The 57,407-nt window shown below is 60.3% G+C and carries 53 protein-coding genes (1 of these 53 running past the window's edge); 15 read left to right on the forward strand and 38 right to left on the reverse strand.

Going from position 1 to position 57,407, the window contains the following annotated elements:
* Positions 1–338: 338 nt before the first annotated feature.
* The 5 genes from AB3X99_RS33220 (at position 339) to AB3X99_RS33240 (ending at position 6,422) form a co-directional block, all read left to right on the forward strand.
* The gene (locus AB3X99_RS33220) at positions 339–1,463 is read left to right on the forward strand and encodes a tyrosine-type recombinase/integrase (protein ID WP_368619355.1); all 1,125 of its coding nucleotides are present in this window, start codon (positions 339–341) and stop codon (positions 1,461–1,463) included.
* A gap of 2 nt (positions 1,464–1,465) precedes the next feature.
* Complete coding sequence (locus tag AB3X99_RS33225; RefSeq protein WP_368619356.1) at positions 1,466–3,007, forward strand: site-specific integrase; 1,542 nt, start codon at positions 1,466–1,468, stop codon at positions 3,005–3,007.
* Positions 3,007–5,331 (forward strand): hypothetical protein, encoded by a 2,325-nt coding sequence (locus AB3X99_RS33230; protein WP_368619357.1) that lies wholly within the window; start codon positions 3,007–3,009, stop codon positions 5,329–5,331. The genes AB3X99_RS33225 and AB3X99_RS33230 overlap by 1 nt, the downstream gene beginning before the upstream one ends.
* Positions 5,324–5,821: a hypothetical protein gene (locus tag AB3X99_RS33235; protein WP_368619358.1), complete on the forward strand. Its 498-nt coding sequence runs from the start codon at positions 5,324–5,326 to the stop codon at positions 5,819–5,821. The genes AB3X99_RS33230 and AB3X99_RS33235 overlap by 8 nt, the downstream gene beginning before the upstream one ends.
* Before the next feature lie 97 nt (positions 5,822–5,918).
* Entirely contained in the window at positions 5,919–6,422 is a 504-nt protein-coding gene (locus tag AB3X99_RS33240) for a hypothetical protein (RefSeq protein WP_368619359.1), read from the forward strand.
* A 404-nt stretch (positions 6,423–6,826) separates the two neighbouring features.
* On the opposite strand, the gene AB3X99_RS33245 is transcribed toward AB3X99_RS33240, so the two are convergent.
* Positions 6,827–7,015, reverse strand: a complete 189-nt coding sequence (locus tag AB3X99_RS33245) for a hypothetical protein (protein WP_342925041.1) — start codon at positions 7,013–7,015, stop codon at positions 6,827–6,829.
* 41 nt (positions 7,016–7,056) lie between these two features.
* A complete protein-coding gene (locus AB3X99_RS33250; RefSeq protein WP_342925042.1) occupies positions 7,057–7,722 on the reverse strand; it encodes an SOS response-associated peptidase family protein in 666 nt (221 codons plus the stop codon).
* Between the two features lie 257 nt (positions 7,723–7,979).
* Between AB3X99_RS33250 and AB3X99_RS33255 the strand changes: the two genes are divergently transcribed.
* Positions 7,980–8,333, forward strand: coding sequence for a hypothetical protein (locus tag AB3X99_RS33255; RefSeq protein WP_368619360.1), 354 nt, complete (start codon positions 7,980–7,982; stop codon positions 8,331–8,333).
* Between the two features lie 151 nt (positions 8,334–8,484).
* Here the strand turns inward: AB3X99_RS33255 and AB3X99_RS33260 are convergent, their stop codons facing one another.
* A complete protein-coding gene (locus tag AB3X99_RS33260; RefSeq protein WP_368619361.1) occupies positions 8,485–8,976 on the reverse strand; it encodes a hypothetical protein in 492 nt (163 codons plus the stop codon).
* Positions 8,977–9,228: 252 nt separating this feature from the next.
* On the opposite strand from AB3X99_RS33260, the gene AB3X99_RS33265 reads away from it, so the two are divergent.
* Positions 9,229–10,077, forward strand: a complete 849-nt coding sequence (locus AB3X99_RS33265; RefSeq protein WP_342925045.1) for a DUF4062 domain-containing protein — start codon at positions 9,229–9,231, stop codon at positions 10,075–10,077.
* A gap of 382 nt (positions 10,078–10,459) precedes the next feature.
* Here the strand turns inward: AB3X99_RS33265 and AB3X99_RS33270 are convergent, their stop codons facing one another.
* The 12 genes from AB3X99_RS33270 to AB3X99_RS33325 form a co-directional block, all read right to left on the reverse strand.
* Positions 10,460–11,074 carry a YopT-type cysteine protease domain-containing protein gene (locus AB3X99_RS33270; protein ID WP_368619362.1) on the reverse strand — a complete coding sequence of 205 codons (615 nt, stop codon included), beginning with the start codon at positions 11,072–11,074 and terminating at the stop codon, positions 10,460–10,462.
* Between the two features lie 482 nt (positions 11,075–11,556).
* Positions 11,557–13,125: a hypothetical protein gene (locus AB3X99_RS33275; protein ID WP_368619363.1), complete on the reverse strand. Its 1,569-nt coding sequence runs from the start codon at positions 13,123–13,125 to the stop codon at positions 11,557–11,559.
* A 148-nt stretch (positions 13,126–13,273) separates the two neighbouring features.
* A complete protein-coding gene (locus AB3X99_RS33280) occupies positions 13,274–14,524 on the reverse strand; it encodes a DUF1173 domain-containing protein (protein ID WP_342925049.1) in 1,251 nt (416 codons plus the stop codon).
* A gap of 733 nt (positions 14,525–15,257) precedes the next feature.
* Positions 15,258–16,382, reverse strand: a complete 1,125-nt coding sequence (locus AB3X99_RS33285) for a hypothetical protein (protein WP_368619364.1) — start codon at positions 16,380–16,382, stop codon at positions 15,258–15,260.
* 68 nt (positions 16,383–16,450) lie between these two features.
* Positions 16,451–16,855: a hypothetical protein gene (locus AB3X99_RS33290; protein ID WP_368619365.1), complete on the reverse strand. Its 405-nt coding sequence runs from the start codon at positions 16,853–16,855 to the stop codon at positions 16,451–16,453.
* A 50-nt stretch (positions 16,856–16,905) separates the two neighbouring features.
* The gene (locus AB3X99_RS33295) at positions 16,906–17,205 is read right to left on the reverse strand and encodes a hypothetical protein (RefSeq protein ID WP_342925052.1); all 300 of its coding nucleotides are present in this window, start codon (positions 17,203–17,205) and stop codon (positions 16,906–16,908) included.
* A 52-nt stretch (positions 17,206–17,257) separates the two neighbouring features.
* Positions 17,258–17,557 (reverse strand): TrbM/KikA/MpfK family conjugal transfer protein, encoded by a 300-nt coding sequence (locus AB3X99_RS33300; RefSeq protein ID WP_342925053.1) that lies wholly within the window; start codon positions 17,555–17,557, stop codon positions 17,258–17,260.
* Positions 17,558–17,897: 340 nt separating this feature from the next.
* The gene (locus tag AB3X99_RS33305; protein WP_368619366.1) at positions 17,898–18,482 is read right to left on the reverse strand and encodes a hypothetical protein; all 585 of its coding nucleotides are present in this window, start codon (positions 18,480–18,482) and stop codon (positions 17,898–17,900) included.
* 619 nt (positions 18,483–19,101) lie between these two features.
* A complete protein-coding gene (locus AB3X99_RS33310; RefSeq protein ID WP_342925084.1) occupies positions 19,102–19,392 on the reverse strand; it encodes a hypothetical protein in 291 nt (96 codons plus the stop codon).
* Positions 19,393–19,550: 158 nt separating this feature from the next.
* The gene (locus tag AB3X99_RS33315) at positions 19,551–19,799 is read right to left on the reverse strand and encodes a hypothetical protein (protein WP_342925055.1); all 249 of its coding nucleotides are present in this window, start codon (positions 19,797–19,799) and stop codon (positions 19,551–19,553) included.
* Positions 19,800–19,879: 80 nt separating this feature from the next.
* A complete protein-coding gene (locus AB3X99_RS33320) occupies positions 19,880–20,128 on the reverse strand; it encodes a hypothetical protein (protein ID WP_368619367.1) in 249 nt (82 codons plus the stop codon).
* Between the two features lie 77 nt (positions 20,129–20,205).
* Positions 20,206–20,457 (reverse strand): hypothetical protein, encoded by a 252-nt coding sequence (locus AB3X99_RS33325; protein WP_342925057.1) that lies wholly within the window; start codon positions 20,455–20,457, stop codon positions 20,206–20,208.
* Positions 20,458–20,919: 462 nt separating this feature from the next.
* Here AB3X99_RS33325 and AB3X99_RS33330 point away from each other — a divergent pair, with 462 nt between their 5' ends.
* Positions 20,920–22,041, forward strand: a complete 1,122-nt coding sequence (locus AB3X99_RS33330) for a porin (RefSeq protein ID WP_342925058.1) — start codon at positions 20,920–20,922, stop codon at positions 22,039–22,041.
* Between the two features lie 374 nt (positions 22,042–22,415).
* Here the strand turns inward: AB3X99_RS33330 and AB3X99_RS33335 are convergent, their stop codons facing one another.
* The 19 genes from AB3X99_RS33335 to AB3X99_RS33425 all read right to left on the reverse strand — a co-directional run bounded on the left by AB3X99_RS33335 (position 22,416) and on the right by AB3X99_RS33425 (position 42,977).
* On the reverse strand, positions 22,416–22,661 hold the full coding sequence (locus AB3X99_RS33335; protein ID WP_342925059.1) for a hypothetical protein: 246 nt from the start codon (positions 22,659–22,661) through the stop codon (positions 22,416–22,418).
* A gap of 112 nt (positions 22,662–22,773) precedes the next feature.
* The gene (locus tag AB3X99_RS33340) at positions 22,774–22,998 is read right to left on the reverse strand and encodes a hypothetical protein (RefSeq protein WP_342925060.1); all 225 of its coding nucleotides are present in this window, start codon (positions 22,996–22,998) and stop codon (positions 22,774–22,776) included.
* A gap of 169 nt (positions 22,999–23,167) precedes the next feature.
* Positions 23,168–27,466, reverse strand: coding sequence for an Ig-like domain-containing protein (locus AB3X99_RS33345; RefSeq protein WP_368619368.1), 4,299 nt, complete (start codon positions 27,464–27,466; stop codon positions 23,168–23,170).
* Positions 27,467–27,896: 430 nt separating this feature from the next.
* Positions 27,897–28,328: a hypothetical protein gene (locus tag AB3X99_RS33350; RefSeq protein ID WP_368619369.1), complete on the reverse strand. Its 432-nt coding sequence runs from the start codon at positions 28,326–28,328 to the stop codon at positions 27,897–27,899.
* A 15-nt stretch (positions 28,329–28,343) separates the two neighbouring features.
* Complete coding sequence (stbB, locus tag AB3X99_RS33355; protein WP_368619370.1) at positions 28,344–29,039, reverse strand: StbB family protein; 696 nt, start codon at positions 29,037–29,039, stop codon at positions 28,344–28,346.
* Between the two features lie 63 nt (positions 29,040–29,102).
* Positions 29,103–30,776 carry an LPD7 domain-containing protein gene (locus AB3X99_RS33360; protein ID WP_368619371.1) on the reverse strand — a complete coding sequence of 558 codons (1,674 nt, stop codon included), beginning with the start codon at positions 30,774–30,776 and terminating at the stop codon, positions 29,103–29,105.
* Positions 30,769–32,409, reverse strand: coding sequence for a type IV secretory system conjugative DNA transfer family protein (locus tag AB3X99_RS33365; protein WP_368619372.1), 1,641 nt, complete (start codon positions 32,407–32,409; stop codon positions 30,769–30,771). Before AB3X99_RS33365 ends, AB3X99_RS33360 begins: the two co-directional genes overlap by 8 nt.
* A gap of 2 nt (positions 32,410–32,411) precedes the next feature.
* Positions 32,412–32,723: a hypothetical protein gene (locus AB3X99_RS33370; RefSeq protein ID WP_368619373.1), complete on the reverse strand. Its 312-nt coding sequence runs from the start codon at positions 32,721–32,723 to the stop codon at positions 32,412–32,414.
* Positions 32,724–32,820: 97 nt separating this feature from the next.
* Positions 32,821–33,864 carry a P-type DNA transfer ATPase VirB11 gene (virB11, locus tag AB3X99_RS33375; RefSeq protein WP_368619374.1) on the reverse strand — a complete coding sequence of 348 codons (1,044 nt, stop codon included), beginning with the start codon at positions 33,862–33,864 and terminating at the stop codon, positions 32,821–32,823.
* Complete coding sequence (gene virB10, locus AB3X99_RS33380; RefSeq protein WP_368619375.1) at positions 33,864–35,138, reverse strand: type IV secretion system protein VirB10; 1,275 nt, start codon at positions 35,136–35,138, stop codon at positions 33,864–33,866. Before virB10 ends, virB11 begins: the two co-directional genes overlap by 1 nt.
* Entirely contained in the window at positions 35,135–35,914 is a 780-nt protein-coding gene (locus AB3X99_RS33385) for a TrbG/VirB9 family P-type conjugative transfer protein (protein ID WP_368619376.1), read from the reverse strand. The genes virB10 and AB3X99_RS33385 overlap by 4 nt, the downstream gene beginning before the upstream one ends.
* Positions 35,915–35,937: 23 nt before the next feature.
* Complete coding sequence (locus tag AB3X99_RS33390; RefSeq protein ID WP_368619377.1) at positions 35,938–36,777, reverse strand: virB8 family protein; 840 nt, start codon at positions 36,775–36,777, stop codon at positions 35,938–35,940.
* A 145-nt stretch (positions 36,778–36,922) separates the two neighbouring features.
* Positions 36,923–37,816, reverse strand: coding sequence for a type IV secretion system protein (locus AB3X99_RS33395; protein WP_368619378.1), 894 nt, complete (start codon positions 37,814–37,816; stop codon positions 36,923–36,925).
* A gap of 31 nt (positions 37,817–37,847) precedes the next feature.
* A complete protein-coding gene (locus AB3X99_RS33400; RefSeq protein WP_368619379.1) occupies positions 37,848–38,285 on the reverse strand; it encodes a hypothetical protein in 438 nt (145 codons plus the stop codon).
* A gap of 2 nt (positions 38,286–38,287) precedes the next feature.
* The gene (gene virB5 / locus AB3X99_RS33405) at positions 38,288–38,971 is read right to left on the reverse strand and encodes a P-type DNA transfer protein VirB5 (RefSeq protein ID WP_368619380.1); all 684 of its coding nucleotides are present in this window, start codon (positions 38,969–38,971) and stop codon (positions 38,288–38,290) included.
* A 43-nt stretch (positions 38,972–39,014) separates the two neighbouring features.
* Positions 39,015–41,528 (reverse strand): transporter, encoded by a 2,514-nt coding sequence (locus AB3X99_RS33410; RefSeq protein ID WP_368619381.1) that lies wholly within the window; start codon positions 41,526–41,528, stop codon positions 39,015–39,017.
* A 5-nt stretch (positions 41,529–41,533) separates the two neighbouring features.
* On the reverse strand, positions 41,534–41,914 hold the full coding sequence (locus AB3X99_RS33415) for a VirB3 family type IV secretion system protein (RefSeq protein ID WP_368619382.1): 381 nt from the start codon (positions 41,912–41,914) through the stop codon (positions 41,534–41,536).
* 3 nt (positions 41,915–41,917) lie between these two features.
* Positions 41,918–42,241: a TrbC/VirB2 family protein gene (locus tag AB3X99_RS33420; protein ID WP_368619383.1), complete on the reverse strand. Its 324-nt coding sequence runs from the start codon at positions 42,239–42,241 to the stop codon at positions 41,918–41,920.
* Positions 42,242–42,290: 49 nt separating this feature from the next.
* Positions 42,291–42,977: a lytic transglycosylase domain-containing protein gene (locus AB3X99_RS33425; RefSeq protein ID WP_368619454.1), complete on the reverse strand. Its 687-nt coding sequence runs from the start codon at positions 42,975–42,977 to the stop codon at positions 42,291–42,293.
* 308 nt (positions 42,978–43,285) lie between these two features.
* On the opposite strand from AB3X99_RS33425, the gene AB3X99_RS33430 reads away from it, so the two are divergent.
* Positions 43,286–44,176 carry a helix-turn-helix domain-containing protein gene (locus AB3X99_RS33430; RefSeq protein WP_368619384.1) on the forward strand — a complete coding sequence of 297 codons (891 nt, stop codon included), beginning with the start codon at positions 43,286–43,288 and terminating at the stop codon, positions 44,174–44,176.
* On the opposite strand, the gene AB3X99_RS33435 is transcribed toward AB3X99_RS33430, so the two are convergent.
* Complete coding sequence (locus tag AB3X99_RS33435; RefSeq protein ID WP_368619385.1) at positions 44,173–46,029, reverse strand: hybrid sensor histidine kinase/response regulator; 1,857 nt, start codon at positions 46,027–46,029, stop codon at positions 44,173–44,175. The genes AB3X99_RS33430 and AB3X99_RS33435 overlap by 4 nt on opposite strands.
* Before the next feature lie 365 nt (positions 46,030–46,394).
* The gene (locus AB3X99_RS33440) at positions 46,395–47,897 is read right to left on the reverse strand and encodes a replication initiation protein (protein WP_368619386.1); all 1,503 of its coding nucleotides are present in this window, start codon (positions 47,895–47,897) and stop codon (positions 46,395–46,397) included.
* An 869-nt stretch (positions 47,898–48,766) separates the two neighbouring features.
* Here AB3X99_RS33440 and AB3X99_RS33445 point away from each other — a divergent pair.
* Positions 48,767–49,987 carry a ParA family protein gene (locus AB3X99_RS33445; protein ID WP_368619387.1) on the forward strand — a complete coding sequence of 407 codons (1,221 nt, stop codon included), beginning with the start codon at positions 48,767–48,769 and terminating at the stop codon, positions 49,985–49,987.
* Positions 49,984–50,952, forward strand: a complete 969-nt coding sequence (locus tag AB3X99_RS33450; protein ID WP_368619388.1) for a ParB/RepB/Spo0J family partition protein — start codon at positions 49,984–49,986, stop codon at positions 50,950–50,952. Before AB3X99_RS33445 ends, AB3X99_RS33450 begins: the two co-directional genes overlap by 4 nt.
* 317 nt (positions 50,953–51,269) lie before the next feature.
* On the opposite strand, the gene AB3X99_RS33455 is transcribed toward AB3X99_RS33450, so the two are convergent.
* Together AB3X99_RS33455 and AB3X99_RS33460 are read right to left on the reverse strand one after the other, a co-directional pair.
* The gene (locus AB3X99_RS33455) at positions 51,270–53,228 is read right to left on the reverse strand and encodes a phage integrase family protein (protein ID WP_368619389.1); all 1,959 of its coding nucleotides are present in this window, start codon (positions 53,226–53,228) and stop codon (positions 51,270–51,272) included.
* A gap of 1 nt (position 53,229) precedes the next feature.
* Positions 53,230–53,940, reverse strand: a complete 711-nt coding sequence (locus tag AB3X99_RS33460; protein ID WP_368619390.1) for a hypothetical protein — start codon at positions 53,938–53,940, stop codon at positions 53,230–53,232.
* A gap of 270 nt (positions 53,941–54,210) precedes the next feature.
* Between AB3X99_RS33460 and AB3X99_RS33465 the strand changes: the two genes are divergently transcribed.
* The 4 genes from AB3X99_RS33465 to AB3X99_RS33480 form a co-directional block, all read left to right on the forward strand.
* The gene (locus AB3X99_RS33465; RefSeq protein WP_368619391.1) at positions 54,211–55,707 is read left to right on the forward strand and encodes an alpha/beta hydrolase; all 1,497 of its coding nucleotides are present in this window, start codon (positions 54,211–54,213) and stop codon (positions 55,705–55,707) included.
* Between the two features lie 409 nt (positions 55,708–56,116).
* On the forward strand, positions 56,117–56,404 hold the full coding sequence (locus tag AB3X99_RS33470; protein ID WP_368619392.1) for a DUF6516 family protein: 288 nt from the start codon (positions 56,117–56,119) through the stop codon (positions 56,402–56,404).
* Entirely contained in the window at positions 56,401–56,745 is a 345-nt protein-coding gene (locus AB3X99_RS33475) for a transcriptional regulator (protein WP_368619393.1), read from the forward strand. Before AB3X99_RS33470 ends, AB3X99_RS33475 begins: the two co-directional genes overlap by 4 nt.
* 144 nt (positions 56,746–56,889) lie before the next feature.
* A protein-coding gene (locus AB3X99_RS33480) for a ParA family protein (RefSeq protein WP_368619394.1) crosses the window boundary here: on the forward strand, positions 56,890–57,407 show its 5' portion. 247 nt of this gene lie beyond the right edge of the window; the window shows 518 of its 765 coding nt (coding positions 1–518); its start codon is at positions 56,890–56,892; its stop codon lies beyond the right edge, outside the window.

Consider the following 57,407-nt stretch of genomic DNA (forward strand, 5'->3'; position numbering starts at 1 on the left):
CCTGCCCGTTCATGATCCGATCTTCGACACTGCGTGAGCTGCAACCCGTGAAAGACAAAACCTGAACCCCGCAAAAGCGGACACTTGAACTTGGCCGGGAAGCGGACATCTGAAAATGGCTTTGACAGTGGTATCTTTTGAAGTGTTGCGTCATCGAGTGTCTGTCATCAATTCATCAGCAACAGTGACTTAGGATTTGGCATCTTTTACTGTTGCGCGAATCCATGGCTTTTTTGCGGCTCGCGGAGGCGCTTGTGCCTGGCCGCCTACGAGGCATCACACTCGTAGACGACTCCGCCATCCCTCGATACTGGGCCAACGTTTGGCTGCTGGTTTCGATGGGACATCTGGCCGAGTCGACACAAACGGGCGCGCTCCGATACATCGAAGACCTATACCAGCATGCGGACGGCATCCTGGGCGTGAACGGTCTGGACGATGCGCTGGCTGAGATGGACGTGCGGGCGCTGGCTGACGTTCTCGAGTCATGGTTTGTTGCGATCCGGAACCAGCCGAAAGTCACCAGAGCGGACGAGCTACGTTGGAATGCCGGGCTCCGGTTTGTGACCGACGTACTGACCTGGCTGTCCACAAGTAGCATTCCTGACGATCAGCTACGGGACGTGGAGGCACGGTTGCATCGGCTGTCGACCTTGTACGGTCAATTGCATGTGCGGAAAAGCGGTCAGATCGAAATCGTTCGCTCGCTACCGTCTTCCGTCGTGGAAGCCCTCTACGAACTGTTGGATCCAGAGTCGATCCAGAATCCCTTCAAGGGTGATAGGACTCGCTGGCGTGTGTACATCGCCTTCGTGCTGATGCTGCACCAAGGCCTGAGGCGCGGCGAGTTGCTGTTGCTGACGGCCGATTGTGTGAAATCGGGGTTCGATAAAAAACGGCAAGCGGTCCGTCATTGGATCGATGTACAGCAAAACGAATACGAGGACGAAGAGGCTGAAGAGTCGATCGACCCGAGGTACTCGAAGCCAGGCATCAAGACCGTTCATTCTGTGCGCCAGATTCCTGTCAGTCCGGTGACGGCGCGACTGGTTCAAAGCTACGTCGAAAACTATCGTGGCCGCCCGAGCCACCCCTTCCTGCTCAATTCGTATATCGATAATCCGTTGGCGACTGAATCGCTGACAAGGGCGTTTCGCAAGGCCTCCCATGCGTTACCCTCCGCTGCGCGTCAGGAATTGATTGACCGCTGCAACAAGTTCTCCGTAACACCGCATGATTTGCGTCACACAAGTGCGGCTTTACGTCTACATCAGATGCTGGAGAGCGGCGATCAGATGGATGAAGCGCTACAGAAAATGCGGACCTTCTTTGGATGGTCCAGGAAATCTGTCATGCCTTCACGCTATGCACGAGCGGTATTCGAAGACAGGCTCGCCGACGTTTGGAACGACAGCTTCGATGACCGTGTAGCGCTGCTACGCGCCATCCCGAAGGGACTGTGACGATGAGTCAGCCATCTGGTCAGCGTCTTGCCCATGCCGATTTCGATGGTGATGGGCTTGTCGCCAACGTTGTCTCCTCGCTTCCCGCACTCCCTCCCGCTATCCGATACTACGACGAGTTCGATGACGTCACCCGTTCCATTCCCTCGCCTGACAATGCGCAAGCGTTCGAACTGTTGATATACGGGCGAACGCATAAGCTGGACTTTGCCCGCTATCCGGCTGCATTCGGCATGCTGGTAAAACAGCTCTTCCTCTATCTGCTTGGTGAAGGACTCCATGTTGTGTCCGCCTTTAAGGCGGCCGGCGGGGCGGCGCACTTCACGGTTGAAGAAGTCGAGAAACTGGTGGGTGCTGGTCCACACAGGATCATTCGCGAATGGACCGTCATGCGAACCCGCGACCTGCCTCAGGATGCATATCGCTTCGCAAAGACGCTGCTGCGCCTATTGTGTGCTCACAGGCTCTGCGGCTGGTCGCCGACATACGAGGAGTTCGTACGCTCTTCCTTGCCGGGACCGGCAGGCAATTCGCATGCAGGGGTGCGCTCAGGGGATGTCTTCCTGTCGGTCGATGAGGAGGCGGCGATCGTGCGGCATCTGGATGAAGTAGTGGCGGCGCTTGGATCGCCGGCAGTCCCGGCCTTGTCAAACGAAAGCCTCCACGACGCAGGCATGGTGCTGTGTGCCTACCAGTTTGCCATGCGACCCATCCAGATTTCGATGATAGATATGCGAAACGTTCGTATCTGGCACGATGCTCCTGATGGGCCACCGACTGTGCACCTGACCTTCCATATGGCCAAGCAACGAAGCGTTTCGAAGAGACGGCCGCTTACGCGCCGGGTCAAGCGCGAGTGGGCGGCTCTATTCGTTGCGATCCATGCATGGCGAAAAGCCGGCGGAGCGGCGGGCGCTTCTCGCTTCTTCGATGTTCAATCGGTCGGGGAGGCGGGAAGTCGCATTGCCGCGCTCGTGAAGAATCTAATTGGCTACGATGATATCGGCACGGCGACTGATCTACGACATACTGCAGCCCAGCGCCTGGTAGATGCCGGTGCGAGTCACGAAGAACTCGCCGAGTTCATGGGACATTCGTACGTTCAGACCGGACTCGTGTACTTCCGGACGTCGGCCTCCCACGCGGAACGGGTCAATCGGGCGCTCGGCGCGTCTGATGTGTACCGGCGGGTGGCGAGAATCGCGCATGACCGGTTCATCTCCCCGGAAGAGCTCACCCAACTCAAGGGTGAGCAGCAGATCGGCGGCGTGCCTCACGGCATTCCGATCGCTGGCATCGGTGGCTGCACGTCGGGACAGCCAGCGTGCCCCTATAACCCGGTGACGTCGTGCTACGGGTGCAGGAAGTTCATGCCCCTGCACGACAAGGCGATGCACGAGAGCGTGCTGGCCTCGATGCGCGAGGTGGTCCTGTTCTTTGAACAGGGTTCCCGTGGCGACACGGTGTCTCCGACCTATCTCCAGTTGCAGCGCACGATTGCTGAAATAGAGGCCGTCATTGACGAACTGGAGAGCGAGGACTGATGAACCGACACTACGCAGCGTTCATCGAACTCGGGAAGGCTCTCGCGCGCGAAAAGGGCTTGGACTGGGAGATACCTCTCGACGGGGCCGGCGTCGCGCAAGACGGCCTCGGCTGGAACTTGACGGTCGTGGTCGGTGATGTCCCGCCGCCGAGCTTTTACCTGCGAGATCTGGGAACTGATGCGAAAGCACTGGCACTCGTCAACGCAGAGCGCATCGAGCGCGGACTGGCACCGCTGCCTCGACGGCCGCTGTCCACCGCATGGCAGAATCTGGTCAAGGCGGCCGTCGTCGAGCAACTGCTGTTCAGACGCAACACGACTGGTCATGTGACGCAGTCCATCGCGCGCCCGCTGAGGGTCATCGCGACGTGTGTGGATAGGCAACCGTGGGAGCTGACGATCGATGACCTGCACGTTGCCATCCGAATCGGCAGGGCGGTCCAGGCCACCGGAGCGCTAGGGGATCAGGTGGCAGGCATCGTCAAGGTCGTACTCGACGCGCAACATATCTGTAATGCGGGGCCGCTGTACCCGGCGCTTGCTGTGCCTCGGATGAGAGGCAAAAGCGCGATCACGGCGAAACATACATGGTCGCCGGACAAGCTTCGTGACGATATCGAGACCCGCAAGCGGAGTGAACGTCTGCCAGAACGCAGGGCGTTCTGGGAATTGGCGCGCATCGTGATGACAGAGAAGCCGCAGACGTTCATGGACGACCTCCGCTTCGCCGCGGTGCGCGCGTTGATCGTTACCGGCATGCGTGCAGGTGAAGTCGCACTGTTGCCCGTCGACTGGCAGCGGGAGCGAACGTATCTGGATTCGAGGGGGCAGCTGGCCGGTAAATCTGGCGGCATATCGACATCCCTGATGATCCGTCACTTCGCGGAGAAGCAGCAGGATGATGAGGCCGACAGCCGCATCCTTCGAGAAAGCACCCAGCCAGTTCCAGAAATGTTCCGCGCGCTGCTGGCCGAGACATTGGAGCACGTGGCCCGGCTCACTGAACCACTACGTGTGACCTTGAAGCTCCAGTGCGAAACGGGCCGCCTACTGCCATGGTATCCGGTCGACAGTGTTGTGCCCGTCGTCGAAATCTACCCGCGTCTCACGGGTAACCCGTTCTGGTCGAACATCGAACGGGAAACCTTCATAGAGCGCTATCGCGAGAGCTTCAATCCAGTAGTCCTTGATGAACTACACGAATGCCAGCATGAGCGACGGCGCAGTGGAAACCTGAGGCTCGACATGGCAGTCTACCAGTTCGGGAATCGCCTGAAGACGGCGATGCGTGAAGGTAAGACCAGCCTGCGTTTCCGACACGGCGACGGCTCGCAGGTTAAGCTTACAGAGCGGTTGGAGTGGCATGCGACGCACCTGCATGTCGGAGAACTCGAGGAGCACATCCGGCGCGCGACGCCATCCAAGGTGTCCGACATCATGCCGCTGCCGCTGGCAGTTGGCGCCGTTCAACCGTGGGAGCTTCTCTTCGTCCAACCGAAGCGCTCGCTTGCCGAGGAGCGCAATGATGGACTGTGTGACGTGTCCCGTTACATTGCCGTTAGCCGCCCAGACCCTGAATTTATCTATGACGGCTTGCTGGACGATGGTGCTGTACCGAACTTGTTTGCCAAGTATGCCGAAGCGCAAGAGGACCGCGCCCTGAAGATAGAGGCGCACATGTTGCGCCATCTGCAAAACACGGAACTGTTTCGTCTGGGTGTTGCGGACACGATCATCTCGAAGCGCTTCAACAGGCGCAGTGTCGCCCAGAGCTATGAGTACGATCATCGCAGTCTGGCGGAGGATCTCGATCAGATCGAAATTCCGCAGGATATCGAACTACTACTCGGCGAGAAAGCCAGCACGGTGGCGAGGCTCATCAAGGGCGGCAAGGCCTCAGGGCCGATCATTGATGCGTTCCGGCGCATCCAGGCCATGGAAGGCGACCTGGCCGCGTACGAATACCTACGTGCTGAAGCCGACGGATTCCATGCCACACCCTATGGACACTGCCTGAACTCGTTTACGGTCGATCCGTGCCCCAGGCATCTGGAGTGTTTCAATGATTGCCGCCATCTCTCGGCGACCGACCTCCCGGAGCACCGGCAGAACCTCGTCCGTCTCGAAGGCAAGCTTAAGCTGGCGCTGGAAACGATCAAGGGCCGCCCCTCAACGAGCGTCGGCTGGAAAAACCAGCTTAAACATGCCGAAAGGCGGCTGGCTGGTGTACAGAAGCTGCTCGCGACGCCACCTGGCAAACACCCCTTCCCGGACGGTATCGACCTCTCCGTACCGCCGCAACGTGGAGTACTTGATGACTGAACCCGGTGAATCGGCATCGGCCGGCGACGGGCAGATGCGCGAAATTCTTGAGACGCTGCTGGCTGACGACGAAGACATTACGGCGCGCGCTGTTGCCCGGTTGCACCCAACCATCAAGGCGGCATCGTCGATTACCCGCAGCGAGTCTCGCAGCCGCCTGCTTGCCGAGTATCAGCAGCGGCAGTCAGCGTACCGGCGCTGGCGAGGCCGGATCGCGAAACGTTCCGGCGCTGACACTGCCGCGTCGCTGGCCGACAAGGACATCAGGATTGCAGAACTCGAATCCACCGTGCAGTTGCTTACCGCCTCCCATCTCGCCATGCTGCGTGCCGTCGGCGAACTCGGTGGCTTCAGCAAATGGGCGAAATTCTATGAACACAATCGGGAGGCGCGTGACAAGCTTGCCGAACTCGGTGCGATACCGGCCGCGGCTGTATCGGCAATGCCGTCGACTGAATCAAAACGCCGCGAAGACACAAAGCGACGGTAACCACCCCTGCGGTGTGATAGTGTCTGCTCGATACCCCAGCTACGAAATGGCTGAGGTTCCGCGGCGGAAGCCGCCTCTCTCCCGAAAGGAGCGTTTGATGTCTTATTGCCACTTCTTCCAGACCCTGCACGATGAAACCCATCCGATCGGCAAGCTCGGACGGGGAACTCACTACTCCGTGCTTCGGGCGCCTGTGTGGCACGACGAGTTGCTGAACCGGCTTGAGCGGTGCGCGTTTCTCGACTTCGCGGTCATCTGGGATGAAGATCACGACGATCGCGTGATCGACGCCATCATGATGCTTTACGTCGGCGGACTCCTCTCCCCGATACGGTATATCGGTGAGAGGAAAGGCACGCTAACGGTTCTCCTGGCGGCTGACGTCGTGCGTGATTGGGATCCGGAAAAGCTGCAGCAGTATCGCGACGATGTTAGCGACATGTGCCAATGCCTGGAAGACCCGTGGACCGCACACGTGGCCAACGTTGATGAGGATGGACATTCGATCATCCAGGCTCCGCCCGAGAAAGTTGCCTTGTACCTGAAAAACATCGACGTGCTGTGGCAACTCGGCGTGGGACCCAGATCGCAAACCAGCTAGATCGTGCGCAACACGACGGCCGTCGTGGATCGCTCCTGGTCAGTATCGTGTGGCGTCGTCGGGTAATACTCGACGCAACAAACGTCCCGGTTGGGGATGCGCAACGGGGAACTCCCTAAAAAGGCCGTATCCTGTGGATAACTCGGCCGCCTTCCCCGTTGAAATATAACAAAACCTGAAAAGCCAAACCGACGCAACACTACGCCATAGGCACCAAGATTCGCATTTTTTACTATTAGTACTCCGATGTAACAATTGAATTATCTGGTATAGCGGATGTGTGTCTGAGTCGACCGAGGCGATCGCGGCCACACCTTCGGTCAGCGATCCTCCAAATCTCGATATATATCTAGGAATCCCGACGAATTAACCAAAGGCTAACTGATCGACTTTTTCCACCTATGCTAACTATGTGCGGTTACTGTTGCGGTTGCAGTGCCGATCGATGATGAACTGGCGCCGGAAGTCCGGATCGTCCATCCATGCGAGCCCCAGCGCGCCGAGCACACCACGGCGACGACGCCAAGGCTGCCGGCGAACTTCACGGCGCGCTTAGTCGCCGACGACTGCTGAAGGGCTTCATGCTTCTTCATGTTGGCTCCATTTTTTGAGTTCACACTGCCAGTAGATGTTCTTACGGATCTGTTGTCGTAGCTGCCTTCGGTTTGCGCGGCGGTGCCGGAGCGGCCTCGGCGCTCATGCTGTCCGCGGGATACAACGAGAGAAACGATCGGGCCTCATCGGTCGAGCGACACGCGAGCCAGTTCTCGTGCTGGTCGCGTGGCACGATGACCACGCTGCGTTTCTCGGTGCCGGGCTTGTGGAAACGCCGCATCAGCGGATGCGAGTCTGCGTTCAGTGTCAGCATCGTGAACGACAGCGCGCGGCCCTCGGGTTCGTTCCACTCGCGCCACAGGCCGGCGACCGCGAACGGTGCGTGATCGGCCAAGCCGATGCGCCAGCGCACGGCGTGGCCGCTCTCGTAATTGGGCTCATAGATGCCGTTGCACGGGATGAGGCACAGTTGCAGTTTCTTCCACGCCCCGCTGAATGAGCGCTTCTCGCCAACAGTTTCAGAGCGCGCGTTCATCGTGTCGAACGCCTTCACGCCCTCTGGGATATGGCGACGCGGGACAATGCCGAACGTCGCGAGGTCCGCTCGGTCGTCGTCCTCGACGCGCCAGATGATCGGCGTGGCATAGTCCTTGTAGACCTCATCGCGCCACGGGCTCTCAGGCGGCTCGATCCCGAAGTGCTTGAAGAGCTGGTCGCGGCGCGCCGCTGCGTAGTTGGTGCACATAAACCCCTCCAATCTCTTCCCATTCTGTCATCACTAGCGGGATGCCTACCCCGCATGATACTGTATATTTATACAGTGTTTTGAGAATCGCAATGGAACCGCTCTGGGAATGGAAATGGGCCTACTGGGACGAGCAGCGTGCCCGCTTCGATCAGACGCCGCTATGGATGACCGACGCCGAAGCGTGCGCTGACTTCTGAGCTTACACGGACCAGCGCTCGCACAAGATCGAGCACACAAAGCGCGACCGCCGCCTTGTGGCGCCGCTCGACCTAGTGGATGCGCCGGCCAACGATGTTGACTGGAAGAAGGAAGCGCGCCAGCGCGCGGAGCGCAGCCGCTTCGGGCTGCCTCCATTCGTCACGCCCACCTACGAGGAACTGCGGCGAGGCTGGAGGGAGAATCCGGCGTGTCGGCGGTTCGCACTCGAAGTGCAGACCGACCGCTACGCGTTTTCCGAGCTCGAGGCGATGGCCGCGGAGGAATTCTGGCACCTATCCAAGGACAGCGCGACCGTGGAAGACGGCCGCAGGGCTCTCGCCCGCTTACGACGTCGCCTCATGGCCGAACTCAACCGCATCGGCACGATCGACTCGAACCGGCGACGCTGAAATAGAACAGCCCGCACACCGTTTCAGTCGCCGTGGCGGGTGGACACAGTAGGACGGGCGGAACGACCCGGGCACGGGCTGCCGCCCTTCTATACAACCGGGAGCGTGTCTGGGCGCTTCCTGTCCGACGGCTCGCCGCGCTATCTCCGCGCTATCTCCGCGTGATCATCGCGTGCGCCAAGTTGGTGTTTTCCCGCCTGATCTCTCGCCTCCGGTCGTCATCCGCCGCGACCGCCTCCCGATACTTCGTTACGAAAGCCTCCAAGCGCAGGAATTGATTGTGCGTCGCAACAATTGCCACTTCGAGTTGCTTGTCTGACATGGCAGCGAAATCGGCATCTTCATCGCGTACCTCTGCCGCAATGTTTCCTATCGCTGTTCGGTCAGCTACTAAGGCTAGCTCCCATGCGAGGGTCGCTCCGGCCTGACCGCCCTGAGCGTTTACTGCGCGGCGCGACCGGTCAGCGTAGTCCAGAAGCTCGGGCAGCGAGCGCAGCGCGTGATGCGCCTCGCCGAGTGCTTTTCGCAGCTCCAGCCGCAAGTCGAGCGATTTAACCTGGTAGCTCTTCCAAAGGGCAAAGCCGCCCGTTATCGCTCCGATGATCCCTGTGATCGCGCCGATGTTGTCTGTGACGATGCGCATATTGCCGCGCCTTCGGGGTGGAGTGAACACCAGTCTATCTCTTACACGTGCCGCGTTGTGCGTCCTCCGAGCGTCCTGCGCTAATACGCGTTGGTGCACGGAAACGCGCGGACTGCCGGACGAGGTAGGGCAGCTGTCAAGCCGGTCCTGTCAATCGTGCGCAGGAAAGAATTCCGTGCTTTTGAGGGTGCTCGGGGTTCGTATTGGGCGGTGCTAGACTTCACATCACTTCGCAACCGAGACCAACGCGACATGGAAAAGAAGTATCAGGTGTTCATCTCCTCCACTTACCGCGACATGAAGGAGGAGCGCCAGGCGGCAGTAATGTCGATACTCTCCGCTGGACACATTCCGGCCGGCATGGAACTGTTTGCTGCGGCTGACGTTGAGCAGATGGACATAATCCGGCGTTGGATCGATGAAAGCGACATCTTCGTGCTGATCCTCGGCGGGCGATACGGCAGCATCGATTCGACCTCAGGGAAAAGCTATATCCAGCTTGAGTATGAGTATGCTGTGCAGACGAAGAAGCCGCTTTTCGCCTTGTATTTGACCGAGGAGATGCTTGACGACAAGGTGCGCAAGCAAGGCCGCGATATGATCGAACAGGACGATACGCGAGCCTACAAAGAATTCCACTCTCTCGTTACTGGCAAACTGTGCGCTGAAGTCGGCCATATCAAAGATATCAACATCGAAGTGCCGAAGGCGATCACCGCGCTGTCGAGGAGACACAACTTGGACGGCTGGATACGCGCGTCGAGTGTGACCGCTGCGCCCACTGCTCCGCTCGAAAGCGTCGCTCAGTCAAATCTCTCGCAGCACCGAGTTGAATGGACGCAGTTGATCAAGGTCGATGCTAGCTCGGGAATTCCGCCCAGTGCACGCATTGCGTCCATTCAATACCGCCTATGGAGTGATATTCAGGGGATTCCGTTGCTGATACGAATTTCATCTAATGCAGAAGGGACAATGAGCCAAGAACTTTCTGGCCCTTCTGGCGTGGCAAAGGTGATGGTGGTTGACCAACAAACCTTCTACGTCAGTTTCAGCCACCCGATGGTCCAGCACGAGATTAGCGTTATCGGCTACGAGCTTTGAAGCCTGATTGAAAATCGGGGCGCTAGAACGGCCACGAGCCGCGACGAGGGACGGAGGTAGGGAACGAGCGCGGCAGGGCCGCCGCGCCCGGTTTGGTTACTTCGTAGCGCCCTCGCCTATCGTAATCTATCGAGGTGGCTACAGGGTGGACATAGCCATGCGCAATTACTTCTCGGCGGCATTCCTCATCGACCCTGCCGTGTGGACGTCACCGCTAGGCGCCTTTGGCGAGTCAGTCGGTCCGACCTGAACGAAAGGAAACCTGCTACTCCCGACCCGCGCATTGCTCGGTTTTTTTGCCGCGCACATGGGCCCGGCGAATATGCGAATTGGGAATCCAGGTTTCCGTGCTATTCCTGGACGGCTCCGCCTTTGCGGCTCATCAGTTCAAGAAACCCGTGATGTACCACTCATCACAGGCAGTGTAAAGGGACTGGATGAAGTCAGCCAGAAATGTATGGAACGTGGCTATGGTGGGGAGAAGAACGGCGCCGTAGTTTGGATCATAAAAATAAACATCTCTATTATTCGCCATTTTCCGTATTCCGAGCGCATGCGCGTAATACTGATGGTCGGATGTCTGCAGACACAATATAAAACGTGCCACATTGCCGGCAGCGTGCTGACTGGTAAGGATATCCTGATCAATATTCTTGCCGGCAGCAAAGGGGCGTGCCTGGTACGAAAACCAGAATTGACTAGTAGCTAACTTCTGTTGCCCTGCAGTCGACACGGTGCTGTAGTCCGCTTTCCATGTTTGCACAAGTGAACCCTGATTAAATATCGCATTGACAACGGCGGCTGTGCCGTTGATGACGCGGGTAGCTGGGCTGGCATTGGCGAGCCATGTCAAAACAAGGGCTAAGCAAATGCCTTCCTCTATTTGATCAGTCACGGTCCCCCGGGCAAGGAGATGTCGGATTGTTGATTGCTTTTCCATGAAGATGTTCTCTCCGCCGTGGTTTGCTGCGCCTTGCGCCATCGAATCCATTGGCATAATCGCTCTCCTTGTTCCGTAAGAGGTTCCGGCCTAATCGGGTAATGCAGACACCTTCCTGGTCGAAGAGGAACTAGTATCAGGACTCTCAGCCGGGAACTGTGCGCCAAAATACAGAGCGCAAGCGCGTGTTAGTCCGCGGTTTTTGAATTTGATGCAGAGGAACGCGGGAAATATGCGATTTGCGTAAAAAGGCGGGCGCTGACTGCGCGTGCGGTCATCCGCGTTCTCAGCGAAAACCTCAATTCGAAAGCTGCAATGTGATTCACGAGCGATGTATCCAAAGTGTGGCAAACACGTTTGGATACCTGAAGACCGACCTGAACAGTCAGGAGAGCATGGCACGGCTTGCCGCGGCCGGCTCTGCGCAGGAGCATCTCAATTCCGTTCAGAGCTTGCTGGGTGCCATCGACGCCGAAGTGGCTTGAGCACGAAGCACGTTTCAAGGCCCATGCCACTCCTGCTAACGCACACCGGGTCTGTCAAACCGCGGCGGCCACGCCTGTGGCCACTTTGCTGCAGGAAGAGGCGTGTATGTGCGTCGTATTGCGAGACTGCCGCGGCTCACGGCCCATGATGGCGCGCAGTGCTGGCAAGCGCCCTTTGTCGAATTCACGGACGTGATAGAAAACGAACGCCTCGATCGCCCGTATTCTCGTCACCCGGTAGCCAAACACCTTGTTCGCCCACTGCATCGCCAGCTTTGCGTGCTCCCGCTTCACCAGATTCAACGCCGCCATGTAGGTTCGGAAATATTCGGCTTGCGCTATCGGCTCCCCGGGGGGCGGTGTGCCGCTGACGAGGCGAAGATACTGGTCCGTGATTGCACAGAGATGTGGAAGACAGAAGTGGAGAAACTTCGAGACACCGACCATGGAGTTGTTCACAAGGGAACTCGCAATGGTCACGAGATTCGACAACGCTTCGTCGCTGTGGTCGAATGCATTCAACGCATCAGCCAGGCGCGCCGCCGTCACGCGATTGATGTAGCAGCGACCCTCTGCGCGCGCCATCCAGCCGCCCTCCCGTCTTGAGAACATCCGCTCGAGGAAACCGACAATCTTGCTCTCGTCCCAGTCGCGGGAACGGGTCAGGCGCGCCGCCTCTTTCCTGAGCTTCCCGTAGCTTCTGATGTAATGGTCCCTGTGCGGCTCAAACCATGCTGTCGGCGCCATCGTCTCGAACATCAGTTCAATCTGAGCACAGATTACGTATCGGTTTTTGTGCCGGCCATCATCCCCGTTCCATGCTCTTACCCTGGACATTACGCACCCCGTAGTCTGATGTGATGCGTGAATTCTTATCGCGCAGACGGTAGAGCGCAATGTGTTGTTGTGCACCGCTGACGAGCAAGAGTTGTATGCATTGACAAGGGCAAAGCACCCGCTCCTAGCACGAGGCCAAAGCGGGAACGTGATCAGTTGCCGGCAGCCAGCTTCTCGATGAAGCTTTACCACATAGCTGTTGGCGAAGACACCGCCCATGTCGGCCACGGCCACGCTCCACCGACTGCGATCGTCGACCTGCCGAATGCGCTCGGCTTCGAGACGCTGACAGACGCGCAGCGTCTCGAGCAGAGGCGGGAAGAGCGTCTGCATCAGCCAGCGCTCGCCTTCCGTAAAAGCGCACCGCTCGTAAGCGCGGTAAAGGGAGATGGACGCCGTGTGCCCCGTCAGGGGATTCTGGAAGGCGGTAATAAGCCCCAGCTCGTGTCGATAGCGATGGGCATACGCCTCGAGTCCGGGGGCATGCCGGCTTCGCTCGGGGAAATAGCAGTTCAGCGTCTCGCCAGAGTGAGATGCGCAGTAGAACGCGACCCGGTCATGGTCCGTGAGCGGCGTGTAGTCATGCACGCTCTCAGGCGAGTCGTTGTAGAGGAAGGGCGCGTGTAAGATCAGGCACTGTGTATCAAAGCTGCCGGTCCCCCACCGTGCCACGTCGAAGGACGGCGTGGCGTTCACGACCTGCAGTGCCTGCTCCTGGAACTGGTCGAGCGGGACTTCCCTGGCGCTCTGATACAGGGACAGCACCAGTGCGTTGACGTCATCCACGTTTCGCTCGGCAGGCATCTGAATTTTTGATCTTAGCGCCGGCTACCAAATGCGGCTTAGTCGCCACATCGCAGTCAAGCACAAAATGCGAAAATCCCGCTCCATGGCGGCCTTTTCCAGGTGGCGGGTGCAGCTGCTGACCGCCGCCTCACCACGCCGACTCAACGGGCTCACTCGGCGGCGCGGGAGGTTCGACCTTGAGCACGTTGTCTGGTAGGCGCGGCATTTCCTCGCTGGCATCCCAGATCCACGACGGCATCTCGCTTTGCTCGGCCAGCGCGTCCAGCTCCGCGATGTCGTGCGGCTCGAGCCCCGGCTTGCGGATGTACAACGCGACCCCGCTCGGATGCAGCGGCACGTCGGAGAGGACTGCGCAGGCGAGTGGCTTGCTTTCGGCCAGGTTGTAGCGCACGCCCTTCACAAAGCGGCGCCTCTGTTGGACAAGCGAATCGAGCAGCATCGCGTCGTACATGTGCTCGAAGGGAAGCCAGTTCGCGTTCACCAACATCACGGCGATCGCTTCTATTGAAGCTATTCCGGTCGCCCCGAGGCCGAACGTCGCGATGAAAACGAGGTGCGACGATTCCATGCTGCTCCAGATGTCGAGCTCGTTGGCGAAGCGTGTGCGGAAGCGTCGATAGATCGCTTCCTCCATCATCAGCGGGAAGTCCGGCAGATGCTTGGCGACAAGCTTGAAGCCATAGCGTGCCGCGCCAATTTCCTTTATCTCCCCGATCGCAATCATGAGCTTACGCGCCTTCTGGCTGCTGGCAAGGCCGGCCATGTGCGTGATGCGCCGCTGCCGCAGCTGCGAGGCCTGATCGCTGACGAAAGCCTCCGGCAGGTATAGCTGAGTCGAGAGTGGGGCACCTTTCGTAACGCTGCGCTCGGCCGCGGCGACGATGCGTGAGCGCACGACATACCAGCTGCGCTTGCCTGCCATACCGGGGGTCCATCGATTCAGTTCCGCCTGGTCCCACAGGTAATGCAGTGTGCTGCGCAGAGTGAGCTTGGCCCCATCAGCGCGCACCGTATCGGAGGTTAGTCCGGATGCAGTTGGAGCGGTGCGGGCGCCCTGCTTCGACAGGCTGAAATCGAGCTTGAGTGCAGTCGTGCCGTCCTCATCATTCTCGCGGATGGCCTCGCCCAGCACCTGACTCATGCCCGATATCTCTTCGGGCGGACGATACGACGTGCAATCTGCTGAATGCGTTGCGCCGCTATTGGGCATCCGCTTGATGATGAACGCCTTGCCCGCCTTCGCAACGTACATCGGCACTCCGTCAGGAAGGCAAAGGCACAGCGGCCGGATCTTCGCTGCGTGAGCTTCAGCAAGGTAGCTCTGGATGTCTTGAGTGTCGTCCGCAACGATGACGTCATCAAAGCGATAGTCGGGCATTCAAATACCCCTAATTGTGCGCAAGGCGTCACACTATCATGGATAATATGACGCCATGCGAACTATATGACGTATCGAGCGCTATTCCGCACTCGCGGCCAATTTTGCCTTTCACAGCAGCGCAGGTAAGCCTCCACAGGCATTGATCCGTCCGGGGGAACCGATTGAGAAACAGACCGCGCCTCGCCTAGCGACTTCGCCGCAAGCGAATCTACAAATCACCGCACCGCGGCATAGTTCGTGCACATGTGCACTCTAGCGGAACGTCGAGGCGTCGCTGATCGCGGAGCCGCCAGGGCGTCAATCGCTCGCTGCAAAGAAAAAAGCCCGCCGAAGTGGCGGGCCAAATCCATGCTAGGCATGGAGTTACGATAAAAAGTACATCGAATTATACGCGTCCGCCGCTTGCATGACTAGGGTTCGTGCCTCTGGCACCTTACCAGCAGGAAAGGAACTCTTGCGTATCCGTCGCCGGTTCAAACAGGCAATGAACCGTATCGGGCCAGTTGCTATCTACCCCATCGAATGAGTCAGTAGAAATGTATGTCGGTCGTCTTCGCGACGTGCCCGAAGTAACGGAGAACGCAGTAGACGCCATAGTACAAACCGAACGCTACGGCGCCGCAGCCAAGGACGTTGAGCAGTGCGTGCATGTTGGACTCCTTAAAAGTGAACCGCTCCTCTGTTCTGTTCCGTGTTTGTTGCGTACACACCATTATGGCCGCAACAGAACTCAATGTGTCAGGGCCGAAGCAGGCGTTCCCTGGCTTGTCAGGTGCTCCAAGTCGGGGCGCGACATAAGGTGTCTGCGCATCTTGAGCGCCCTGCTCTGCGAGCACCGCAAAAAACTCCTTATCTCAATCACCGTGGGTCTGATACTTCTTGCTTCCACCGCTGCCTCGACGCGCGCGAGATCCGCGCATGGAGACGTTTCGCTTGCCACATCGGCATCCCCGATCGCCAGCGTCGGAATACTTGCTGCGGCCTGCAACTCGGCCGCACTTTCGCTGAATGACGGCGCTGCGCCAGCAGCGTTGGCGATTGGCTGAATCGCTAGACCGGTAGTTGCGTTTCGACTGTCTACCGCTGACGCCAAGTCTTCACGCAGCGCGAGCAGCCAGCCAAGGCACGCGACGCACTCCAGCAAGAGGCCGAAACTGAGGGCAAGCCATAGGTCCACCGCACCTGTTGCAACGCCAAAGGTCTGCGCAATTCGCGCTGTCACTGGATCAACGCGCGCCGCGTCTAGCCGCGCCTGAAAACGCGCCTGCTGCGCACGGGCATCGTCTGCCAGGTGCTCACGGCGAGTCGCCTCACCGAATTCAACATCGAGCGCTGCAAGCTGCGCGGCGAGCGTGGTACGCGTGACACGCAAGCCCGCACAGCGCAGTTCGCACGTCTGCGCGTTCGCCCTAGCAAGATCCCGCGTGACCCTCGCCCTCTCGAGCGCGACGTCGGCTGGTGTCCGGCCAACAATCGACGCCGGCGCAGTAAAGTCCGGCCGCAGTGCGGCGGCACGAAGCGCCCCCGAATGTTGTTGCGCAAGTACAAAGAACGTTGCATGGCCGTATCCCGTCGCGGCCATCGACACAAGCCAGATGCAGAGCGCGGGCAGGCGCACAACAGGCGACGCGCGGCTACACAGGGCCGGTATGAGATGGGCTCCAAGCAGCAGGACCAGGCCCATGAGAACCCAAGCGAGCCGTTCGCCAAGTTGACCGCCGCGGTCCCAGCCAGCAATCACGGAGATCCAGATTGAAGTGCTCGTAGCAAGTAATGCCAGTACGAGGGCGAAGGCGCGCGAGACTGGCAGCGCGGTGGCCTGTTGCGATCCTGACGGAGAAAGACTGGGAGCCATACTTGCTGTTCCTGCTTAACGTGACCTTATACGTCATAGTATGAGACACATTGCGCCACACGTCATCTTTATTTGACGAGATATTGCCCGTGCGGGGGGGTTCGCAACAGCTTCACGATCGGAGCGGCGCCGCGCTGTTCCGGTGCGATGCCAAAGTCATGGGCAGTCTGCACAAAAGGCTGAACCCAACGCCCTTGCGTGTCCGCATAACCTGCTGGACGCAAACGACGGATAAACCTGGACCAGCGCCGCTCAATCTTTCCATCGAACGTCCCACGCACACCAAGCTGCCCCCATGCAGGAGGAACGGGGCTGCTGCCCATATACTTCCGCACAATTGCCATTGCCGCCTGACGCGAAATGCCGGGGGCGGAAAATGCATGTATAACTGCCTTGCGGGTGATGACAACCTCGGTTCGCGCACGCTTCTCGACGCGGTGAGCACGGCGGGCTTCGTAGGCGGCCACTTTCATCGTTTCCAGCTCCATTTCCGGCTGCCGGCCGGTGCGGTGCGCTGTTCGCGCTAATGCTGACACGTAAAGCGCGTATCACGGCGCGCTTTCCACAAAGCGGTTATTGCATCGTGGTTGGTCTTGAACGTCCCGAGCCTGCGCGTGCAGCTTCCGGTTGCAACGTCGCAAGGTACTTTGACGGATGCGCCCCACGCGCCGGACGCCTCGCGCTCATAGGTGCCAACGCATTCGTACGCATCGAGCACGCCATCACCGGAGCCGCAGCGGTGCAGAAGATGTCCACTCGCAGACGCCGCGTCGCCGTTGATACTGCGCTTGATAAAAAACGCACCGTCATCCAGCAGGATCATGTGACTTGTCACAAATCGGACCTTACTAACGCATCCCTGGCTGGACGCCCGCTCAATACGTTTGTCCATACGCGTTGTTGATGTCCGTCTTCCAGGTGCCGACGTCTGAAGAGCATTGATTGAGGAATGCCAGGCGTTGCTTGGGCATGGCGGAGAGATCCGGATGACCATGGCGCGTTGGGACGATATCGAAGTACTCCGCCACCGCGGAGTCGCATTCGCTGCCCCCACCCGACCCCTGGAGCAGTCCCGCCAAGCAGATGATTGTCTCGCATGCGTCACTTGCATGAGCCGACGTATCGATGACGAAACCCGATGCAGCAATGACCAATGTTGCGATGACTTTCTTCATATACAGACTCCCTCGTGCAGTTGTTCGAGCAGACGAACATCGCGGCGGCGTCCCTTAGTAAGCAAAGAAGTGGGAGACCGTCCGTGTCACGAAATTATACAGGCAATATATGTCTTGTCGCGTCATGTTTTAAACAACATCACGCGTGATAGAACATTTTCATGGCATTGTCGGATTGCATGCCCCCAGAAGCGCATCTCGCATCGAAGTGACGCGCGAAGACACAGACTGCTGCGTGGGATCGTCAGGCCTCTGCAATCGCGTCTGCTCTAGCAAGCTCGAAAAACAGCCCGCACTAGCGGGCTTGTTTTCAGCTCCAAGGGCACGGCATCCTGACCATTCACTTTCCTGGGGTATCGCGATAGCGGTAGTTCAATGAGCCAAGCCGCGTACCAGACGCAAACGTGACCGCCCCGCTGACTTGTTTCCGGTCGGCTGTCGCGGGCGGGACGCTTCCCGAAAAGGAGAAAGCTGAATCACGCTCCTCGACTGGAGGCCAGCTGCACGCGCCCGGTACACCCGCGAGTGCTCGACGCAGCAACCGGTATGCGCCAACGACAAACGCCGATACCACCACCGCGACCGCGTACAGGAAGCGCAACCGCGCCGCCATCACGCTCTCAAGCTTCGACACTGGTACAAGTATCAGCTGGACGTCGGGACATGCGGAAAGCGCCTGAAGCGGCGCTGAAACGCCTGGACACGCAGCGATCGAGATAAAGCCGGGCGTCGCGGGACGCGTCGTCTCCAGCGCTGCAACGCTGTAATAGTCGCTTGCGAGCTTGCGGAACGAAAAGCCACTGTCGAACGCCAGAAAGGCAAACAGCATCAAGGCAGGACCAACAATCAATGCGCCACACAGGCCCCAAGCCCACGAAGCAAGCGTAGCTAAGCTGCGAGGCGATGGTGATGCGTTGCCACTCATGCCCGCACCAGTCGTCTTACGGGAAGATGCTCCGCGCGCTCCCGAATCGTGCCGGTCACGCTACGCAGGTGTGTTGCATTCTTCATCTGTGTGTATCTGACTTGTATTTGTAACGGCGCGTAATGAAAGCCTGTTGCAGCGGTACAACCTCACCGCGTCGCTAGCCACAGCCCGCACCACCAGCATCACGCTATCCGCACAACCGACGACATAGCCTCATTTTGTGAGACGCGATGAAACAGCGCGTCTGAGCGCAGCCGGACTTGATAGAGGGGCAGAGCCCAGCCGCCGAGTTGCGATGGCACCGGCCAACGGCGGGAGTCGCAGCCACAGCACAAGTGAGCAACCCCTATGCTGGGGAGGATGACAGGGGAATAAGCTGTCGCGCTTCGGCGAGCGAACCTTTCGGCGCGAGTCGTCCTTGCCGCAAATGCGCAGGAAAGCGCTGTAATTTTATCGACGAAAGATGCCCGACATTGCGTAGTTTTCTTTCGGAATCTTGCAACATACGCCGGCATGGCACAGATGAATGAGCGCAGCAGCGCTTCGCTTTCGTTCACTGCTGCGCATCGCGCGGGTGCGTGAATGTGCGATCGAACGCAGCGCGCTTCGCGGTTCTCTAGGTGTTGTCCGCCTCGGGGTACAAGCCGGTCCGCAGCGCCCGAATGGCCGCGTCCTTCCTGAGGAGCGGCCCCCAGTTAATGATCGAATAGACGGAACCATCCTTGCGAATCGATACACAGGCCTCCTCTCGTGCCTGATCGATCAGATGCTTCACAGTACGCCGGTCCAGCCCCACAGCCTCCGCGACAAGTTGGATAGTCGCTACCGGCAGCACGTCAATCGCAGCAAGTACAGTCAGCATCCGGCGCAAGTCGCCTTTCGGATAAGGCAGGTGAGAAGGCATCATGAGATTCACGCGGCGTCGACAGCTCGCCCACGAGGCAGCAGCGGTGTCTTGACCAGGGTCCACTAGAGAAACCTCCTATTCTACGGTACGGCTCTCCCAATGCCGCGCAACGAAAAAAGGGGGCTCACGCCCCCTCCCCGGATTTCCAAGTTTGCCCCCTACGAGCGCGGCACTGCGTAGCCATCGACATCGTGGGCGCTGGAGTAATCCCAGTTGGCGCCCGACTGCGGTTGGCCATCGAGCAGCGGGTGCCGGACACCGTTCGAGGAGACGTTCCAGATGGCGTTGGAGTGCGCCTGCGTGGCAATCGGTTGGGCGTTAGCGTTCGCGGCCGGTGCTTCGGCGGCCTGGGCAGTTGCGCAAACACCTGCGGCGAGAGCCAGTGCGACGAAAAGCATCTTCTTCATGTTTTTGCTACCCCTTGATTGAGCGTGATCGTTTTGGGGAAGGCACACGCCCTCCACCGGGTTGGCTTCAGACAGACGGCTTACGAGCGCGGCACCGGGTAGCCATCCACATCGTGATCGACGGAGTAATCCCAGTTTGCACGCGTCTGAGGATCGCCATCCAGAAGCGGGTGGCGGATGCCGTTCGACGACACTTTCCAGTTGTCGTTGGCATTCGTCTGTTTGACGGTCGGTTGCGTATTTGCGTTCGAGGCCGGCGCGTCAGCAGCCTGGGCGGTTGCGAGGACACCTGCGGCGAGAGCCAGCGCGACGAAAAGCATTTTCTTCATTTTATTGCTACCCCTTCAGTAAGCGTGGTCAGTTGGGGACGGCACGCGCCGTCCCCGTTTGGTGGATGGCAGGCGGCTTACGAACGCGGCACCGCGTAGCCATCGACATCGTGGGCACTGGAGAAATCCCAGTTGGCGCCCGTCTGCGGTTCGCCATCGAGCAGCGGGTGACGGATACCGTTCGACGAGACCTGCCAGGCGTCGCTGGAGTGCGTCTGCGCGACCGACGTCGCCTGCGGGGTCTGCTTGGCGTCAGCTTCAGCCGCGTGAGCGATGCCGAACTGGAAACCTGCAACAACCGTCAGGACTGCGAATGCGATATTTTTCATATTAACCTCTTCAACCAGATTGAGTTACGGGACAAGAACCTAACTGACCTCTCGTTGTTCCCGATCAGTTGTATCCATTCTATGGGCGTTTAACGCCCATGTCAAAGAATTCTACGCGGTGTTTTATTTCACGACATTACAGGCCGCACATATCGAATACATCACATAAATCTGACGTCGTCTTGTGTACCCGCCTCGCGCGCGCTCTCACGGTGCCTATCACGTGCTCATTTTTCAGCATCCAATTTGACAAATCATCAACACAGGCACGGATCTTACGCGTTAAAAATGGAAAGAGTGAATTGCGTATTTTTGGTTAATAAATGGAAAGGATTTGGAATGAAAAATTATGAAATATGAGGCGTTGTTTGTTGGTAACAGTGACTGCGCTATTCCGATGCGTCTCGGTTATTCTGCGCATCCGCTTTTATAGCGGCTTATGAAATTCAAAGGATATAGCAGATGAAAAAGACTCTCGTCGCGGCCGCTGTTGTCGGCGTGTTCGCAAGCGCAGCGCATGCGCAAAGCTCGGTAACGCTGTATGGCCTGATCGACTCGGGTATCGCGTACACGTCGAACCAGGGCGGCAGCTCGAACTTCCAGCAGGCTAGCGGCCTCGTCAACGGAAACCGTTGGGGCCTGCGCGGCAGTGAAGATCTCGGCGGCGGCCTCAAGACGATCTTCGTGCTCGAGAGCGGCTTCAACCTGTCGACCGGTAAGACTGGCCAAGGCAGCCGCATGTTCGGCCGCCAGGCATTTGTCGGTCTTTCGAGCGACCGCGCCGGCGCGGTCACGCTGGGTCGTCAGTACGACAGCGTGGTCGACAACCTGGGCGGACTGTCGCTGAACGGCACGCAGTACGGCGGCACGCTCGCTGCGCACCCGTACGACAACGACAACCTCAACAACTCGTTCCGCGTGAGCAATTCGCTCAAGTACCAGAGCGTGAACTACGGCGGCTTCAAATTCAATGCGCTGTATGGCTTCTCGAACGCTGCGGGCGGCTTCGCGAATAACCGCGCCTACAGCGTCGGCGCAACGTACTCGTATGGTGGCCTCAAGGCAGGTGCAGGCTATCTGCAACTGAACAACTCAGGTTCGAGCATCAACAGCAGCGGCGCGGTTAGCGACGACGCCACCTTCACCGCTTCGCGTCAGCGCACCTACGGCGCCGGCCTGAACTACGCTTTCGGCGCGGCCAACGTGGGCTTCGTGTTCACGCAAACGCAGTTGAGCAATCTCACTGCGATCACCTCTTCGGGCACTACGACGTCGTTCGCTGGCGACAGCGCCCATTTCACCAACTACGAACTCAATGGCCGCTATACCTTCACGCCTGCTTTCACCCTGTCGGCAGCCTATACGTACACCGACGCGAGTCTGGAAGGCGTGAATCCGAAGTACCACCAGTTCACACTGCAAGGCGACTACCTGCTGTCGAAGCGCACCGACGTATACGCCGAAGCTGCGTATCAGCGCGTCGTAGACGGTCAGGGCAAGATCCATGCAGATATTGTGGGAGTGTCCGCATCGGATTCGAACTCGCAAGCCGTGGCGACCGTGGGTATCCGTCATCGCTTCTAACGCGACCAGGTAGTACACGTCGGCTGTCGTTCGCCGACTGCGCGAAAGCCTAAGCGCCGGAGAGCGACGAATCGGGCAAGGGCAGGCAGAGACTCCGGTCCCTGCCTGCCCTTGTGCCTTCTGAACATCGTACCGTGTTCAGCGCGGACGCCATACACGTGGGCTGACTAGCGGTGTTACGCGCCAGAGTTCACCATCACGCCTCGCGGTCGCATAGGGCGTCCGGCATGCACCGAGCTTTACCAGCGTCGATCCGCTTGTACTCGTGTATTTAAAGCCCATCAACTTCAACGCTTCGAAGCAAAATCGGCGACGCAGCGTTGAGTAGATTTTTGGAGTTCGGCGGCGCATCACTCTCTCCATGTCAGTTGCCGTCAGACTTGCGCGGCATTGTCTTGCTGCGCAAACTCGAATTCATCCACAAGATGCGACCTGTGCAGACCGACATATTCCCAGCACTGCCTGGCAGTCGGCATCACGTTCTTCGCGAGACTCCTGATCTTCCCTAGCAGCCCGAACCGCTGGCGAGCATCGCAGTAGTCCTCAGTCGGATATTTTCCGGCCATCTCACGCACAACTTCGAGGATTTTCCGTCGTGTTGATTGACGATCGATATCCATTGCCATCTTCCGGTGTCCCGCAGCAGCGGGCGTGGTAGCTACACCGACGCCCCAAGCAAAAAGGGGGCTTGCGCCCCCTACTTCTCGTTGTCTCAGATCGTGAGTCTGGCGCTCAGGAGCGCGGCACCGCGTAGCCATCCGCATCGTGCGCGCTGGAAAAATCCCAGTTTGCGCCGGTCTGAGGCTCACCATCGAGCAGCGGATGCACAATCTGCTTCGCGTGAGCGGCCTGCTTCGCGGCCTGTGCGGTTTGCGTGGCATCTGCATCTGCTGCATGAGCAATGCTGAACTGGACACCTGCTGCGACCATCAGGAGTGCGAATGCGAACCTCTTCATATATACCTCTTCAATCAAGTTGAGTTATGGGACAGGAACCTAACTGACCTCACGTTGTTCCCGATCAGTTGAGCCTATCTTAATGGGCGTTTAACGCCCGTGCAAGATCCCGAGCAAAGAAATGCCTCGGGGTTCTATTTCATTTAATTACAGGGCTCTCGCCTGAATGTTAGCCGCCGTTACCGCTGTCATATGCCTGCGCCGCGAGGGAGACGGTCGCAGAGTTGTAGTTCGAAGTGGCCGTCACATATGCGTATCCATAGTACACGCTACTTGTAGGTGTAATCAGCACCGTAATGGTCGCCTGTCCACTCGAATTGGTTGTAGACGATGTTGCACTCAGACTCACAGCCGATACGTAACTGTTCGTCGTATCGCTCCAGTTGATTGTCGCGCCACTTATCGCATTCCCGGACGTGTCCTTAACAGTCACGGTCACTGTGTATTGAACATTCGAACCGGAATACCCGCCACCCGAATACGTCAGGCTCTGAATCACAGCATACGTAACCGCACTGGCGTATGTCACGGTGCCACTTGCGCTGCCTGCCGTGGCCGATGCAGTCACCGTCGCTGTGCCTGCGGACGAAGGTGCGGTAAGCGTTACCGTCGCATAGCCGCTCGAACTCGTCGTGCTTGATGTTGCCGAGAGCGTACCGAGTGTCGTCGACCAACTCACCGACGCTCCGCTCACGATATTCCCGTGCGCATCCTCCACCAGGGCCGTGAAGGTGATCGTACTGCTACCGTCAGCTGTGCCCGTTGTTGCCGATTGCGACAGCGACACCACGCGCGCAGTCGATGAATCTGCCACGTACGTAACCGATGCGGTTTTGCTGCCTGCCGTTGCCGCGGCTGTCACCGTCGCCGTGCCAGCCGTGGTGGACGACGTAAGCGTGATCGTCGCCTGGCCGCTGCTATTGGTCGTGCTGGTCGTTGCCGAGAGGGTGCCAGACGTCGTGCTCCACGTCACAGTCAGGCCCGCGCCGAGCGCGTTGCCGTTCGCATCCTTGAGCGTAGCCGTCAACGTCGACGTGCTGGTGCCATTGGCCGTGATGCTCGAGGGCGAGGCCGTGAGCGTCGAGACGGTCGCCGTGGAGGTATCCGCGACCAACTCAACCGATGCTGTGTTGCTGCCCGCAACCGCCGTCGCTGTGACCGTTGCCGTGCCCGACGTGGTCGAGGTGAGCGTGACCGTGGCTTGGCCGCTGCTATTAGTCGTGCTGGTCGTCGCCGAGAGCGTGCCCAGCGTCGTGCTCCACGTCACCGTCAGGCCTGAGCCGAGCGCGTTGCCGTTCGCATCCTTGAGCGTGGCCGTCAGCGTCGACGTGCTGCTGCCGTTTGCCGTGATGCTCGTGGGCGAGGCCGTGAGCGTCGAGACAGTTGCTGTCGAGGTGTCTGCGACAAACGTCACCGATGCCGTATTGCTGCCTGCCGTTGCCGCGGCTGTCACCGTCGCCGTGCCAGCCGTGGTGGACGACGTAAGCGTGATCGTCGCCTGGCCGCTGCTATTGGTCGTGCTGGTCGTTGCCGAGAGGGTGCCAGACGTCGTGCTCCACGTCACAGTCAGGCCCGCGCCGAGCGCGTTGCCGTTCGCATCCTTGAGCGTAGCCGTCAACGTCGACGTGCTGGTGCCATTGGCCGTGATGCTCGAGGGCGAGGCCGTGAGCGTCGAGACGGTCGCCGTAGACGGATCGGCGGTAAATTCCACCGACACAGCCTTGTTGCCGGCCGTAGCCGTTGCCGTCACGGTTGCCGTGCCTGCCGTGGTGGACGAGGTGAGCGTGACCGTCGCCTGGCCGCTGCTGTTGGTCGTGCTGCTCGCCGCCGAGAGCGTGCCCGACGTCGTGCTCCACGTCACCGTCAGGCCCGCGCCGAGCGCGTTGCCGTTCGCATCCTTGAGCGTAGCCGTCAGCGTCGACGTGCTACTGCCGTTTGCCGTGATGCTCGTGGGCGACGCACTCAGCGCAGAGACAGTGGCCGTCGACGCATCGGCGGTATATTCCACCGACACAGCCTTGTTGCCGGCCGTAGCCGTTGCCGTCACCGTTGCCGTGCCTGCCGTGGTGGACGAGGTAAGCGTGACCGTTGCCTGGCCGCTGCTGTTAGTCGTGCTGTTCGCCGCCGAGAGCGTGCCCGACGTCGTGCTCCACGTCACCGTCAGGCCCGCGCCGAGCGCGTTGCCGTTCGCGTCCTTGAGCGTAGCCATCAGCGTCGACGTGCTGGTGCCATTGGCCGTGATGCTTGTGGGCGAAGCCGTAAGCGTAGAAACGGTTGCCGTCGAAGTGTCGGCCGTGAAGGTCGTGCTCGCGCTGGCCGTGGCCGACGACGAGCTATCGAGCACCTGCATTGTGACAAACCCGGCCTTGGTGGAGGTCACGGTTGCAGAAGCCTCGCCCGCGCTGTTCGTGAGTGTCGTGGACGAAACCAGCGTCGTGTTAGCGGGCACGGTCCATCGGACAGTCTGGCCCGCCACACCTACACCACTCGTGCTGGTCACAGTTGCCGTAAAAGTCACGCTCTCCACGCCATTCGCGAGCGCGGATGCCTTCGAGGCAGCGAGCGTAAGCAGTGTCTCGCTGACCGTCACCGTCATCGTGTTGGACGTTACGCGCGTACCGTCTTTCTCGATGCCGACAAGACGCAGGTCGTATGTATTGACGCCGCCCGGACTATACGCAGGCAGGTTCAACGTGCCGCTGGCGCCGCTGTAGGCCTGGGCAAACGAGCTCGCCGTGCCTTCCCACGAGAGCGACTTGAAGCCCACGCCCGAATACGCGTTGACGGCGAAGCTCACCGTGCTGTCCGGATAGCCGCTCACGCTCGAAGGCAGGCTGATATGGCCTTCCTTCTTTTGATACTGCAGCACGATCTCGTTGTTGCGGTTCACGAGGTCGAGGCGGTTAAAGCGGATCTCGCGCGACTGACCGACGCTTGCCGGGTCGAGTTGATCCCTGAGCGGCACACCCATACGGTACGCAATCGTTGCCATCATGCCGCCATCCGAATGACCGCCCTGCCCTCGCCGGTAGTTGACGTCGAAGCCGATCAGCGGAACCGGTTGCCAGGTCAATCCGACCGTGACAGCACTGGGGCTGTGTTGCAGCGCGCTGGAGCCAAAGAGGCCAACGTTAGCGCCATAGTACTTTTCGTACATGAGCTTCATTCCCAACTGCGGATACTGCGGCAGATAGCCCTCAGCACGGATATCCCAGCCATTCGCAGGACGTTCTCGGTATCCTACGATGTCCTCGGAATCACGCCAGTTCGTCAGGCGCATGTAACCGTTCGCGGACAGTTTCAGATAATCCGTCCACGCTTCGAGGCCGACGCCGAGACGCTGGTGTTGACGGGTCACATCGCGGTCATAGAAGACGTTGGCGCCAAGGAGCCAGCGGTAATCGTCCACATAGGTACGCACCCCAAGCCCGAGATTGGCGGTGTTGCGGTAATACGTACTCAGCGCGTTCGAGCGCCGGTATCCCAGCTGTGTAAACCAGACGGTTTCCTTTGTCTGCTTGAACGCAACGAGCATATCGAGGCTGTAGTCATGAAACTTGTTGTTGCCGCCAATGTTCAGCCTCGTGGTAGCAAACTGACGCAGAAACTTCTCAATTGCCGAGTCCGCTGCCGAGCTAACGCGGTCGCGCAACATCTCTGTCGCACCCTGCGACTGCCCGCTGCGTGTCTTTTGCCATTCGCCCCGAGATCCGTTCGCCGCAGCGTCTGACGCAGCGATCGCTATCGCCGCTTCAAAGCCGCTCATCGCCGTGGTGCTTCCAGTCATTGCGCCGGACACCATTGCTGCATTCGCCTCCGGCGACGTGTACGAAAGCTGCAGCGGCGCTGCAGCCAGTTTGGAAGGGTGCGCCATGCCAAACGTCGTGATCGCCGCAGCCGAATCCACTCGCGCCCCGACTTCAACCACCTGACCATGCGTACCAGCTGCGGCAACTGCGCCCGCGCTGGATGCCGCGACGGCGACGATCGGCGCCGATGCCGACGCGGCAGCGATAGATGCACGCTCGCGCGTTTGCGCGCCGGTCGCAGCGGCTTGCGATGCCGGCACAACGGCCACGAGGCGCGCAGCAGACGCGATCGTGTGCGATTCGGCCGATTCGACGGCTTGCTGCTTCGCGGGCGGGACGGCCTGCGAAACAACAACCACCGGCGCGACCGGGACTGACGGGGCGGCAACGACAACCGACTTAACTGCGCTCACCGCGCGGGCGCTGGGTGCAGCAGCGTCCGTGGTATGTGCGTTAGCCGTCATGCTCTCGGCGGTCTTGCCGGAAGCGGCGACTGCAGCCGTTGTGTCAGAAGAGGTCGACGTGCTGACCTGCGAGCGATTCGCGTCATGCCGCTCGCTCGCAACTGAAGGCAGTGCCGGTGCGGCAGCAGCCTGCACATTGACCGCCGCAGCGCCCGTCTTCGCCTGCAACGTGTCGCCCGAGGCGGCGGAAGCCATCGGCCGCGGCGCTGCGACAACAGTCTGTGCCGGAACCGCAGCAGGAGCGCGATCCGCCGTCGTGACCGCGCTCGCAGCCCGCGCCGCACGTCGGGGCGCCGTCGTATCCGGCTCGAACGCAACCCAGCCATCGTTGCCCTTTGCAGCATCATCCGAAACGGCATTGACCGGAACCCAATCACCTGTCGGTTGCGGCTTCATGGCGTCATCCCCTGCCCACGCACGCACAGGCAGTGACAACAGCAATAAGACCACAAACAGGCAGACAAACGCCTTGATCGCAGCAAACCGCGACCTGTTTGTCTGGCGACCAGTATTCGCACCAATACTGAGATAGTTCGTCATTCTGATTAGGACTCCTGATTTATTATCGGTATGACCTGGTGACACGCTGGGCGGCGTCCCCCGCCCAGCGCGCGATACGCCCTGTTTAGTGCATCAGGTGAAAGCCGGCGACAAGGAGTCCGCCTACGGCCAGCGCCCCCAGCCCGCCGAAAAGAGCAGCCATTGACATATCGCGGATGCGCTGACGCCTGTTGTCGTTCGCCGCCTTCGCGACCTCTTCGCGGAACAGCTTCAGGCTGTGCGTCGTTGCGGCGCTCGCGACTTCACCAAGCAACAGCTCGCGAAGCGCGGAAACCTCCCTGGTCGCATTCACGAACTGCACCACACGCTCGTCGGCCACCCTGGCGAAGCGCATGGCAGCAAACTCGCCGCCCTTTTCGATCTCGGAGCGCGCGTTAGGGACAGCCGTTTCCAGTGCACGAACCAGTGCGTCGATGTTCTGGGCAAGCGCGATAACCTGCCCTACGGCCTCTTCGAGCATCGCATCGCGAAGGCTTTCAATCTGGTTTCCGCTCATCGCTCAGCTCGCCGCTCAACGGGTCAGAATGGCGAACACGCGATCGTGTTCATCCTTTACGCTCGCGGCCAGTCGCTTGAGCGAGATCATTCGCGCGAGGCGCTGCCGCTCGGTCGCATCAGCGCCGGCGATCATGGCGCGATAGTCGGTTTCGTCCGAAGCCAGCGCGACGATGCTCTGTTCAGTGCCGCGCAGCAGCGAATAAATCTCGTTGCTGTGGATCGCCGCAGCCGGATCGATCACGCATGCGCGCGCTTTCTTGTGCCAGTTGAAAATCGGCGCGAATTGCGACTCGACCGTATGCCGTTGATGGACGCGATTGAATACCACCCGGATCTTCGCTGCAGGCACGCCAATCTCGTTGGCAAGCGCATCGATCGTGGCGATGGTGTCCACCATCTGCTTGTCATCGGGCACGGTCGGCACGATGAAGAAATCGAGGTCTTCGTGCGCACCGTTAAAGCTGCGCAGGCCCGATACATAATCCTCGACGTTCGACGCGCCCACATCGCTGATCGAGTCAGCAAGCGTGAGCACGCCTTCCTGAATCTCGCGAAACTGGTCGCCGCGAATCGTCGCGCCGTCGGAGCCATCGGAATTCACCGACTCAATGCGGATGATCGGTGCGTCCGGCATGCGCGGGGCAAACAGATGATTGGCGATGGTGCTCTTGCCAACGTTGCCGCTGAAATTGACGATTGAGACGTGCATGATTGGATTTCTGAGAACTTTGCTGGTGTAAGGGGCCGGACCGACCCCTCCTTGTTGAGTCGGTTACCGGTCGATATCCGTTTGCACTTCCGGGCTCGCCTCAGCTGCGCGTGTCGGTGCCTCCTGCTGCATCTTGGCGGCTTCGACAAGAATGCGGTCTGCCTTGGGCACGGGAATGGTGAGCGGCCTGTCGGCCTTTCGCGCTTCGTCGATCTGCTTTTCCACATCGTTGCGGAATCGCGCCTGTACTTCCGGCGACAGTCCCCTGATACGCTGCTCGAGCACCTTGCGAGCAGCGTCCGCCGTTAGCGCGTCGAAGCCGGGGCGCGCATTGGCCTTGATTGCATTGCCACGTTCCATGAACGCTGCACGCGCAGCCTGCACGGCAGCCGCATCGTTCGCCGGCGCCGCGCCGCTTTCCTGCGCAGCCTGCGGCTCCGCGGTTTTCTGCGTGGCCGCTGGTGCCTGTTCGGAGGGTTTCTGGGCGTCGCTCGCTGATGCCGGGGCGCTTTCGTGCGCAGCCTGCGGCTCCGCAGGTTTCGCCGTGGCCGCCGGCGTCTGTTCGGAGGGCTTCTGGGCCGGCTCGCGCGCCTGAGCGGATGCTTCGACTGTGTTTGCGCCTTCGCTACGGCCAGCCTCGCGCTCGCCCGCCGAAATGCGCATTTCCTCGCGCGCGGCCTGCAGCAGCGCACGGTCTTGCGCCTTCGGCCTGAAGCCCGTCGACTTGATACCGGCGAGTTCCGCTGCGATCCAGCCCTGACGACGGAATTCCTCGCTGCCCTTTAGCTGGACTTCGCCCCAATTCTTCGCCTTGGCGATTTCCATCATGCTGCGCACAACCGCTTTGTCTTCGCTATCCGTGGAGAGCTTGCGACCCTTGTCGTGGAAGTGCACAACTTCCGTCTGTCGATGCAGATACTTGCCGTCAAACGCGACGTACTGCGCAACCACCGACGTAGGCACTTCATAGCCGTCCTTGCGGAAGATCGCCGCCGCCTTGACCTCATTGCCTTCGCCATCCTTGCCGCCATCGGCCGCCTGCTGGCCTTCGGCGCCGCGGGCCGGGGGAGTCGCGGCCTGGGGTGCCTGCGTCGGTCCTTTCCCCACTCGCCCGCCGTTCTTCTCCAGCAGCGCCGCAAGATCCGCCTGCGCACGCTCGAATTCCTCGCGATCTTCAGCGCGCGCGACGCGCACGCGATCGAGATCCGGTGACAGCGTTGCCTCGCCGCGGCTCTTGTCCGGATCGTTCGCCGCGTTGCGGGCATTGCCATCGTTGGCCGCGGCTGCGCCGAGATCGACCGGAGCGACGCGGAGGTTGTCTGCGGCCTGGATCGTCGGCAAACCGTCGTCAAGGCGCGATTCGAGCGCGTCTTCAAATTCGCGCTCGGGATTCAGGCGGTGTGCCGCGCGGACAAATCGGTCATACGTTTCGAGCGCTTCGAGAAACGCTTCATATCGCTCAGCGGCATCCGGAAGATCATCATCGCGCGCGAGGCTCGCCTGCGCACGCGGATCAACGTCGGCAGCATTGAAGTCCGGCTGTGAGGCGATCGTCAGGAATTCAACAACGTTTAGCGCGCGCGCGGCAACTTCGATCGGTCGCAGACCATCGCCGTTCCGACCGTTCACGTCGTTTGCGGCCTCGTCCCATGCGGACGTGATGCCCGGTTCGACCACACGATAGCTGTTCTCTTTCGCCAGGCCGCCCTGGAATCCGATTTCGTTGTTCTCACTCATGGTTTGCAACCTCCCTTGATTCAGTCAGAGTCTTAATTTCGCGAAGAAACGGCCACATCTCACACATGGCCTCGAAGATTTCATCGGCGTTGGCAATGTCCTCGGCCTTCAGCAGGGCAATCTCGTCCGGCGTCACTTCCCGCAACTCGGGCAGCGCCATGCGCGCCTGCAGCCGTTGCGCCCACATCGCCTCGATGTCGATCCTCGGAACGGGTGCGCTCAGTTCGCGCAACTCAAGCGCCGCAAGCTCCAACTGGTCCTGATCGGGCACGCGATCGCCGAGCGCGGCCAGCGTCGGGCTATGGGCCTTGAGCAGATCGATGAACGCGCGATCCTTGTAGAAGAAAGCCTTCTCACAGCGGATAGGCTTGCAGTTCTCCGCGATGATGATTTCCTCTTTCTGCGACATCTCCCGCAGCTCCTGGGGCATCATCAGCGCCCGCTTTTGCTCCGTCTGGCCGTTGTTCTTCGTGACGCCCTTGCCGGTACTGCGACCACGCGAGCGCTGGACCGCCGTGAAATAGCCCAGCATTTCCGAGTACTCACGTGCGTCCGCCTGCTCGCGCGGCGGGTAGAGGATCTGCATGCCGTGGTTGGTGACGAGCGTCCGGGCGCCGTCCTTGCCGTACATGTCGTCACGCTGCAGCTGGGCAACGCTCTGGATGATCGTGACCAGGCGCATGTTGTAGCCCGCGATATACGCGTTCGACTGGTCAATGATTCCGATCTTGCCGACCGCGGCTGCTTCATCAAGAAACATCGCGCACTGGTATTTCAGCGCTGGGTTGTCCTTCGGCAGCTCGCGCATGTTCAGCTTGATCAACTGTGAATAGAAAAGGTTGATCAGCTGCGCGGCATCATCAAGCCGGTTCGGCGTCACGCCGAAGTAGATCGACATGCGCTGGGAGCGAACAGAGGCCAGGTCGAAATCCGATGCACTGGTTGCCGCGTCTACAACCGGATTCGCGAATACCAGCAGCGGCGCATTGAAGGTCGCCGTAACGTTGCCAAGCGTGTTGTCCGGAATGCTCAGAAAGCGATTGAACGCATCCACGCAATCGGGACTCAGCGCCGGGCCTGCTGCACTGTTCGTCGCGCGGGTGCGCAGCACTTCCTGCACGTACTGCTTGATTGGACGCCCCGCGCCGGAACCCTGCCGGAAAATCTCTCCGAGGGTCAACGGCAAGCCCGGCGTCTCCATCAGGTACAGCGACAGCGCGAGAAAGAGGTTGCGCGCGCTATCGTGGAAAAACTTCGTCTTCGCCTCGACACGGCTCGGCCAGAAGACTTCCCCAATCGACATCACTTCGCCAATTCGCAGATGCGGCGGAAACGACATCACCGCATCGAACACATTCCACCGATGCGTAATCCCCTGTTCCGAAAATGGCGCGAACAGGAACACCTTTTGGCCGTGCGCAGCGCGGACTTTCGAGGTGTACTTGAAATTTTCCAGCTTCAGATCGAGGACCACGACCGAATCGGGATAGGTGAGCAGATTCGGGATCACGATACCGACGCCCTTGCCCGAGCGAGTGGGCGCGGCGAGCAACACAAACTGCTGGCCGTAATAGACGAGATAGCCCAGGCGCTTGTGGTAACCGACGATGATGCCCGGAAAGCGATGGCCCATGCTCAATCCCCCACCAGACCGGCGCGGCGGATCTCGCTGTCGCGCGCAAAGCGCGCATCGCCGTGCAGTGCGCGCCGTCCTAGCGCGGCTATGATCAGCCCGACGATGACGACGGGAATAGCTGCGATCAACACCGCAATCGCGTTGCACAGCACCAGTACGCGCTTCACCTGGTGCACATCACCATAGGCGCGCCAGTAGTCGCGCAGCGTGAATAATCCCACTGCCGAATCAGGAAGCTTCTCCAGACGCACGAACGCAAAGCCGCCGACGTAAATGCCGCCGGCCGCAAAGAGCGCGACGAGCAGCAACACCACGACTACGAGTATGAGAGTCTTGTTGCGATCCATATTTTCCGTATTCCTCCAGAGTTGAGAGCCATTGGCCTGCCCGCGCAGGCCGGGACGCGCGTTACTTCATGCCGTTGAGTAACAGGTACTTCTCCACGGGGTCGTAATAGAGCTTGGTGAGTCGCTTGTGATCCATGAACACCACCAGATCGATCGTCGTCCTGGCCTCGCGCAGGATGAAGTCATAGTCGAGGCCGAGGCCGACTTCACTCTGCTTCACGAGGGTTGCGATACGAGCGAACGTCTCTCTGGGGCCGTTTGCGTGAATACTGGTCATGCCGCCTTCGTGCCCGGTATTCAACAGTCCAAGGTAGTCCCACGTTTCATCGCCGCGTAGCTCCGCGAGGTACACGCGATCGAACTTCATCCGCAGCGTGGACTTGACGATCTCCTTGGGCGGCAGCGTCGCGCTGTAGAACATGTGCACCTTGTTCCACTGATTCGGCAGACTGAGTTCGTGCGTGTCCTCGATCGTGCCAACGCGCGTATCGGGGTCCACCAGATCCGCGAGCGCCTTCATCAGGGTCGTTTTGCCGGAGCCCGTGCCGCCCACGAAAACGATGTTCTGCTTGTGCTCCACAGCCAGTTCGAGCAGCAGCCGCACGTTGCGCGCCTCCTTGGCTTCGAGCATTGCGAGTTCGAAGGGCTGAAGTTCGACGTTCTCCGGAACCGATTTGTGATACGAGACATCAACGAAGCCATTGAATGCCTCGAAGCGCTCGTAGTCATCCATCGAAAGACGCGTCTTGCTCGGGATACGGACGGTGATCGATACGGTGCCTTCTTCGCACGCGGGATAGATCAGCACCTGTCCACGTTCGCCATCGGGCAGGACGATGTTCTGGATTGGAGCCTGCGGCGTGAGATGCTTGGTGTTCATCACGCACAGTGCGTTCGCCAGCTGGTTCAGTGCGTCGAACGTGCATTCCGGCGCATCGTGGCGACGCCACCCGTTACGGTCTTCCGTTGCAATCTCACCCGGCCGGTTCACGACAACCTCAGTCACCCCTTCCGTCTTCATATGACGGATGATTCCCGTCTGCTTGAGAAGACTGCGCACGGTGATCGTCTTGTCATACGAGAGGACAATGCCTTCGTTTTCCATTACTGCCCCCCGTCGACGCGCACGCGCTCGTACACATCGCTGAAGTCGACGTCCTGAGCGACGTAGATATTCACCTGTACGCCCTGATTCGAGTACGCAGTTGGCGCAATGCCAACCGAAGCCTTCAGGATCTCCGCAGCCATCGATTCAGTTGATCCCGTCGTGGTCGAGAAGGTGATGCCGCTGTTGCCGACCGACTTGTTAGCAACAGCCGACCCGAAGTCCGAGATGAGACTCACGAGAATCCCGCCGCCGAAGCGTTCGAACCAGTGGTTGTCGACATAGGCCTCCATGCCGCTGCCGCCGAGCGAATCCGTAACCGGCGAATCAATGTCCACCTTGACCGGACCATCATCGATCCGGGTCCACAGCACCATGATCCGGGCCTGCCCCTGCGTCAGCGCCGTGCGTTGCTCACCCTTCACGTCTGCGCCCTTGCGAATCAGCAGCGTGCGCCCGTCTGCCGAGTACACATCCTGCGCAACCTGACAATCCGTCATGCCGGGATACGTGGTGTTGACCTTGGTAGCCATCACACACCGGATCATCGTGCCCTTCTCCAGCAGGTAAGACAGGTTCGGGAGGAAGCCGGCCTTGCGTACCGCTGCCCTGGAGTTGTCGGAGCCTTCCAGTTGCTGGTCGAGCGGGTTGGTGGACTTCTGTGCGGCAAGACCGGCGCCACTTCCAGGAACCAGCTGTGCCGCGGCCTGTTTGACCATGCCCTGCACGCCGCCGTCTCCGCCCGTGCCAGCGGAATCCTTCTTTTCGTCCTCGAACGTCAGCACGTCGCCTGCCAGACGGCGCTCCTGTGGCGTCTCCGTATGTGCGACCTGGCCTCCATAAGGATTGGATGCGGTCCCCGGCTGCTGCGCGACATGGAGAGGCGCAACACTCGCCGCGGATGCCGCTGACGCCGCGGCGGCGTGCGCAGCTGCCGACTGCGCAGCTGCTTCGGACGCTGCGCGCTGGATGGCCTGATCCTGCATTTCCTTCGCCTTCACACGGGCTTTCAACGTCCCGAGATCGGACTGTGCGCCAGAACCCGCTTCGGCCTTGTCCTTGCGCTGCTGCTCGACCTCCTTGTGTGCCGCCTGTCGCGTGGCCGTCATGCGCTGGATGGTCAGCGCAATCGTCGCCACGATAAGCGCGACCAGCACGGCGCCCACCGCGGCAAACACCATGCCGCCGATGCGTCCTTTTCGACGGCCGGCAATCACGGGCATGCCGCGGTCTTCGGCGGCGTCCTCGATAACGTGTTGGCTGTTATCACTCACTCGCCCTTCTCCTTCAGAATGCGGACCTCGCCCGGAACCGTGGTGCCGGTGCGGTTGTAGTGACCTTCCGGCACATAGGCGTCGTTGCGGATGCCCAGCACCGACTTGCCCAGACGGATCACGAACTGCGCTGCCGTCTCGTGAACAACAATCGTGTCGCCCTCCATGTGGTAGGGCGCAAGACCTTCCGTTCCGTCCGGCAGGATCGCGAACACTTTCGGCAGGTCGCGGCCCGTGTTGTATTCGAAGTACGTGAATGTCCCGTTGTCGAAGAGATTCGTCGGCTTCAGGTCGGTATCACCGCGCATCGAATAGCGGGTATTGCGTGGGCCGGTATTCGCCGCACTACCGGCAAGCACGTCAGCTGCTGCCTGACGCTTTTTCGCTTCCGCAGCCATTTTCTTGTTGCGGGTATCCGGATAGTCGAAGCGCAATGCCCACGTGACCGCATCGCCCCGGCCCGCTGACTTCAGCGAGAGGACGTAACGGCGCTTGTTGGTGACGATGAGAAAGTTTGTGTCCGGCTTGATCTGCGCAGGTTTGAGCAGAATCCAGTTCGCCCCCTTGGTCGCGTCCCAGGCCTTGCCGTCGCCCATACCGGCACCCTTCGTCTGCACGGATTCGCCATCCTCGAACTGGATGAGCGTTGCTTTGCCCGAGGCTGTCGTGATCTGGAAAACCTCGTTGGGGTCGTACTCGGCGCATTGCACATTGGGATCGGTGCCACACGGACCGGGCACCGTCAGCGCAAAGGCCGGCGACCACGCGGCGAACAATAGCGCGGCAAGAGTCGTCAACTTCATTGGGTACCTCCCGCCGCGGACGTTGACGTGTCACCCGCCTGCTGAGTGGCTGGCGTGCGCGACAGGTCGCGGTCAAGTCGATAGCTGAGTACGCGAAACCCGGTCGGATCGACATCCTGCTCGCTGGTCTGCTCCGGCACGTTGTCGTGCTTGTAGGCGATCGTCGCAACCCAGTACTCGGTCTTTCGCGGAATCGCGTTATTCAGCGGCACGAGTTCCTTGGAGAAAAAGACCTGCGCGGTGTCGCCGATAAACGTAATGACGCCCACGTGGGCAATCACGCGCGCCTGATCCTTGAGGATCTTGACTGGCGACGCCGGCCCCTGGATAAACCCTTCGTACAGGTCCTTTTCACGCGCGCCACTCATGGTCTTGATCGCATCGTGCATGTCCTGGATCGTTTCCCAGTCGTAGCTTTCCCGCATCTCGACATAACGGCGAAGGTCGGCCCGGTCATTCTTCTCGGTCCATGTCACGGAGCCGTGCGCGGTCGTCGGCAGCACCGTGACCGTGCCGTTCGCGTTGTCAACGCGAAGGACGGCGGGTGGGTTCTGGCGCTTTAGGAGTACTAAAGCCGACATGCCAATAATGGCGAGCGCGGCGATCACGCCGAATCCCACCGCGGCACGGATCGCCAGGCGGCTAACCGCCTTCTGGGTTTCGACCTTTGAGCTTTCGAATTCGCGTGCCTGCTTCAGATACCACTGGCCGATGTCCCGATCCTCGCCGGGATGGCCGGCAGCGAGCGCCGGCGTCAGGCCGCGAGCCGAAGGCGCGAAACCGTGCGCCGGTGGCTTCTTGCTGCCGAGCATTCTATTGAGTACTTGTTTGAGCATGCTTCATTTCGCCGTAGGCTGGGTTTGGGTAATCGGTTGCCACATCCCGTTCGGTTGCGGCGCTTCGGGCGGCGATGAGCAGGCCGCCACAGTGACAACAATCAACGCGATCAGTACAGCTTTCATAGTTTCCTCACTGATGTTCCTATTTGCCCTTCATGCTCCCGCCGGAGCCGCCCTTTCCACCCTTGCTCGCCCACGCCGCCGCTCTCATCCCATGGGATATCGCCGAGGCGAATTTGTTGAAATTGGTGGACACGGCTGCGCCTCCAGCCAGTGATGCCGCGAGCCCCGGCAGGCTGAGCGATATCACGATGAACGCCACACCCATCAACGCCAGTTGCAGGCAGCCTGCGGCGCCAATCTTCGTCGGAATGTTGCTGGTCGCGAAATTGATCTCCAGCTGCGCCGCAATCGCGTAGAGCGGCACCAGCAGGATGTAATTGGCCGCTTGTGCCGTCCACGCCGTAAAGAACTGACGTGTGGCCGGAAACAGCGCGAGGCAGATGAAAATCGGTCCAAGAGCGAGGATGATGCAAAGGGAAAGCTTCGCCAGCAGGATGTACGCGGCTGCGATCGCGATGAACGGCACGCCGACCAGAGCGATGATCAGGATCATGAAGCCAGCAATCAGCCATCCCTCAATGCCGCTCGCGTTGTCGATGATCGTGCCAATAGCAGTCGCATACGCGTTAATCAGCGTATCGAGCGCGGAGCCGGTCTGTGTCGAGCCGGTAATTGCCGTAGCGAGCTGGTCCCCAAGGTTGTAGACGAACGGCACGACATAGGTTGTGTAGTACGTGGCGTTCATACCAAACGTGAGCACCGTGACCCAACCGATCATCCGGGTGAAGAAGTCCAGAAAGGGTTCTTCGAGCGAGCCCGATCGCCAGTACGAGAAGGTAATCAGCAACAGATAAATCAGGAAACAGACAGACATGATGCTGCTGATGAGCGAAATCATGTTGCCTGCGCCGGTGGTGATCGTCGACGTCAGATTGCTCTCGAACGAACTGAACATCGTGGTGAACAGGGTCACGCTTGTAGTCACGGTCAATCCCCTCTAGGCATCAAAGCTTGTGCAGATCCACCGCACCGAGCAGCGTGATCGCGAACCACCCTTCGGTGGAATGAAACTCCTTCGGTCTGCCCCGGTCGGTCCAGCCAGCGGGAACGTGCGCGAGCACCACGTCATCCGTCTGGATGCCGGTCACCGCGACATCGAGCGGATGTCTCACGAGCGATTCCAGTTCCGTTTTCGTGAGCGGCCGCACGGCCTCGTAGTCCTTCGAGAACGGCCGAACAGGACGGACCCAGCTGCCCCCAACGTATTCGAAAAGCAGGTAAGCATTGCCGGCGCGCTCAACCTTGAGGAACGGAACGGCGTGGCCGTCACCCTTCAGGTCGGCGGCATAAGTGCCGGTCAGGTCAACGTCAGACTGGCTTGTGTGTTGCCCGCACCCAAACATCAGGAGCGCGCAGATGGCAGCAAACAGGCGTCGGGTCATGGTCAATTGCCCTTTATGAGCGTCTTGGTCTCGGTTTCCTGCTGCTGCTGTGCGAGCTTCAGTTCGGAATCCTGAAGGGACTTCATCATGTTCAGACGGGTCTGCTCGTTTTGCACCATTGCCTGCTCCGCCGCCAGGCGATTTAGCAGATCGGCCTTCGCTGAGGCGTCGTCAGTCGCATTTGCCTGCTCCATGAGAGACTGGATGTTGTCCAACCGACTGATGTTGGCGTTATAGGCCGCCATCTGCATCGCCTTGTTTGCGGCGAGCGTGTCGTAGTACCGCGTCTGGGAGTCTGTCGATCCGCTTGTTAGCCCTTCTGATTGAAGGATCGACGTCGCCGAGCTTCCGAGCGTTGCATTGCTCCCGCTGCTGATGTTCGAGTAGATCGAACTCCACGAGTCAGGCATATAGTCGTGCAGGCTCGAATCGTTCAGTATCGTGCCGTAGCTATGGTTGCCTGTGATCGCAGCGTACTGCGCGGTCATCGTGGTGTACTGGCTCGTCAGCATCTGGTAGTCCTTCTCCATCTGCGCGAGCTGCTGCGTCAGGTAAGTCACCTGCTGGATTGCCTGCGCGAGGCCGAGCGCGTCCGTAACGGGAATCTGCGCGTGCGCGGCTGGCCCTGAGAACGCGAACACGGCGAGTATCGCCAACGATCGGATCAAGCGAACAATTGCTTTCATTTCCAAACTCCGGTTCCTTTTCGCCTGCGCGAAAAAATGGTGGTCATGCCATCTCCGCTTTCGCGGCTTCAAATCGTTCCGTTTCAGCCGCAACGCGCTGCCTGCGTTCCGCCACGCGCGCATCGAGAATCGGCATCCAGGCTTCGGGGTTCTTGCCGTATTCCACGATGAGCTTGGCTTTCTGCTTGGCGATGTACACGCGTTCGAGGAACGGTTCGCGCCACACGTCAGGATCGGCTCCAACTTCCGCAATCACCTGCTCCATGAGCGAGACGCTTTCGGCGTTGCCTGAGAGCACGGCGATTTCGTCATCGAAGCCTGCGAGATCCAGCGTTGCAAAGGCAGACTGGTTGGACTGCTTGATGAGGAACGTGCGGGATGCCTTGCCTAGCTTCTTGAGTTCGGCAAACTCCTTTTCCGTCAGGCCGCATGCCTTGTACTCCGCCCATTCCGCCGCAGGGTCGGGCAGGAAAATCTTGGTCGCTGTCTGGCTGCGGATGAGCGGGAACAGTTCGCTCGCCATCGCCTGCGCGGGCTGTTGCGTGACCAGCACGAGGAATTCGCCCGCTTTACGGCCCGCCGCAAGCGCCTTTTCCATCATTGCGCGCGGCATCTCGTACTTGATCGGCATCCAGAATTCTTCGACGATCGTGCACAGAAGCTGGCCTTCGCGCTGCATCAGCTTCTTCAGGTGCAGCAGGTACGTGAAGACCGGCTCGGAGGGCTCGTAGTCTGCCTTCAGGAAATCGGTAATGTCGATTCCGATGCGGCGCTGCTGCGTGACGTCCAGCATCGAGCCCGGCGCGTTGTCGAAGACCCACGCATAGCGCCCGTTGGTGGCGTAGCACCAGTTCGAAAGACGCAGCCACAGCGAATTGCCGCCGAGGTTCGGGATGCTCTCAAGCAGGCGGCTGAATTGCCGTTGACGCAGATCCTCAAGCGACATGATGGTGTCGACTGCCTTCTTGATCTGCTGCTTTTCTTCGGCGCTCAGCTTCCCGTCGCTGTCCTTCCCGCACATGTTCACGAGGTCGTACAGGAATTGGCGGTTGCTGGGCGTGTCCTCGAGCTCGAACGGCGCCAGGCCGGTCGGCACGCCCTCGCGCAGCGTGATGTACGTGCCGCCAAGTTGGCGGACGAAAATCTCCATGCCGCGATCGATATCGAGCGCGAACAACATCGGATCGAAGCGCTCCACGAATGCGACCATTGCGAGTTGCGTAGTCGTCTTGCCAGTGCCAGTCGATCCAAAGAAGAGGGTGTGCCCCGCAATCTTCTCGCCTGCGTTGTTCTCGTCCTCGCGCGTGGCGTGGTAGTTGAAATTAAAGAGCTTCTTCGAGACGGTCTGCAATGGCATGACCGCCGAGCCGTCGCCGAGCGGATTGCCGCGTGCCTTGCCTGACGAATAGTCGTGCAGGGTGAATGCACACGCGAGACTGCGTGACGATTTCGGCATCGGACGCGGCAGGTCGCGCGCGCCGGGAACCTGGCTGAAGTACGTGAACGGCGCGGATACCGTCGCCTTGACCCATCCGAATCCGCATTCGCCTTTCGAGCGGACCTTGACCAGTTCGCCGTTGTCGATCGCTTTCTTTGCCGTGTCGCCATACACGACCAGCGCACCGTGATAATCGCCGAACGCCAGTTCGTTGGAGGCGACAAACTTTTGCGCGTCTTTCAGTTCCTCGACCTGATGCGTCGCCTTGTCGTTCGCAGACTCCAGCTTGTTGATCTGGCCGGTAATGGCCTTGTCCGCCTGATAGCTCGTCATGCACCCGAAAGACTGGGTAATGGTGAATTCCACCGGTAGCGAGAGAAGCGGGTTCAGCTGCCCCCACCCCGCGCGTGGGAAGTCCTTCAGGTCGTAGCAGGTAGCGAATCGCGTGCATGTATCGGTGCGGATCTGCAGCACCTCATAGCCGAAGTGCAGCCACGCGTCGGGAATGAGTTCCGAACCCGGCGCCGTCGTGCAGGGGACTTCCTGTTCCTCGCCGTTGACGAGTTCGCTATAGAAGCGGAAAACGTTAGAGAACTGGATGCCGCGGCGCTCGAAGGTTTCGAGGAATTCGGGATCATAGGGCCGCAGCTGCTTTTCGAGGCCGTCGGCCATTTGCTCAGCCTGCTTCAGGCCATCGTCGAAATCATCGTAGCGAATGAGGACAGTGATATAGAACGCGTTCTCAAAGTACTCGCCCGTGCGAAAGCGCTGGAGATACTTCCAGGCGAAGCGCTCACAGAACTGGGAACTGAACGCGTACCGACCATTGAAATTGACCTTGCGGCGGCGGAACGTCGTCCACACCTGCAGGTTGCGGCCAAAATCGCGGCCGAGGCCGGTGTACATGTCCGTCATGTTCTCGAAGGCGCTTTCCAGTACACGGTCGCTTACGGATTCGAACGGGATGCCCACGAGCTTCATGGTGAAGGTCAGGCGCCCGTCGTCCATCGTGTGTACGCGACGGCTGACCGGGCGTCCAACCTTCGGCATCCACTGTTCGATGGCCGGCATATTGCGGATCAGGGCCTTGATCGGACTGCTTGAGAGTTCTGGTGACATCGCATTTACCTTTGGGCGATAGGCTGGTTGCCCTGCTCGCGGTGCGCGCGGGAATAGGTCGAGAGTTGCCTGCCGTAACGGATCGGCGCGAGCGTGAAGGTCTTCCCGAACATCGCGTAAAACCGACGCTGGATCATGCAGCTCAGCTCGAGGCCGAGAATTCGTAACGCCTGGTCGTCGGTGGCACACAGATGCTTGAGGTACATGAGCACCGGAGCGCCCACACAGCCGAACAGCAGACCACCGGGACCAAGCGTTGCCCCTCCAACCACCGAAACGACGAGCGAGACAACAAACACAATCAGGGCGGCCATGAGCGGAATGCCCCAAACCATTGGAGTGCGGGCAAGCCCGGCGTACGACGGGTAAAGGTTTTTTTCTTCCATGGCTTAGCTGGTGAACAGGTCCCAGAGATATGGGCCGAGCACGCCGACCACCGAGCCGACAACCGCAACCTTCAGACACGCCCCGGCGAAGTCCGACCAGTGCTCGCGGTCGGTAAATGCCATTGCGCCCTTGTAGAGCAGGTAGCAGAGCGCCACCACGCCGATGAACGTGTAGAGAAAGGTCTTGAACGTGGTTGCCGCGGTCGTTCCCGAGTCCAGACCGCTGGCGTGCGCTTGCTGCGCGCACGCCACCGCGAGAACCGACGCAGCGCCGATTGCCTGGCGCATCGCGTGGGCGGTGTTGACCCGTCTGAATAAGTTAGCCATTAGTACTCCTGCGTTGATGCCCCACTGCATGTGGAAGGATGTCCGGCGTCTACCTTTTGAATTCGCCGAACGCATCCCAACCGGAGTCATCCGACGCCGGTTGTTCCCGCTCCTGAGTGGGCCTGGAGGCGGGGGGATTCTGGGTTTGGGAAGCGGGTTTCGCGGTTCGCCGTGCGGTGTCAGAACCCGGCGAGCTACCCGCCGATTCCTTGGCCTGTTTTGCCGTATTCACCACATCCATCACGGCGCGTATCGCGGGGACGTAATCGACCGACAGCGCATTGGCCGCAACGCGCTGCACATAGCTCGTGCCGCGAAAGTCGCGTTTCTGGCCGGTTGTGAAGTTGCCGCTGTAGTAACAGCTGATCGCCGCCTTGAGCGCGGCGCCGCCCTGCCCCATCGTCTTCGCGGCGCGGTCATAGCAGGCCGTAAGAATTGCGCCGCCCGCGTGCAGGTTGCGGCACATGTCGAATGCCGTCTCGTAGGTCAGTCCGTACTTGGCGAGATTGGCCTTGTTGACCTGGCCGAGCCCCATGCTGAAGTTGATGCCCTGGGCGTCGAGTGCCTTTGCGGTCGCCACCGCTTCTGCGAGATTGCGCGGCTGCCGTTCCAGATGGCCACCGACGACGCCGATTGCGTACGGGTTAAAGCTCGACTCGGTGCGGACCACCGCCTGCAGGGTGGATGGATGCACGGTCGGGGCGCATTGCTGCGCAAGCATCGGAAAGTCGATCACGTCCATGGCTTCCAGCTGGGTTAGCGGCCCACTGACCTCACCGTCAGAATGACGGGGAACGGTATCTAACATGACGCAGGCCGCAATAGTGAGCGCCATACGATCCCGGCGCGTCACTTTAACAGGTATTTCGCAATACGTCAGATAAAAATGATTTTTCGGCAAAACATGACGTACCACGCAACTTATAGCCTGAAAATCTCGCGTCCGGCGGCGAATTTTGGGTTTCGGGTTTTCGCGAAACTTGCTCCGCACGCCAGTTCTCTGTACAGTTCGCCGGTATTTCTTGCTAACTGACCTGCCACGACATGATGGAAACGGACGACACCAACGCCGAAGCAGTGGCGATCTCAAATCGCGTCAGGGAATTGATGGACCGGCACGGCGTCGCCAAGCGCTCACAGGCGAGCAAGCTGAGTGAGGTGCTACAGCTGAGCTTTTCGGCGGCGAGCCGAAAGCTGAAGGGACAACTGCCCTGGGACGTGAGCCAGCTTCGCGCGATTGCCGCGGAATTCGGTGAGAGCGCGAGCGTGCTGGTCGACGTATCGGCTTCGGAATCAGCGGAGCCACAGAGCAGCAAGTACGAAGCGACGTTGTTCTTTGGCAGGGAACTGGAGAGTTGCACGGCCTGGATCGATGACAGCCAGGAAATTCATCGCTCTGAAGCCGGCGCCTTTGTCGCACGCCGTACGACTAACGGATCGTGGCTGGTCTATCGCACGAGCGACGCGCCGGCCGGCCCGCTATACGCGGTTCGCCTGATCGAAATACGGGATACCGGCCCGCGCGCGAGGCGGCCCAACGTCGCGATTCTTGACGATGACAAACGCCACCACACTGCCGACACTCTGGCTGAGAATTTCAGGGCGCACGGATTCGATGCTGTCCCCTTCACGGATGCAGACGCGCTGCGAGAAGCGTTGAAGGAGCAGGTGTTTGACGGCTTCGTGATCGACTGGGTACTCGGCGCAGGGGAAACAGCCGAACCGCTGATCCGGGAAATCCGGCGCGGAGAAACCGCGAGCCGCGATGCGGCGATCTTCATTCTGACGGGCAAGCTAAAGGACGGTGTTGCATCGGAAGAGGACATCACGCGCATTTCCGTTGCGGAAGACTGCACGTGCCTCGAAAAGCCCGTTCGCGCCGGCCTGCTTGCGACTGACCTCGCGCGGGCCATCAAGACGCGTTACGCCAGTTAGGTCAATTCCTGTTTCATCACGGCGCGCAGTGCCTGCTCAAGCTGCATTGCGCGCACTGGCTTCTGCAGTTGGACGTCAAAGAGCGCGGCGTCATCGGGAGGCAGCAATTCCGTTGAGTAGGCGCTGACCCCCACGATAATGGCGCTGCGGTTCATGCTCATGCTGCGCCGTATTCTCCGCGCGACTTCAATCCCGTCAATCTCCGGCATCTGGATATCGAGCAGGATGACGTCGTAGAGGCTTTCGGCCACCGCCTCATACGCTTCGGCGCCGCTCGCCACCACATCGACGCGCGCCGACATGGCAATGACCGTATCGGCCAGTGACTCACGCGCAGACTCGGTGTCGTCGACGATCAGGACAAGTCGCCCCTCGAGCGGCGCTGCGATGTCCGGCTGGAGTGACGGCATCGCCTGGCGCACAATCTCAACTGGCAGCGAAACGGTGACTGTTGTCCCGAGGCCAGTATCGCTGTCGATATTCACCCAGCCGCCCAGCAGGTCAGCCAGTCCGCGCACGATTGCGAGTCCGATACCCGCCCCTTCGTGCACCCGCGTATGGGATTCGTCGAGACGCACAAACGGTTTGAAAAGCTCGTCAATCGCATCGTGCGGAATGCCGGGGCCGGTGTCCTGCACGGTCAGCGTCAACCGCTCGCCTTCGACCATTTGCCCTAACGCCAGCCCTACCCTGACTGTCCCGCGATCGGTATAGCGGATGGCGTTGGACAGCAGGTTGCCGAGTATCTGCCTGATGCGCGCCGGGTCTGAACGGCAGGGCCATTGCTCCCCGCTGGTTTCAAGCACGACGCCCAGCCCTTTCCTGCCCGCCTCCTCCCGAACATCCTCTACGAGCGACTGGGCAAGCTCGACAGGATCAAAGAGTTCTGGACGCAGCGTAAGACGGCCGGCGTCGAGTCGCGCGTAATCCGTCAAGTCCTTCATCTGCGAGTCCAGACGCTCCGCAGCCAGTGCGAGCCGTCGCACCATGATTGCGTCGGAATCAGGGAAGTGCCGGGTAGTGAGCGCATCAGTCACGCTCAGGATGCTCTGAAGCGGTGTGCGCAGCTCGTGCCCCAGCATGCCGAGGAACGCATTTTTAGCGTGGGCTGCATTCTGCGCCTCGATGCTGGCGCTGCGCTCAGCCTCGATCGCCGCAGCCTGTTGTTCCAGAAGCTTCTGGTGCTGCGCGACCAGCAACTGCTTGCGACGTAGCACGGCCGCGAGCGAAAACATTGTGCCTATCAGCAACGACGCCAGGACAACCAGCGCGATAACAAGATAGCGACGCTTGTTCGTCACGGATCGGGCCATCGCCTCGCGTCGCAATTCCTTAGCAGCCCCCGCGGCCTCTTTTACCGTCGCCATGGGGGTGCTCAAACCGTCGAGTTCCTGCACAACCGGACGAACTGCCGAAGCCGTGCCCGGCGTCGATGGGTCGCTCGGCAGGACACTGATCGCAGGCCGCGCGTGCTTGATGACCTGGCCGATATCCCTCAGTGCGTCAGAATAGCCCGGTGTCGTGCGCAGGAAGGTGCCACGCTCGGTGCGGGCAGTGTCCTCCAGGTCATTGAATCGGGTCTGCAGCGCGTTGAAACTTTTGCGCACCGTAGCGGCATCCGAAAGCCCCGCGCTGTAGTGCAGGAGATCGGTCTGCGCCTGCAGCATTGCGGCCTGCAGCTGGGCGACTGGCCGGTAGTAGTTATCCGGCCCACCGAGGCTTTCAAGGCCGGTTGGCTCACTGAGCAGCGAATAGGCGAATCCAGTCGAGGCGCCGACGGCAGCGGCGAGCGCGCCAGTGGTAATCCACACACCGAACTGCCGCCACAAATTCAAAAACATGATCGAGAGCACGCGCCCAAACGTTCCTTATTATCGTCGCGGCAGACGTCCGCCGCAAAACCCGCGAGCGTACACGGTTTGTATCCCTGCGCCAATTTTCGCGCAGGCGAAAATTGCACCCAGCGAGCCAGGGCGATTAAAAGGGCCGATACCGTGCGGCCTGAACATGGTGCTCTTGGGTGGCGGTCCTGGCTAGCCTGATCGCGCCGAGGGCGACAAAATCTGGTCGCCCCCTGATAGCTTATGCGCACCGCGGATTTGCCCGAGCGAAGGACAGACAGAGTGGATGGGTTTCTTCGATGCGCACGCCGCTCCGATCTATGCATCGATAGGCAAGGGGACAGGCTGGCGTCCACGTAAAAAGGAGCTGGTGAAAGCTAGGCTGCCGAAGGCTTCGCGCGGGCCGCCTTGCGGAGTTCACCGGCCACAAACAAGCAGAACGTATCAGCAACACTGGGCCACTGAAGAATATTTGCTTCTGTAATGTCCGACGGTTTCAGCCCCTGACGTTCGATGCTGCGGATGCCCAAGCTGTTGTTGTGCGCAGTAAATTTCCGTACGTACTGCTCCCGTCTTTCAACGCTGAGCGCCGCGAACGAGTCGCGCGCATTGCGGATTTCTTCCGTCCGTCGAAAATCGGCAGCTTTATCGGCTGCAGCAACGGCTGCGGCAACGACGTTGCGCGCCTCTTCCTTTGCCTGATCCGCAGCGATAGTCTGCGCCGCAAGTTGTTGCTGGATGGCCTCAACCTGTTTGTCGGCTTCCGCTACCCGATAGTTCTCCGTCAGCGCTTTCATAAGATAAGCAGAGGCGCGCTTGACCTTTGTGCCCTGACGGATTGTCCACCTTGTATATTCGATTGCCTGTTGAATTCGATCATCGGTCCAGATAACGCGATTGCTCTCGATGCGCTCGAACTGCTTGTCCGTAAGCCCGAATTCACTTTGAAGCGTCTGAAACAGGGCTACTGAGTTCAACATCGCAGCCTTCGATGCCAGCGCACCGTCTTTGCGCTTAAAGCGCATTCGAATCTGGTCCTGTTTTCGAGACCCCGGCGTTCCCGCTCGAGTCTCATACGACAACTCGATGTCCGACAGTTCGTTGATCTGCTTCACGGCCGGCTCAAGATAATCCCGTTTGAAGTATTTAAACTCCGCATGGTTCGCCCATGATCGACCAGGTAAGTTTCGGACGACCTCGATGGGCAACCAGCCTGTAGTACCGGCGCTCAGTATCGGAAGCACGTGATCGTAAATTCCGCGAGCGTAGATGAGTGTGAATCGAGAAGTAACGAGGAGGCTGGTCCAATACGAATTCTGTGGGTCCTTGATCAGACGCTGCAGTTCCACTGGCACGCGGAAACGGATACGGCCGTTGCGCACGCTGACGCGCCCGATCAACTCCAACCAATCACCATCTTCCGTAGAACCGCTAGGGCCATCATCAACTTCGGCCTCAGTGACTTCCTCGTCGCGTTCCGATTCATTTGAACCGTCTTCGACAAGGCGTCCTTTACGATCGACACGCACGACCGGGGTGCTTGTAACTTCCAGCATCGAAGATTTAACACTTCGGATGACGCTTGAGAAATGCTCTCGGTTCTTACTGTCGTAGCGCATGAGCCATTTGAAGAAGCTCAATGTAACGTCATACGCTTCCTTGATATCGGACTCTTGGGCAACGATGAAATAAGCTGCGTCTACGAATCGTCTGGCCGACAATCCGAGGCCGACGATACGCGCAAACACCTGATTCTTCTGATAACCGATGTCGGATGCAGATTCGAGTTCGTGGATTGCTCGTCGCGCAGGCGCGTTCTCGACAAACAGGTCGAGTGCATACTGAAGTGGCGTTACGCCTCGTTCGATGCTGCTGCTCATCGCCCTCCTCTCCTTCCAATCGTTCTTGCCCCGAATGTTCCGACTCTAGCACGGGAAGGTGAGATAACCAAGAAATAGTCTCACCCTGGAGATATCGTGCCATTCTGAGAACAGAATCTCTCACCATTGCCCACAACGTCTCACCTTCGGGAGCGAAGACTGAGGAGCATAACCGGTTGTCTGGAAAGGCTATTTGTCCGTTATCCACAATTGAAAAGATACCGAATTTAGCTTCAGCAGCTTTGGAACACTATTTGTCACCGTCACTGCCCAAATTCTCTCACCAAAGGGAACAACGACTCTCACCTGTTGGGGACATCATCTCTCACCTTCGGAACACATGATCTCACCTTTTAGCGTTATCCCATTGAATTCCAAAGGAATCGTGCAGCTCTGTATGTAGGTTTGTATGTTTTCTTCCTATAAATGAAACATACATACAGCGTCGCGCCCAGTCTCAGGCTTGCGCGAGTTGATCCACGACTGCATGGCTTTTCCTGCGGGAGGCTGGATTATTGGCAAAAAAATAACTGGCTGAGTGCACAAAATCTCTCACCTTCGGTTCTTTGACGCCCCGTCCGCTTTCAACCGTAATAATTGCTTGGATACGTGCAGCCAGATGGTGCGAGGACGGGGGTGTCACCGTACATTTTCTCTCACCAAACAACTGGAGCGGCGACCGGTAAAGGTGAGAAGTTTTGTACTGCACTTCCGGACTTGCACCCTTCCGCAAAGTGACAGCAGTCAGAATGTGCCCGAATCACAGCGGTCACAGTCTTTTTGCGACAACTTGCGCTGTTACCAACCCAGTTTTCACCACATTTGCTGTATTCTGCGTTTAACCAAAATTTTGTTGGAAAACTCGGAAAATGGCGAACGTTAGTCAACCGCTGCCTATCGATCGAACGGTGACGCTCGAAGAGATCAGCGATTTTGCAGATGTGGTTACCGACTACGCAACGGAACTACGAGATCAGATCTTGGCTCCGCGGCCGCGCAAGCTCGCGCCTATGTTCACGACGGGAGAAATTGCGGAAATGTGTGGCCTGACGCGAAATCAGGTCCAGTATCAAATATCCAAGGCAGACGGCGTGCTTCCTGAAGGGCAATCTACTGGCACAGGCCGTAGCCGCAGCCGGCAGTTCACGCTGGCCGAGGCGCGGACATGGGTGCAGCGTATCTCTGACATCTACCAAACACCGCTCGTCTCCGGCCCTAGCGATGCCTTTGAGGGGAAGGTGATTATCACCTCCCAGCTCAAAGGAGGAAGTGCCAAGACTACTACTTCGATGTGCCTGGCGCAGGGTTTGACGCTACGCGGCCGCAAAGTCCTGGTGGTGGACTTAGACCCACAGGCCTCCCTATCCGAGTTGTGCGGCTTATATGCGGAAAAAGAAGTTTTTCCCGATGCGACCGTGCTTCCCTATATCTACGATCAAGAGGTGGAAGGCGGATTGCTGAGTCGTGTGCAGTCGACGTATTGGGATGGTCTTGACATCATTCCTGCACACACCGAACTCGTTGGCGCCGAGTATCACTTGCCCGCTATGCAGATGCGTCTACCTGGATTCAAATTCTGGCGGGTGCTTAGAGATGGTCTCGCACCACTGCGAAGGCACTACGACTACATCATCCTCGACACGTCACCTTCGCTGTCGTATCTGAATCTGAACGCGTTGATGGCTGCCGACGCGATGGTCATGCCAATGGTCCCAGAGAATCTGGACTTCTTTAGCTCGTTGTCGTTCTGGCGATTGTTTTCGGACGTCGCCAAATCGTTTATCAAGTTCGAAGCCGACAAGAAATACGACTTCGTATCTGTTCTATTGACGAGGGTCAACTACGGACCGACCTCTTCGGCTCCAGTGGTCAGGACGTGGGCGCAAGGGGCATATCGACAATGGCTGGACCCCTTCGAGATTCCTGCCAGTTCGGTAATGAGTTCAGGTGCCCTCGCCTTCACCACAGTATTCGACATCAGTAGCACACACAGTCAAGCAAAGTCTCTTCAACGTGTTCGCCAGCCGCTTATCGAGTATTGCCGCTGGGTTGATGATCAGTTTGTTAAACAATGGAAGCAAGCGTCATGAGTGACCTCAGAAAGGAATTGTTGGCTAAGACCTCTGGACTTCGCTCAACCGCAGAACGGACCCCGGACGCCAGTCGTCGAGCTGCACGCACTGAAACCGCGCCTGGGATGGCAGGCGCTTTAGCCGTGGCTCAACTTCGCGTGAAAGAGCTTGAGGCAACAGGTGCCAACTCAGAGCTTCCAGTTTCAGAGATCGTGCCGAATCCCTGGCAACCGCGGCGGGTTTTCAATGAAGAAAAGCTAGCGGAACTGGCCGAGTCGATCAGGGAATCTGGATTGTTGCAGCCGATCGTCGTTCGTCGGACTGACTCTGCATACCAGATCGTTGCCGGCGAGAGACGTTGGAGAGCGCATAAAATTCTCAGCGCGGTGACGATCAAGACCGTTGTGGTTGAGTGCTCCGATCAGGATATGGCGATCCTCGCACTTGTGGAGAACGTCAGTCGGGACGATCTGAGCGATTACGAAATTTCGGTGTCCCTCGCGGAATCGCAAAAGCAGTTCCCAAATCGATCGCGCTTGGCAGAGTCCTTGGGCTTTAGCCGCCGTGGCCTTTATAAGTATCTCGCGTTTGCTGACCTGCCAGCATTCATTACACGGGATCTGGATTTGAAGCCTGCGCTCATCGGATCGAATGCCGCGGAATCTATTGTTTCGACGTTGAAGAAATTCGGTCCGAGTGGGCTGGCTGCAGCCGAGGAATTGTGGCCGGATGTTGTAGCAGGCAATCTTGATCAGACTAAATTTGCTTCGGCGATCGCTGCATTGGCGTCGCGGAAGGGGGCGCGTGTAACGGCAAATGATCGGTCAATCGATAAATTCTTTGCTGGCAGCGTGCATGCGGGGAGTATTACCAAAGACGTGAACGGGTTCACAGTCAAGATCAAGGCGGGTGTTCTGAGCGACGCCCAAGAGACCCGCATTCGGCAGCTGATTAGTGAATTGTTCAGCGGCGATCCGAACTAAGCTTCGCCACACCAGTGCAAAAGCCCGCCTGATAGCGGGCTTTTTTACGCGGTGTGCCTAGTAGGCACACTTGGACGATGGAGTCACGACCGACCTCTGTAGCGGGTGTGCCTAGTAGGCACACCCAGCATTTGTCGATTGGCGCTTTCGAACGTGTGCCTACTAGGCACACTTCCACCTGTTACGCCTCTGCGTAAGATTGCTTATTTGACATGGCTCGATCGGTCGGTCTTGATCCCATCAGAGCGAAAGCTGCGTGCCATTTCGCATGCGAAAAAACCGCCAGAGGGCGGTTGTGGCGGTGAAGGCATGAATGACTAGTGCGCAGCGGCGTCCAGCGACGCATCAAAAAACAGCTCGACCGACTCGTACCGCCTAGCCGCGTCGCCCGTGGTATAGAGCGTCGTGGTGCCCAGACTCGTGTGACCCAGCTGGTCCCTTACGTCTCGAAGGTCACTGCCCGAGTCGAGCGCATGGTTCGCGTGGGTGTGGCGCAGCCAGTGTGTGCTCGCCCGTTTGAGGTCCGTCGCCGCATCCGGATAACGGCGTTCAAGCTGCGCCGCGGCACGCGCGAAGATCCGCCTGAACAGCAGTCCGATGCCGTCGGCCGTCATCGGCCGCCCGGTGGTCGTGCTGGCCAGCAGCGGCAGCTCGCGCGGCGCGGATTCCAGGGTCAGCGGTCCGCCCGGTGTGAGATGCAGCAGGGCGCGCAGCGCGTCCATGAGCCGCCCCGGCATCGGCACGTACCGCTCCTTCCTGCGCTTTCCGTCGACCCGCAGCGACCAGGCGTCGTCCAGCGTGCCGTCCGGTGCCTTGCGGTCGAGCGCGCCGAGCGTGGCGCCGGCCAGTTCGGCACGGCGCAGGCCCGTCGCGTAGGCGAAGAGCAGGGCGAAGGCGTCGCGCTGCTGGGCGTGGGTGGGGTTCAGGACGCTGACCGTCTGCAGCACGTAGCGCCACTGCGCGTGGGTGAGCGTGCGCCCGTGCGTGTCCACGTCGGGCCGGGCGACCTGCAGGCGCGGCAGGGCATCGAACGGGTTGGCGAGCAGGTAACGCACCTTCACGAGCCACGCGCACAGGGCGGAGAGGATCTTCCGGGCGGTCTCGCGGCTGGATGCTGGCAGCGGGCCGGTGAAAGGGCGCCACGCCGGGTCGAACCGCTCGGCCTTCGCCCGCCCGACCCAGCGCTCGGACGGCTGCGGATCGGCCAGAAAGCCGTTCAGGTAGGCGTCGATGTCGCTGCTGGTGAGCGACGAAAACGCCTTGCCTTTCGCCACCACCGCCCACAGCAGCAGCCGTTCGGCCTCGCGCCGGTAGGCCCGCGCCGTGTGTTCGCTGTTCACGCCCCGCACGCGGATCCAGGCGTGGATCGCCTCGATGTCGGACCGGAATTCCTGGCCTTCGGCGGGGACCGGCGCGCGGTTGCTGCCGGCGCTTCCGTCCAGCTCGCGCGGCACCGCGAAGGCCTCGAGCGGCGCGATGCCGGCGGTGACGGTCGGGCGCGTGAGCGCCGGATGCCCGGCGGGGAACGACCGGCGTGGCTGGAGCGCGAGGGGCGAGAGTTCATGCTGCAGGGGTGCCGCATGCAGGGAGAGCCAGGCCGCGATGCGCGCCCCACCCTTCGGCCCCAGGCGCGGCACGGTGGTGTACCAGCGCTGCCGGCGGCGCTGGATCAGGGCCAGCAGGTCGGCCAGCGTCGCGAGGCCGGCGGCCTGCAGCCGTGCGGCCACGACGGGTTCGAACCAGCTGTCCAGCGGGTCAGTTGCGGCGGGATCCGCGGCCAGCGTCCGCTCCATGCGGGCGAGCGCCGCGGTCTGACGCTCGCGCAGGCGGGCGTTCCGCGCCACCTTCCGGGCGATGTTCCGGTCCGGCGCTCCGCCAGGCGAGGCCTCCGGCGGGTAGTCCGCCCGGTAGAACTCCAGCAGTTCCGCCTCGCCGTAGACCCCGTCCGGATCGACCTGCGCGCGGTATTCCTCGAGCGTGGGGGGATCGTCGCGCCGGTGCAGCCCGGCCGGAGCGACGCGTTCCTGCCGTCGGTCATGCAGGCTGCCGGGCTTCAGGCGCAGCAGGTGCGCGGCTTCATGGTCGCGCGCGCGCCGGGCCGTGATGGCGAGCGTGTCGCGCAGCGCGTCGATCAGGCGACGGGTCAGGCGTACGTCCGTGCCGGCCTCGCCGTATGCCGAATGCAGCGCCTCGATGGCAGCGCCTTCGAGCCAGCCGCGATAGAGCGCAAAGTGCTGCCGGGTCAGCCGCGGCGACGCCTTGATCCGCGCTGGCATGTCAGGCTCCTACCGGCGAGGGGCGTAGCCACGCGAACCGGCGTACCGTGGCGCCGATTGCGAGGCTGCTCGCGACGAGCCCGGTGCCACTGGCAGCCAGCTGAACGAGCATGGTGGCCGCGGTGTCGTGGGTGGTCGGCCACTGGTAGACCTTCCAGGTCAGATCAAGGCCCAGCCAGAGCAGTCCTCCCGTCAAGCCAATGAACCCCTGGGGTACGCCCAGCGCGAGCCGGCGCGCCTGCCCGGGTCGGCCGCACAACGCGGCGACGGCGGCGAGCGCGACGAGCGCGACGAGCGCCATGGCCCCGCCGGTGCCGGGGTACCCGACATACCAGACCAGTGCGGCCACGCCCGCGCCCACACCCAACGTCAGGGTCCAGCGCAGCCACGGGGGCGTGGCGACGTTATCGTCGTACAGGGGCGCCATGGCGGCATAGAACACCTGCAGGATCGCGGCGCCGACCAGTGCCATGCCCAGACCACTGAGCGCGTGTTCGAGCACCGACATCGCGTCGCGCCAGTGGAAGAAGGCGCGCACCGCCGCGCGCACAGCACGCACGGTCGGGTCCCCCAGGGTGGCGGCCCGGCGGCCGTCCATGCTCCATTTGTATAACGCCCCTGCTAGCACCATCGGTGGTAAGGCGAACAGCAGATGGCGCAAGGCGCGACGCGCGAGCGGCCAACGGGGAGCAGTGGCGCGGATCGGGGACATGTGGAGTCGTCTGGCAGTGGTTGGTCGGTGGGTGCCGGGAGCGGCCTAAAGATAGGGGTGCCCGCAATCCCTTGTCCGGCGGGCGTTCCAGCGAAGTGTACGCCTGACCCTTCAATCTGACGAGAAAAACATGCACTTCTGATAACCGAAGTTATCAGAAGTAATGATTCGTCTCCCGTGTGCGGTGGCGCACACAAGGCCATTGCGGGGAGGTGCCAGCGGTCGCGCGCTGCGCGACCATTTCCGCAGACGAACGACCGGGAGACGGTCATGCTCCGCGCCCTCGCCATCCTGAGCCTCGTCGTCCTCGTATCCAGCTGCCAGACGAGCCGGGGCGGTACTGCGGTCAATAGGTCAGGGAACAACAACAGTGTCGAGCTATCCCCGGCAACGGTCGCTGCGATCGGGGCCATTCTTGGTGGCAGGGGCGCGGCCGCCGGCAGCATCGCCGGAGTGGCGGCCGCGCCCTTGCCTGCGCCTCCGCCCCCGCCTTCGACCGCCACCACGGCGGCTGCGCCCGCGGCGGCGCCGAAGGCCGGCATCGGCGCCGTGGGCAGCCATGCGCCATCTCCGCCCGACGCGCAGGCCAGCGCCGGGCAATCGCCCGGAAGCGATGAGAACCTGCGGGGATTCGTGCTTAGCCCCCGCCCGCCTGTTCCGCCGCCGATTTCTCAGGGCGTGACGCCTGCGGGCCAGCCACCGCGCATTGAAGGGCAGGCGGCGAGTCTCCAGATCGCGCCGCCCCCGCCGAAAGCGCTCCCGAAACGGGCCGGGAAAAACGGCCAGTACGACGTCGTGCGCGTGTTCTTCGGTACCGACCGTGTGGTCATGGGCAGTACGCGCGCGCCGAGATTCGGCAGCCAGCGCGGGCCGATACTGGCGTTCGGCAGTGTCGACGTGAGTATCCCGCCGCATCACGTGACCGGTGTCGTCGAGTCGCCGTCCCTGTGGAAGCTGGAGTTCCAGCGTGATCCGACCCGCGACGTGACGATCCTGCAGGTGGCGCTCACGCCGTACAGCCAGTTCCGGGCCGAGATGCGCAGCCAGGCGCTGAATGCCCCTACCCCCAGCGTGCTGCTCTTCATCCACGGCTACAACGTCAGCTTCGAGGACGCTGCGATGCGCACGGCCCAGATGGCCCATGACCTGCAGTTCGCCGGCGCGCCGGTGTTCTTCTCGTGGCCGTCGCGGGGCAACCTCGCGGGCTACTTCGATGACGAGGCAGCCATCGAGCGCGCCCAGGATGACATTCAGAATTTCGTGACGCAGGTCCTGGCCGCGACGCCCGGCGCGAACCTCTACGTGATCGCGCACAGCATGGGTAACCGTGGGATGACGCGAGCCCTGGTGAACTTCGCCCGCGCTCACCCCGATGAGGCAGGCCGTATCCGTGAGGTAATCCTCGCCGCCCCGGATATCGACACGGACGTGTTCGTGAACCAGATCGCGCCGGGCCTCGTCGCGATCGGTGCGCCGGTGACGCTGTACGCCTCGTCGACCGACCACGCGCTACGTATTTCGGAGGCGATTCACGGCGGTCCGCGCGCCGGGGATTCGGGCGACAGCCTAGTGCTGCTCAGGGGCATCGAGACGATCGACGTCTCCAACGTCGATACGGATCTCACGGGGCATTCCTATGTGGGCGACCAGCGCACGATCCTCTCCGACCTGTACTACATCATCCAGAACGACACGCGGGCGAGCCGGCGATTCGGCCTCACGCGCGAGGTGCGCAACGGCAGCGAGTATTGGGTCTTCAACAGGTAAGGAGGTCGCCGCGCGGCATCCCTGGCGACGGCCTGGTCGCAACTGACGGTCAGGATTTTCGCCTGCGCGAAAATCTCCGCTTTCCCCGCCGGTCACACCACCCTCGTCCAGTCACACCCGCGACCGGTCCCGACCCGTCACATGGCGAGACGCGCGCAATGACTCGCCGCGACTCAGCTGTCGTGACTGCCAACGGTCGCCACCGGTCACGCCGGCACATCCCGCGATGCCGCCGGTTCGGTCATCAGAGAGGGAAGGCCGAGCGTGGCGGGCGGCAGGGCGCTCGCGGGCGCCTGATCCTGCCGCTGAAAGTGCGCGATCCGGCAGGGGCGTGGATTGAATGCCATGCATTCAGGCTAGGGTGTTGGCCGAATTGACAACAAACGATTGTGTTGGCATTATTGCCAACATGAAAGCCACACTCTTACTCAAGGAACGTCTGGTGGTAGATGCGCAGTCCTTTGCGGCGGCGCTGATCTGGAAGGTTCCGCATCCCGTACCAGGGAGCACCCATCTGTTCAAGTACAGTCTTGCGTACATCGTGCGCACGGTCTGCGTACTGCGGTACGACAATGAGCGTGGCAAGGGCGATCACCGGCACATCGGCGACGTCGAGACACCCTATGTGTTCACGACGCCGGAACAGCTGCTGGCTGATTTCTGGTCGGACGTCGATCAATGGAGGGCTTCAACATGAACACGGTCACACTCGGCGTCGCAGGGCGCGACGCCTTCTCGAAACGCTTTGCTGCGGCCATGCGCGGCCAGGCGCAGGGGCAGTTCATCAGCTTCGAGACGCCCGAGCTTCTGTTCCAGACGCTCACGCAACTGCGCTGGAACATCCTCAAGGCGATGACGGGTGCCGGCGTGCTGTCGATCCGCGAGGTGGCACGTCGGGTCGAGCGCGACGTGAAACGCGTCCATGAGGACGTCGGTGCGCTGCTCTCCGTTGGCGTGCTTGAGCGCACGGAAGAAGGGGTTGTCTTCCCCTATGACGCGATACACGTCGATTTCACGCTGCAGGCACAGGCGGCGTGAGCCGCCACAAACCGGTCGCACAAGGCAAATTCCGGCAGAGATACATTTAACAAGCAAATTGATTGTTAAATGTATCGAAGCCTGGTAGAGTGGTGTTCAGGGTGATCGAACGCGTCACCTAACCAACACGCTACCGGAGTCACCATGCCAACCATCGCGATCGTCAACCAGAAGGGCGGTTCCGCAAAAACAACCGTCTCGTCCCACATCATTCACGCAGCGACGCGCCGCAATCTGCGCACGCTCGCAATCGATTTCGACAAGCAGGCTAGTCTCACGCGCTTCTTCGGCGTGGAGGCCACGCCCGGCCATGCGACTGCATCGCAGTGCTTCGAGACGGCGCTGACGGGCGAAGTTGTGCGCTGCACGGAGAACCTGGCGTTCCTGCCTGCCGATCGCGCACTGCGTCTGTGCTCGGGGGCCGGAGCCGAGGCGGCGCTGCAGGCGGCGGCGAACGTGCGAACGCTCGCGACCCAGCACGAACTGGTCGTGATCGATACCGCCGGTGCGCTCGGGGAGGACGCAACCACTTATGCGGCCCTGCTGGCTGCAGATTTCGTGCTCGCACCGTTCGCCGTTGGCGCCTTCGAGGCGCACGCACTGGCTGACCTGTGGGAATGCCTCAGCGCAGTTCGCAACAAGGAAAACTCCGGCCTGCGCGT

It is taken from the genome of Paraburkholderia sp. BR10882 (assembly GCF_040948855.1).
Taxonomy (GTDB): Bacteria; Pseudomonadota; Gammaproteobacteria; order Burkholderiales; family Burkholderiaceae; genus Paraburkholderia; species Paraburkholderia nodosa_A.

Bases quoted from the DNA above. Each gene is read 5' to 3' on its own strand.
- AB3X99_RS33465 (WP_368619391.1), top strand. From the start codon at position 54,211: ATGCTCCGCGCCCTCGCCATCCTGAGCCTCGTCGTCCTCGTATCCAGC.
- AB3X99_RS33240 (WP_368619359.1), top strand. From the start codon at position 5,919: ATGTCTTATTGCCACTTCTTCCAGACCCTGCACGATGAAACCCATCCG.
- AB3X99_RS33220 (WP_368619355.1), top strand. From the start codon at position 339: ATGGGACATCTGGCCGAGTCGACACAAACGGGCGCGCTCCGATACATC.
- AB3X99_RS33300 (WP_342925053.1), bottom strand. From the start codon at position 17,557: ATGAAGAAAGTCATCGCAACATTGGTCATTGCTGCATCGGGTTTCGTC.
- AB3X99_RS33390 (WP_368619377.1), bottom strand. From the start codon at position 36,777: ATGCTCAAACAAGTACTCAATAGAATGCTCGGCAGCAAGAAGCCACCG.
- AB3X99_RS33415 (WP_368619382.1), bottom strand. From the start codon at position 41,914: ATGGAAGAAAAAAACCTTTACCCGTCGTACGCCGGGCTTGCCCGCACT.
- AB3X99_RS33295 (WP_342925052.1), bottom strand. From the start codon at position 17,205: ATGATCCTGCTGGATGACGGTGCGTTTTTTATCAAGCGCAGTATCAAC.
- AB3X99_RS33440 (WP_368619386.1), bottom strand. From the start codon at position 47,897: ATGAGCAGCAGCATCGAACGAGGCGTAACGCCACTTCAGTATGCACTC.
- AB3X99_RS33310 (WP_342925084.1), bottom strand. From the start codon at position 19,392: ATGATGCCTTCTCACCTGCCTTATCCGAAAGGCGACTTGCGCCGGATG.
- AB3X99_RS33305 (WP_368619366.1), bottom strand. From the start codon at position 18,482: ATGAGTGGCAACGCATCACCATCGCCTCGCAGCTTAGCTACGCTTGCT.
- AB3X99_RS33365 (WP_368619372.1), bottom strand. From the start codon at position 32,409: ATGGGCCATCGCTTTCCGGGCATCATCGTCGGTTACCACAAGCGCCTG.
- AB3X99_RS33400 (WP_368619379.1), bottom strand. From the start codon at position 38,285: ATGACCCGACGCCTGTTTGCTGCCATCTGCGCGCTCCTGATGTTTGGG.
- AB3X99_RS33280 (WP_342925049.1), bottom strand. From the start codon at position 14,524: ATGCCCGACTATCGCTTTGATGACGTCATCGTTGCGGACGACACTCAA.
- AB3X99_RS33450 (WP_368619388.1), top strand. From the start codon at position 49,984: ATGAGTGACCTCAGAAAGGAATTGTTGGCTAAGACCTCTGGACTTCGC.
- virB5 (WP_368619380.1), bottom strand. From the start codon at position 38,971: ATGAAAGCAATTGTTCGCTTGATCCGATCGTTGGCGATACTCGCCGTG.
- AB3X99_RS33340 (WP_342925060.1), bottom strand. From the start codon at position 22,998: ATGAAGAGGTTCGCATTCGCACTCCTGATGGTCGCAGCAGGTGTCCAG.
- AB3X99_RS33235 (WP_368619358.1), top strand. From the start codon at position 5,324: ATGACTGAACCCGGTGAATCGGCATCGGCCGGCGACGGGCAGATGCGC.
- AB3X99_RS33350 (WP_368619369.1), bottom strand. From the start codon at position 28,328: ATGAGCGGAAACCAGATTGAAAGCCTTCGCGATGCGATGCTCGAAGAG.
- AB3X99_RS33315 (WP_342925055.1), bottom strand. From the start codon at position 19,799: ATGAAGAAGATGCTTTTCGTCGCACTGGCTCTCGCCGCAGGTGTTTGC.
- AB3X99_RS33345 (WP_368619368.1), bottom strand. From the start codon at position 27,466: ATGGCTTCCGCCGCCTCGGGCGACACGTTGCAGGCGAAGACGGGCGCT.
- AB3X99_RS33325 (WP_342925057.1), bottom strand. From the start codon at position 20,457: ATGAAAAATATCGCATTCGCAGTCCTGACGGTTGTTGCAGGTTTCCAG.
- AB3X99_RS33250 (WP_342925042.1), bottom strand. From the start codon at position 7,722: ATGTGCACCAACTACGCAGCGGCGCGCCGCGACCAGCTCTTCAAGCAC.
- AB3X99_RS33455 (WP_368619389.1), bottom strand. From the start codon at position 53,228: ATGCCAGCGCGGATCAAGGCGTCGCCGCGGCTGACCCGGCAGCACTTT.
- stbB (WP_368619370.1), bottom strand. From the start codon at position 29,039: ATGCACGTCTCAATCGTCAATTTCAGCGGCAACGTTGGCAAGAGCACC.
- AB3X99_RS33470 (WP_368619392.1), top strand. From the start codon at position 56,117: ATGAAAGCCACACTCTTACTCAAGGAACGTCTGGTGGTAGATGCGCAG.
- AB3X99_RS33265 (WP_342925045.1), top strand. From the start codon at position 9,229: ATGGAAAAGAAGTATCAGGTGTTCATCTCCTCCACTTACCGCGACATG.
- virB11 (WP_368619374.1), bottom strand. From the start codon at position 33,864: ATGGAAAACGAAGGCATTGTCCTCTCGTATGACAAGACGATCACCGTG.
- AB3X99_RS33360 (WP_368619371.1), bottom strand. From the start codon at position 30,776: ATGAGTGAGAACAACGAAATCGGATTCCAGGGCGGCCTGGCGAAAGAG.
- AB3X99_RS33475 (WP_368619393.1), top strand. From the start codon at position 56,401: ATGAACACGGTCACACTCGGCGTCGCAGGGCGCGACGCCTTCTCGAAA.
- AB3X99_RS33270 (WP_368619362.1), bottom strand. From the start codon at position 11,074: ATGCCAATGGATTCGATGGCGCAAGGCGCAGCAAACCACGGCGGAGAG.
- AB3X99_RS33320 (WP_368619367.1), bottom strand. From the start codon at position 20,128: ATGAAGAAAATGCTTTTCGTCGCGCTGGCTCTCGCCGCAGGTGTCCTC.
- AB3X99_RS33285 (WP_368619364.1), bottom strand. From the start codon at position 16,382: ATGGCTCCCAGTCTTTCTCCGTCAGGATCGCAACAGGCCACCGCGCTG.
- AB3X99_RS33445 (WP_368619387.1), top strand. From the start codon at position 48,767: ATGGCGAACGTTAGTCAACCGCTGCCTATCGATCGAACGGTGACGCTC.
- AB3X99_RS33410 (WP_368619381.1), bottom strand. From the start codon at position 41,528: ATGTCACCAGAACTCTCAAGCAGTCCGATCAAGGCCCTGATCCGCAAT.
- AB3X99_RS33245 (WP_342925041.1), bottom strand. From the start codon at position 7,015: ATGAAGAAGCATGAAGCCCTTCAGCAGTCGTCGGCGACTAAGCGCGCC.
- AB3X99_RS33430 (WP_368619384.1), top strand. From the start codon at position 43,286: ATGATGGAAACGGACGACACCAACGCCGAAGCAGTGGCGATCTCAAAT.
- AB3X99_RS33460 (WP_368619390.1), bottom strand. From the start codon at position 53,940: ATGTCCCCGATCCGCGCCACTGCTCCCCGTTGGCCGCTCGCGCGTCGC.
- AB3X99_RS33290 (WP_368619365.1), bottom strand. From the start codon at position 16,855: ATGAAAGTGGCCGCCTACGAAGCCCGCCGTGCTCACCGCGTCGAGAAG.
- AB3X99_RS33230 (WP_368619357.1), top strand. From the start codon at position 3,007: ATGAACCGACACTACGCAGCGTTCATCGAACTCGGGAAGGCTCTCGCG.
- AB3X99_RS33420 (WP_368619383.1), bottom strand. From the start codon at position 42,241: ATGGCTAACTTATTCAGACGGGTCAACACCGCCCACGCGATGCGCCAG.
- AB3X99_RS33335 (WP_342925059.1), bottom strand. From the start codon at position 22,661: ATGGATATCGATCGTCAATCAACACGACGGAAAATCCTCGAAGTTGTG.
- AB3X99_RS33330 (WP_342925058.1), top strand. From the start codon at position 20,920: ATGAAAAAGACTCTCGTCGCGGCCGCTGTTGTCGGCGTGTTCGCAAGC.
- AB3X99_RS33260 (WP_368619361.1), bottom strand. From the start codon at position 8,976: ATGCGCATCGTCACAGACAACATCGGCGCGATCACAGGGATCATCGGA.
- AB3X99_RS33225 (WP_368619356.1), top strand. From the start codon at position 1,466: ATGAGTCAGCCATCTGGTCAGCGTCTTGCCCATGCCGATTTCGATGGT.